Source organism: Nonomuraea sp. H19 (assembly GCF_052068215.1).
Classification (GTDB): Bacteria; Actinomycetota; Actinomycetes; order Streptosporangiales; family Streptosporangiaceae; genus Nonomuraea.
Genome location: NZ_JBQHCV010000010.1, coordinates 285612 through 342059, shown reverse-complemented (window position 1 = coordinate 342059; position 56448 = coordinate 285612). Strand labels below are relative to the sequence as shown.

Genomic DNA, 56448 nt, shown 5'->3' with positions numbered 1-56448 from the left:
GATCGCCGGAGAACGGATCTGCGCCGTCATCACCTGCCCGCCGGGCGCGTCTCCACCCCACCTCGCGGAACTGTCGAACTGGCTGGCCGACACCGGGCTGATGCCGCAGAAGCGGCCGGAGCACTTGGAGATCGTCACGGCGATGCCGCGCAACCCCATGGGCAAGATCGACAAAGCCCTGCTCCGCACCCGCTTCGCCGGAGAACGGCTGGATTATTAGGTGACCCTTACTTCTTGTTCAATGTTCACTAGTGTTAGACCGACGATCGCGGGTCCTGCCGAGGGGACCCCTGGAACCATGGGGGGCGCATGAGAAACACCGGCACCGCCGGCGCGACGGACCTCGCCGACGCCGGCGGCGGGCCCGCCGAGGAGCCGGCCGGCATCGCCGCCGGGCCCGTCGATGGCGGGCAGCCCAGCGGCTTCCGGCTGGTGATGAATCTGGTGAACCGCTCTCCGGCGGCCCGGCGGCGGCTGCGGCGGGCCGCCGCCCTCGCGGCGTTCGGCGGCGTGGCCGGGGTGGCGGGGTTCGTGTGCGTGGCGTTCGCGGTCGGCGCGCTGTTGGCCGAAGAGCCGTCAGCCGCCGCCGTGGCCTGGTGGGCCGCGGGCGCGGCGGCGGCTTTGGTCGCGTCGTTCGCGGCCCGATGGGAGGCCGAGCGCGTCGCCCACGTCGCGAGCTACGCCCTGGAGGTGGAGCTGCGCCGGGAACTGGCCGAGGCGCTGGCCCGGATGCCGCTGGGCGAGGTGCAGCGGCTGGGCTCGGGCCGCGTGAAGAAGGTCGTGCAGGACGACGTGAAAGCCCTGCACAACGTGGTCGCCGACGCCCTGCCGTTCGTCGGCTCGGCGTTCGCGCAACCGATCGCCGCGCTGGCCGCCCTGGGCGTGGTCCAGTGGCGGCTGCTGCTCGCCGTGCTGCTGGTCGTGCCGATCGCGATGCTGTGCCTGTCGCTGATGACGCGCGACTACGCGGCGCAGCGGGCGCGCTACAACCGGGCGAACGAGGACGTCAACGCCGCCGTGGTGGAGTTCGTCCAGGGCATGCCGGTGGTGCGCACCTTCGACGACGGGCGGGCGTCGGTCGGGCGCTTCGCGACTGCGGTGCGAGCCTTCACCGAGGCCGTCGCCGCCTGGATCGCCATCTCGCGGACGTCGGGCCTCCTCACGCAGGTGTTCATCGTCCCGCTGCCGACCCTGCTGCTCGTGGCGGTCGCCGGCGTGCCGATGCTGGACGCCGGCTGGATCACCGTGACCGAACTCGTGCTCGCCCTGCTGATCGGCGCGATGCCGATCGAGGCGGTTGCGCCGCTGATGCACCTGACCACGTACGTGAACGATTCCAAGGCCGGTGCGGCGCGGATCGAGGAGATCCTGGCGATAGCGCCGCTCCCGGAGCCGGAGCACCCGCGGGCGCCGGAAGGCGGCGCCGTCTCGCTGCGCGGGGTCCGCTTCAGCTACTCCGCCGACCGGGGCAGGCCGGCCCTGGACGGGGTCGACATCGACGTCCCCGACGGTACGGTGTGCGCCCTGGTCGGCCCTTCAGGCGCGGGCAAGTCGACCGTGGCGCGGCTCATCGCCCGCTTCCACGACGTGGACGAGGGGTCCATCCGCGTCGGCGGCGTCGACGTACGCGAGATCGGCACCCCCGCGCTGCTCCGCCACGTGGCCCTGGTGTTCCAGGAGCCCTTCCTCATAGCGGGAACGGTCGCCGAGAACATCCGGCTGGCCCGCCCCGACGCCACCGACGAGCAGGTGCGCGCCGCCGCCGAGGCCGCCGCCGCGCACCACTTCATCGTGACGGAACTGCCCGACGGCTACGACAGCCAGGTGGGGGAGCGCGGCGGGCTCTTGTCCGGTGGTCAACGGCAGCGGATCACCATCGCCCGGGCGATCCTGTCCGACGCGCCCGTCGTGATCCTGGACGAGGCGACCGCTTTCGCCGACCCGGAGAACGAGGCGGTGATCCAGGACGCCCTCGCGAGGCTGATGCGCGGCCGTACCGTGCTGATCGTCGCGCATCGGCTCGCCACCATCGTCGGCGTCGACCAGATCGTGGTGATCGACGAGGGGCGGGTGGCCGAACGCGGCCGCCACGCCGACCTGGTGGCCGCCGGAGGCCGGTACGCGCGGCTGTGGGCCGGCCACGAACAGGCGGCCCGCTGGGGACTGGCGGCGACGCCGAGCATGGAGCCGAGTGTGGAGGGGGCCCGATGAGGCGGATCCTGCGTTTGATGCTCACCGCCGCGGGCCCGTACCAGGCCCAGTTCCGGACCACGCTGCGGTTCTCGGCCGCGGCCACCGTGGTCCAGGCGGCGGCGTTCGCGATGTTCATCCCGCTGCTCGCCGAGCTGTCCCGTGAGCCGGTCAGGGCGGAGCGCGCCTGGATGTGGACGGGACTGCTGGCCGTCCTGATCGCCGTGGAGACGGCGCTGCGGATCCGTGAGACGGGCTTCACCTACAGCCACTGGCATCTGGTCACCGAGGACGCCAGGCTGCGGCTGGGCGCGAAGCTGCGCGCCATGCCGCAGCAGGAGCTGGCGCGGCGCGCGGCCGGCGACCTGACCATGGTCGTCGGGCACAACGTGACGGCCGCGGCCACCGCCATCTCCTCGCTGTCGGCGCTGTTCATCAAGCTGATCACCGTCCCGGTGGTGCTCGGCGTGATCGTGCTGGCGCTGGACTGGCGGCTCGGGCTGGTCCTCGCCATCGCCACCGCGGCCGCGTTGCCGCTGGTACGCAAGGTGCAGGCGCTGTCCAACACGGGTTTCCGCGACGTCAACGAGGCCGATGCCGCCGTGTCGAACCGCATCGTGGAGTACGTCCAGGGCCTGCCGGTGTTCAAGGCCACCGGCCAGGCGGGGGCCGACTCCCCGCGCCTGGTCTCGGTGCTCGGCCACCAGCACGACGCGCAGACGGCCGCGAACCGCTCGGCCGCCGTCCCGCTGGCCGGGGCACAGCTGCTCGTCCAGATCGCGGTCGTCGCGCTGGTCGCCGTCGGGGCGTTCCTGGTGCTCGACGCGCAACTGTCGCTGCCGCTGCTGGTCGCCGTGGTGGTGACCGCGGCCAGGTTCGCCGAGCCGCTGAGCCTGGCGGCTACGATGACCCAGCTGTTCGAGATGTCCGAGGCGGCTTTGAGCAGGATGGACGATGTGCTCAAGGTGCCGCCCCTGCCCGTCGAGCCCGGCGGGGGAGAGCCCGCCTTCTTCGACCTCCGGTTCGAGGACGTGACCTTCCACTACGCCGGCCAGACCGAACCGGCCCTGACGGACGTCGGCTTCGTCGTGCCCGAGCGCAGCCTCACCGCCCTGGTCGGCCCGTCCGGCTCCGGCAAGAGCACGATCACCAAGCTGATCACACGCTACGCGGACCCCCAGTCCGGCGCCGTACGGCTCGGCGGGGTCCGCCTGACCGCCATGGAGCCCGACGAGCTGATGCGCCACATCGCCGTCGTGTTCCAGGACGTGTACCTCTTCGACGACACCATCCGCGCCAACATCGCCCTGGGCAGGCCCGACGCCTCCGACGCCGACATCGAGGCCGCCGCCCGCGCCGCCAACGCGCACGCCTTCATCGAACGGCTGCCGCACGGCTACCTGACGCGGGTCGGGGAGATCGGGTCCGCGCTGTCGGGCGGGGAGCGCCAGCGGATCTCCATCGCCCGCGCCATCCTCAAGGACGCGCCGGTCGTGCTCCTGGACGAGCCGACGGCCGCGCTCGACACCGAATCCGAGGTGGTGGTGCAGGAGGCGATCGACGAGCTGGTCAAGGGCAAGACGGTCGTCGTGATCGCGCACCGGCTGTCCACGATCGTCGGCGCCGACCAGATCCTGGTGGTGGACGGCGGGCGCATCGTCCAGCGGGGCACCCATGCCGCGCTGCTCGCCGACCCCGGAGGGAGGTACGCCCGCATGTGGGCGGCCCAGACGCGCGCCCGCGACTGGCACGTCCCCGCCGCGACCCCTGGCCTACGACCTGCGTGAGATCTCTTCCAGCCGCTTGGCTATGCCGTCGAGGCACCTCTCGACGGCATAGTCGTAGAAGCTGGCGTAGAAACCTGTCAGCCGCTCCGGGTGCTCCGCCATCTCCTGCACGAACGAGCCCATGGCCGCCAGCCCCGGCATGTCGTGATTGTCGCGCTGGTCACCGAAGGTGGCGGCCATCCGCCGCCTGGCGGCCGTGCTGTGCTCCCGGTCGTCCTCCATGGCGACGAACTGGCAGGCGACGCCCAGCATCAGGTTGTACGCCAGCACGCTCTCCTTGCCGAAGCCCGCGTCCTGCAGCAACCGGATGCCCTGGTCCATGATCGGCGCCGCCTCCTGCGTCGCGGGCCCGTACAGCGCGAGCCGGCGCGCGACACCGGGATACCGCCGCAGCACACCGCGCAACTGGCCGAGGAGCACCCGGAACCAGTCCCGCCACGGCAGGGCGCCGGACGGCACCGGCAGCATCCCGACGACCCGCTCCAGAACAGCGTTCACCACGGCGTCCCGGTCGCCGATGTGGTGGTAGATCACCGCTGGATAGGCTTCGATCGCGGAGGCGAGCTGCCGCAACGTCCAGTTCTCAAGCCCGTGTGTCGAGGTCAGCAGCAGGGCCTGGTCGACGATCTGCTCTGCGGTGACCGCGGGCAGCCCTGCGGCCCAGCGAGAGCGCGGCCGGCTGCTGCGGATCGGCGGGTTCGAGGACATGACTTGAACAGTAGTGTTCCGCGTCGGAGCATGCCCAACCGGCTCAGCCCCCACCGCCTCTCAGCCGCGGTTTGCCCGGCGAGGGCGGCTCGAGCGTCACCTTGGACGACTGGGCAGCAAACCGGTTGAAACCTGGCGGGGACATCGGCGACACTTGCTCGCTGGCGCGCCCGCCTCGGCTGATCACAGGTTGTGGGTAGCTGTCAGCGCAGGGAGGAATGGATGCCGGGCAACAGTCCCAGACGTGCCACGCTGGCCACCGTCGCCGCCTCGGCCGGGGTGTCCGTGACCACCGTGTCCAAGGTGCTCAACGGCCGCAGCGACGTCGCACCGGCCACCCGTTCGCGGGTGCAGTCCCTGCTGCTGGAACACGGCTACGTCCACCGCTCGTCACGCCGGGACCGGGCCGAGATGCCGGCCACGGTCGAGATGTGGGTGGACGATCTGTGCTCCTACTCCGCCGAGATCATCAAGGGCACGATCGAGGCCGGAGCCGAGTCGGGTGTGGCGGTCGTCGTCACCAACACGAGAGGCACGGCCGCCGGGGGCACCTCCTGGGCTCGCGACCTGGTCGCCGCCGGGCGCCGAGCGATGATCACCCTTACCAGCGGGCCGACCTCCACCCAGCTCGCCGCGCTGTCCCGGGCCGGCTTGCCGGTGGTCGTCATCGACCCGCTGAACTTGCCGGACACCCCCGTGAGCAGCGTCGGCTCCACCAACTTCGCCGGCGGCCTGGCCGCCACGCAGCATCTGCTGGCCCTCGGCCACCGCCGCATCGCCTACCTCGGAGGGCCCGCGACCGCAGTCATCAACCAGGCACGCATGCATGGCTACCGCGCCGCCATGGAAGCCGCGGGCGTGCCCGTACCTCCCGAATACGTCCGCACTGCGGGCTTCTGCTATCCCCACGGGGTGAAAGAAGGAGCTGCCCTGCTGGACCTGCACCCCGCGCCAACGGCCATCTTCGCCGCCGGTGACGGGAGCGCCCTCGGGACCATCCAGGCCGCCAGGGCCCGAGGGCTGCGCATCCCCGAAGACCTCAGCGTCGTCGGCTTCGACGACACCGAGATGGCCACCATGACCTCGCCGCAGCTCACGACCGTGCGCCAGCCGTTGCGCGAGATGGGCATCGTCGCCCTGCGAACGGCGCTGCGCCTGGCCGCCGGGGAGAAAATCGAGTCCCACCATCTCGAACTGGCCACTGAACTGGTCGTACGCGGATCGAGCCGGGCCCTTCCGACCGGGTGATGAGCCGAGCCGTCCGGAGCCCGCTCACCGGCGAGACCTGGACCTACCCGCCGGCGGCCCGGTCAGGCCACGGGGTGCGGTGCGGTGCTGGACTGGGCAGCCGCCATCAGGTGGTCGATGAGTGCCAGCAGCACATCGCGCCCTGCCGTTCGGTCGCGGGCGTCACAGAGCACCAGCGGCACCTGCGGATCGAGATCGAGCGCCCTTCGGATCTCCTCCTGTGTCCGGTCCCTGACGCCATGGAAGCAGTTGACGCCGACGACGAAGGGGATGCCGCGGCTCTCGAAGAAGTCGATCGACGCGAAGCTCACATCGAGCCGGCGGGTGTCGACCAGGACTACCGCGCCCATCGCCCCGTTGACGAGGTCGTTCCACATGAACCAGAAGCGTTCCTGCCCGGGGGTGCCGAACAGGTAAAGCACGAGTTCGCGGTTGATCGTGATGCGCCCGAAGTCCAGTGCGACGGTAGTGGTGGACTTGCCGCTCACCCCTTCCAGATCGTCGACGCCGACGCTGGCATGGGTCAGGTACTCCTCCGTACGCAGTGGGGCGACTTCGCTCACCGCGCCGACCAGGGTCGTCTTCCCGACGCCGAAACCACCGGCGATAAGGATCTTCACTGCCAGGGGAGCAGCGTCCCCGTGGTCAGAGTTTGCGTAGCCCATCCCTCACCGCCTCAAGGATTGCCATATCGGGAAAGCCGCCTGCCTGCGCGAAAGCCAGCGGAGGCCGGGCCCGCATCTGACCGATCTCGATCAGATCGCCGATGAGGATCTTGGTCACTGACACCGGGAGGTTCAGCGCGGAGGCGACTTCGGCCACCGCCAGGGGCCGATTGCACAGGGCGAAGATGGTGCGGTGCTCCGGCTGCATTCTCCTCAGGCCGCGTCTGGTTTCCGAAGAGACCTCGGAAATCGCGGTCACCAGGGTGATCAGCGTCAAGTCGTCCCGCTCGGGAGCGGTTCGTCCGCCGGTGATCGTATAGGGACGGACAAGGGGCTCGTCGGCGTCATCGTCCTCGAAGCCCTCCGTCCAGTGTTTCATCCGTGTCTCCCCGCGTCATCGTGCTGCGGGGGACGCGCGTCGGCGCCCAGCTTCTGGCCGACCTGCTGGATCAGGGTGTGCATCGCGACGCTCATCAGTTCGGCGTCGACCTCCTGGGACGCGACTACGGCCAGATGGGTGCCCCGGCCCGCGGCTGTGACGAACAGCCACAGGTCGGCCATCTCGATGATGACCTGGTGGACCGGCCCGCCGCTGAAGAGCTGCCCGACACCGCGAGCCAGGCTCTGCTGGCCGGTCGCGATCGCGGCGAGGCGTTCGGCATTCGCGCGTTCGATGGTCCGGGACCGGCTGATCACCAGGCCGTCGTCGGACAGCACGATGGCGTGCCGGGTGCCCGCGACCTGATCGACCAGGCCGTCCAGGAGCCAGTCCAGGTCGATGTTGGTGGCGGTGGTGCGCTGCGTCATCTTCGATCTTCCGTCGTAGGGGAACTGGGCTCGGGGGATCCGCTCGGCCGGGGCTGGGAGGCGTCGTCACCGGTCCGGCGCCGGCGAGACTGCCTCTGGAAGGCACCGATCGTGGCACTGGATCGGCTGGGCTGGTCGCGTACGACCCAGGTCTCCGGGTCGGTCCGGTCATCCCTGTCCGCCGGGACTTTGAGCTCGTCGGCCAGGCTGGCCTGGCGCACCCGCTGGGGCAGCGGCGGGCGGTCGGACGGTGGCGGTGCGTCGTCCCGATCCGGCGATCCGGCGGGTGCCGTCATGTACGCCATCGCGCGTCCTCTGGAGCGAGTCGGCAACTGACCGTCGTTGTGAGGCGGGCGGGGACCGGCCGTATCTTCCTGCCGGTGGGGTTGTGAACCGGGGGCGTCGTGGGGGACCTCCTCGGGGAGCGCGGCCGGCCTGGGTACCGTATGGGGGCGGTCCACCACCAGCGGTTTCGGGAGCAGCACGATGACCCGGGTGCCGCCGAAGGCCGACGACCGCAGTTCCACCTGGAGGCCCAGGCTCGCGGAGAGCCGAGCGACCACGTACAGGCCGAGACGCACATCGTCGGCGTGGGTCATCACATCGAGCTGCGGCGGCGACTGCAGCAGGGCGTTGGCGGCGGCGTACTGCTCGGGCTCCATGCCCAGGCCGCGGTCCTCGATCTCCACGGCGATGCCCCGGCTGACCGGTGCGGCCCGCACCTCGACGGGGGTCAGCGGCTTGGAGAAGGTGGTGGCGTTCTCCATGAGCTCCGCCAGGACATGGACCAGCGGTCCCACCGCGCGCTCGGCTATCCAGGGTTCGCCCTCGACGTCGATCGAGATCCGGCGGTAGTCCTGGACCTCGCCTTGCGCGGCGCGCAGGACATCGAGCAGGTGTACTGGCTTGCGCCAGCGGCGCTGCGGCTGCCCGCCGCCGAGGATCACCAGGTTCTCCTCGTAGCGACGCAGGCGGGCGGTGAGGTGGTCCAGGTCGAACAGGCCCTCCAGCACCTCGGGGTCCTCGTGCTGACGCTCCAGTTCGTCCAGCTTCTTCAGCTGGAGGCCGATGAGGATCTGCGTACGGCGGGCGATGCGCTGGAGCATGCGCTGGAAGCCACGGTGTTGCTCGGCCTGCCGCACGGCGGTGAGGACAGCGCTGCGGCTGGCCATATTGAGGGCCTGCCCGAGCTCGCCGAGCTCGTCGGGGGTGGGCTCGACCCTGTGCACTTCCGCGTCGACGTCGACGTCCTCGCCGCGCTCCAGCCGGGCGACCACGTTGGGCAGCCGCTCCTGGAGTTGCTGGGCCTCCCGGCGCAGGTGGAGGATGCGCCGGCGAAGAATGGCGGTGAGGCGCCAGCTGGTGAAGATCACCAGGCCCAAGGCGAGCAGGCCCACGGTGGAGACACTGATGAAGACCGTGCGGAGCATGTTGGCGTGGCCGTAGCCGATCTTGCCGACATTCTCGAATCGGAGGCTGAGGAGTTTCAGCACTTGCGCGGTGACCGCGTCCACCGAGGAGCGCCACTCGGAGCTGTCGTCGCGCAGTGTCACCTGGTTGCCCTCGGAGCTGCTCCCGGAGGTGATGATCCGCCCCTCCAGAGCGGTCATGGTCTCCCACGCCTTGCCGGCCGTCAGCTTTCCGTACTGGGTCTCGTTGCCTGTGAGGCCAGGAACCACCCGGGACTGCATGAGGTGCTTCCTGGTGCCGATGGCGTCGGCGACCAGGCCGTACTCGTCCCTCGTCAGGCGCCCCTTCTCCCAGCCGCGAGCCAGAACGGCGTCTTCGCGGCCGATCATGTCGAGGACCCAGAAAAGGTCGACCAGTGTCTGCGCCTGACTGTTCACCTGACCCTCGTCGGTGTTGCTGAGGGCGGTCAAGACGCTGAGGTCCGACTCGAGGAGGCGGCTGTAGTAGTCGAACGCGTACTGCGCGCTGGACCAGCCGGCGTCCACCGCCTGGCGCTGCTGATCGAGGAGGGCGAGGCTGCGTTCGGTCCCGGCGATGGCGTCGGTGAGCCCCTCCTGTCCGTTGGCGGCGTCCAGGGCTGCCAGGGGACGGAAGGCGCTCACGGCCTGGTCGGTCGCCGCGCGCTGCTTGGCAAGCTTGTCGCGGGCGGCGCTGCTCTGGCCGGCCTGCACCTCCGCGGTGAGCCGTCGCTCCCGATCGAGGCTGAAGAACAGGTCGGCCGCAGGTCTGCCGACGGTTTTGGTGGCCAGATCCATCTGGGCCCGCTCCGCCTGCCACTGGGTGGACAGTTGGTACATGCCCGACGCCAACAGGGGGGTGAAGGTCAGGCTCGGCACGAACACGACAATGAGCAGCACGGTACGCAACGGCAGCCGGCGGGCACCGGCCGTTCGCCGCTGCCCGCCGCTGGTCGACCCCGCTAACCCGGCGCCCATGGTCCCTGTCCGTCGTCGCCCGCCCCTGCCCAATCTAGCCACGTGCAGGACACTCTCCTCCGCCGATCGGTCAGTCCATGACGAAAATCGCCGACGTCGGCGATTGGTGCCCGATAGTAGCCATACGACACACGAGTCGAAAGCCCCCGCTCCCGCCCATCCCGTTTGCGGGGCGCCTTCCACGTCGCGGTCCAACGCGGCCCCGTCTCGCCGACGCTTGGCCTACGTGGAAGGCACGACAGTCGCCGACGGCATCCCCTTCGCCTTCGACGATGGGAAGCGCGCGATCGAGCCCGGGGCGCCCGATGGGAGGGCCTGGCCTATTCCCAGGAGGCCGCAGCCACCGGGCTCGCGCACGCCGAAGCGCTCGGCCTGGCTACGGTGGCCACGTCCGGCCGGTGACCGGGTTGCGGACGTTCATGGGCGGCCGTTGGCGGCGCACCAGCCAGCCCAGGTGGTGGCGCCCTTGCCGAGCTGCTTGTTGTAGAAGGACGTCCAGGAGTTCTCGCTCGGCCCCGGCGCGGTGGGAGCGGCCGTGAACAGCGGGTGGTTCGCCTCGACCTCGGCCCGCAGCCACGGCTCGATGCCGGCGTAGGAGCTCAGCGACCAGCTGCGGGCGTGGTAGGTGAGCTGGCCGCGCACGTCGCTCTCCGCCAGGCACATGAACGGCGCCCACGGGCTGGTCCGTGCCCAGCTGATCTTCGTCTTCATCGCGCCGACCGGGACGCCCGGCCCGGTGCGGGTCGCCACCTCGCGGTCGTCGACGGAGAAGTCGAACATCTCCTGCGCGGCGTACACGCCGCCCGTGAGGCCGAACCCCTCGCCGAGCGTGGTGCCGAAGTTCGAGCGCACGGGGATGTCGCTGGTCCACACGGTCTCGTCGTGCAACTGCTGCAGCGGCGGGCCCGTGAAGGAGGAGGTGATGGTGAACGGGCCGAAGTTCACCGAGTCGTTGTTGATGGGGACGACCGGGTAGGTCTTGCCGTCGATCGGGTTCTTCCACTCGCGCAGGACGCGCTGCGGGTCCGCGGGGTCGGTGTAGAAGACGATCTCTCTGGAGAGCTGATAGAGCTGGTTCGTGTCGGGGACCCGGTAGAGCCGCCGGATGTTGTAGCCCTCGATGTTGAAGAGTTTCTGGCCGTGCCGCATCGCCGGGTCCAGGCTGTTGCCTTCGATGTTGGCGTACACCGAGCCGGAGATCCGGAACACCATGTCCTTCCCGTCCGGACGCCCGAACGTCTGGAGGGAGAGCTTGCCGCTCTTGTCGGTGACCGTCGCGTAGACCGGACCGGGATGCGTGGGGCTGGCGGATATGTCGTCCGCCGCCGCGCCCGGAATGCCGACGCCGATGAATAGGACAATAGGGGCTAACAACCCCGCAATGCCTCGTTTGACCACTTATGCCCTCCGTGGGGACAGGAAGCGAACAGCCTCGCATTGTGATCATATCGGGGCGAAAGGATTGTCCAGCCCGCCGATCAGCCGCCCGGCCAGGGCGGCGGCGTCGGGTTCTGGCCGTGGAGCAGCTGCGTCATCCGGTGCTCGATGAGCGGTGTGTGCCGCCGATGGAGCACAGCCCGGATCGTCAGTGCAATGAGCCCAGCCGGTCGTGCGGTGGCAACGTTGTTACCGATTCAGGCGGACCGGGCAGGGTGGTCGCGTCCTGGGCCGGGCGTTCATCCTGGGGTTCGCGTGTTCTGTTCCCCGGTCCCGGTGGTTCCCTCGTCTGGCCTGGTGGGGTGGGCTGAGGGGGCGCTTCCGCGGACGCGCTAGGCGGTGATTCCGCCTTTTCGGTGTTGGCGGGCCGGGAAGTGGGTTTGGTCGGTCTGGGGTGGTGAGATACCGGGCCCGTGGTCGCCGGCACGTTTCGTGGCGGTGACGTGCGGGCGGCGGCGGGCGGTGTGGTGTGCGCACGTGGGGTGGGCGTCGGTTGCGAGGCGCTTGCCGGGGTGACGGCGGGGCGTGGGCCTGAGGTGGTGGCGGCCCGTGAGGTGACGGGGCGGGGACTGAGGGCGGCCCCGGGAGGCGTCGTGGTGTCGCTTTCCGGGGTGGGCAGGGCATCCAGCGTGGGGGAACTGGACGGGATGCCCACCAGCAGGGCTGCGAGGACCAACTGGAGGAGGCCCGCCAGCACCGTGGAGATCTTCAACGCCTCTCCGCGGCGGCGCCGCTGCGCCCGGGGCGCATCGTCGTGCCTGGTCGTCACGGCGCGAGAGTCCCTGCCTCTGCCATGCGATGTCCTCCTGGGGTGTGGGGGCGAGCAAACCTTCTCGATCTACACATGGATGGCGACCGCGGTCAAGAGTCTGCACAGGTCGATTTACCAGTCGCTCACGGTTACGCCACATTGTCGGCGTGATCGTCGCAATGGCGCTGACCGCCTCGCTGACCGCCTCTGCGCAGGCCGTCACCGCGGTACCGGGCGAGCCGCCTGATCTCCCGCACGGGGCCCTGGCCGGCCGGCAGGCGTTCCCGTTTCGGCACGGTGTACAAGCCGGAGGACAAGCGGCTGCGGCCGAGATCTCCGCCCGCCCGCTGCATTACCGGGACGGCAAGGGCGAGTGGCAGCCGATAGGCACGAGCGTGTTCATCCCTCCCATCCGCCCCGTCGCGTGGGCGGCCAAACAGATCGCGACTTTCCAATACGTATCCGGCAACCGCCTCCTGTCCTCGGCTGTCCCTTCCGGATGAGGTTGGCGGGAGGGACACGTGCTGGCCTGCGGCCTGTCATGTTGATCCGAACGGTTTCGGCTGAAGGTTATTCAGGTCTTGTTGTCGGTGAACCGCGTGCGCACGGCTGGCGGGTCCGCTCAGGTGAGGAGTTTCGCGAGCTGGGCCATCTCGGTTGGTGGGTCGATCACCGGCTGGATGAGCAGTTCGTCGATGCCGGCCTGTTCCAGGGTGGTGATGCGGGCGCGGAGGTCGTTGCGGGTGCCGACCAAGGCCAGGGTGTTCATCAGTGAGGGCAGGATCAGGTCCCGGTCCTCCGGCGCGATGCGTTTGAGGTAGTTGGGGTAGAGCTTGGTGTGCCGGTCGGGTGCGGTGGCGGTGGTGCCGCGCCGGTCGAGGAGTCGCCGCACCGCCTCGCGTTCCTCGGGGCCGAGTTGCTCGGCGAAAGCGCGTGCGTCGGCGGCGGTGTCGGCGGCGAAGGCCAGCAGCGACAGGACGATGTGGCCAGTTGCGTCCCGGGCCGCGTCGCCGCGGGGATCCTCGTCCTCGTCGAGTATGTGCAGCGCGGTGACCACGTAGGAGTCCATGCGGGAGTCGGGGTCGCGTGGCGTGTCGTGGGCGGCGTGGCGGCGGGCGTCATGAAGTGCTTGCCAGGCGGTGGGGTCCAGCAGGCCGAAGGAAATCAGGCCGGTGCCGCGGCGGCCGGCGACGGCGGCGGCCTTCGGTCCTAGCAGCGCGGCCACGACGAACTCGATCGGGTCGGCCGTGTTCGCGTGCGCCCCGGTGTGCAGGAATCGGACGTTGCGGACTCGGTCACCTTCGCGGTACTCGATGGTGCGTCCGGCGCACAGGTTCTGCAGTGCGGTGGTGAAGTTCTCCATCGTGGCTGCTGTGGTCGGCCGCATGCCCAGTGTGCGCCGGGCCGTGTTTCCGGTGCCGATCCCGCAGATGATCCGGCCTGGCGCCAGGGCGTTGAGGCTGGCGAACGCGCTCGCGGCGGCCGGGGCCGAGCGCAGCGCCGGTGAGGTCACGCCGATGCCGAGCCTGATGCGGCTGGTGGCCTTCGCACACAGTCCCAGGGCGACGAAGGGGTCGCCGTGGACCATCGGGGTGTCGTTGAGCCAGAAACTGTGCAGGCCCAACTCCTCGGCCTGTACAGCGAGGTCCTCCACACCGGGGTGTGCGGTGACCACGACGCCTGCACGCATCAAAACCTCCAAGGCGCAAAGAATCGAACGTACTCAGCCTGACACCAGGCGGTGGATCGAGCACGTCGAGGGCGACAGGATTGCTCACTAGGAGCTTCCCCCTCCATCGATCTGGTATGAGGAATATGAGCCGCGACGCCGCCATCGGCCTGGAGTTCAAACAGGAAATCGACTTCGCGGAAATCCTCGATCGGCTCGTCCGAGCGGGTTGGGAATCCGGGCCGGCCCGAGCTGAGCGCCGGCCCACGGCCCCTCACGGGCGGGGCCAGGGCGTCTCTCAAGGAGCTCGATGTCGGGACTTGAACCGCCGTCGCGGACAACAGCGACCACATCGACGCCGGGGGGAAGGACTTCACCCACATCTACGACGCCAACGGCTACCTCACCACGATCAAGGACAAGTTTCCACCGCCAAGATCGGCCTGTGGAACATCTCCTGCACCAACCTCAACCAGATCGAGCAGATCCTGGAGAAGATCGACCAGGACGGCACCTGGACGGTCAAGCACACCGCTGGTTACCGCTACAACGAATACAGGCGTTGGCGCAGCCGTTTGGGGCCGTAGCGGCTGGCGTCGGTGCCGTGCAGGGTCGATGGGGATGAGCGTGCCGTCCAGCACCAGGTAGGGATAGCCGGCGCCCTTTGCCGCGCGTAGGGCCGCATCCAGGCGAGGTGAACGGTGGGCGAGCGGGGCGATAGCCTCGCGGATGTAGCGCCAGGCGGTCGTGATGCCGACGCCGAAGCCGGCGGCGACCTCTGCCAGAGTTTACGTTTGCGCAGGTGGACAGGTACGAGCATGGCCTGCTGGCCTGGGTTGAGGCGGCGCCATGGGGAACCGATCGTCTTGAGGTGCCGGCGCAGGATGCCGGAAAGGTAGGACAGCGTTCGAGGTGACAACGGCAGCGTGGCACCATAGAACAGCACCCGGGGCTCCTGGTCGTGACGGTGAGAATTGTGGTGATCAACCCGTCTACAAGGGGCTCTTCTACTTGTCGATCAAGCCACCCCGTCCGGCATGCCCGCGACCTGCGGCTTCAGGCTGGAAACCCTCACTGATCGCTGCGGGTAGCCGTCGGACGAAATCGGCCAAGATCTCAATTCCGTGCACTTTAAGTTGGAACGCGCATGGAACACTTACGGCCTGAGGCCGGATCCGTCGGCGTGTTCTACTCGAGGATCGTCGGATCTGGAAGGGTAGACGGCTGGTGACCATCCCGAAAGACAGCAGTTCCTCAGCCGATATGGTGGATTCCCTTGTGACAGGAGTTGTCACCAAGCGGCACGCTCAGTCCATCGCGGCCGAATATCCCGAGGCGATGGAATCCATTGCCGCCTGGATCCGGGAAGCGGCTCGTGCACGCAACTGGCGCAGAGTAGAGCGGCTCGCCAACCTGGCCGCCCCTCTGCAGGCACCAAGGCTTGGCGAGGTTCTTCGGGAGATCCTTGGTGCGGATGTCCCTGGACTCAACAACGAAGACCTCGTCGAAATCCTGGGTGAGATCCAGGCGACGGACGCGGTCGTGTGTCTCTTCCGGGTGGCCGAACGTTCGGTGCAGGCGGATGCCCCCGCGTACTGGCTGTGCCAGAAGGTGATCTTTTCGTTGGGCGCGATCGGGACGGTGGAGGCGCTCGGCCGCATTCGCGAGATGACGGCGCCGTCATGGCCTGACGTTGTCCGATGGCAGGCCGCAGTCGACTGGAGATAGAAGAGGAACCTGCTCACCCAGAGGAGCGAGGCGATGTTGACAGCTACCATGCCGATCATGGACAAACTGGATCCCCGTCGCACCGCGTTGCTCCTTATCGACTTGATTACTCGCATCGTCGAGCAGCCCACGGCACCACATTCCGGACCTGCTGTGGTCGCCCGCTCCCTCGCCCTGGCCGACGCAATGCGAAAGGCGGGCGGTCTTGTCGTCTCCGTGCGGGTCGAACGGCCAGGCGTTGCGGAGCAGCCACCGGGCAGTGAGCTGGTGGAAGGGATCCTCGGCGACCTGGAGATCGTGAAGCGCACGTGGGGCGCGTTCCACAACACCGGGCTGGAGGAGGCGTTGCGTAAGCACGCCATCGACACCCTGATCATCACCGGGATCGCCACGAACTTCGGCGTCGAGCAGACCGCACGTTTCGCCGACGAGTTCGGCTTCAAGGTGATCTTGCCCGAGGACGCGGTCACCGCATTCGACGCGCGCGCCCATGAGTTCGCCTTCGACTACATCTTCCCGCGTATCGCTACTGTCTGCACGACCGACGAGGTCGTGACAGCGCTGGACTGAGATCAGTACAGACTCGAGGTTGATTCAGAGGGCACTGTGGGCCCAGATCCCATGACTCGGATCAACCACTCTCCGAGGGGTCCTGCTCGGTTATCTCCCAGTGGAGTTGGAGGGCGTTGCGGCAGCCCTCGGAACCGAACTGAACACCGGGCAGTACGCCACCGGCGTCACCATCGGCGACGCTCAGCTGGCCGACCTACCCATCACCAGCCACTACTGGCACAGTGACTGGAACTACACGCTGTTACCAGCATGACCGACACCCACCACCCAGACCACCACTGAGGGCACCGCCACGGCGCCACCACGTGACCGAGACGACCACGCCTGGCTGATGCACCCCACCCCGACCGGCCTGCCGCAACGCGGCGCGTCGCATCTCGGCTGAACCCGTAACACGCCGTTCGTGATCGCATTGCGATCTACGTCTCGGCCCACAATCATGATCTTGGAACGGTCGTGCCCAGAGGAGTCAGTCATTTCGGCGTTGATGGCGTGGGCTGCCACCGGCGCCCGCGCCGTGGACGGCACCGAAGTCCATCTGATCGAGATCACCGCAGACCAGGTCACCGATGGCAACTGGTCGGACCCTGCCACTTCTGCACTGCTGCGGGAGTCGGACGCCATCGTCTTCGGTGCGCCCACCTGTCCGCAGTCTTCAAATTTACGCGAATCGCCACTGGCATACCGCCGCTATACCGCTGCTCGCTAGCGTCATCGCTCCCACGGCAACGGCGATGCTGTGAGATTCGGAAGGCTTCGAGAGCGTCACGGTCGCGATCGCGGTGACCGTGTCCGCATCGTTCATCGGTTTGGCCTTGGCGATGAAGCCTCCAGCTGTGCAGGACGCGACCGTCTCGCTCGGGCGGTACGCGCCGGTCGATCTTCGTGCCGACGTTGCAGATCACGCACGATGCGTGCCAGGCGGATGTGCACCCCGGCCGGCAGGCGGTCCAGGACGTACTAACGCGATCAGCAGGCCGGACCCCTTGGTGGTGTCGTACGAGACCACCTTTGCCGATGCCTGCCGAAAGACGTAGGCCGCCTTCGCAACAGCAGGACCGGAGTCTCGCCGATTCAGGCCACAAACCCCGGTCGACACAAAGAAGCCGAACATCGGCTATGTGCCGTCACCAAGCGGCACGCTCAGTCCATCGCGGCCGAATATCCCGAGGCGATGGAATCCATTGCCGCCTGGATCCGGGAAGCGGCTCGTGCACGCAACTGGCGCAGAGTAGAGCGGCTCGCCAACCTGGCCGCCCCTCTGCAGGCACCAAGGCTTGGCGAGGTTCTTCGGGAGATCCTTGGTGCGGATGTCCCTGGACTCAACAACGAAGACCTCGTCGAAATCCTGGGTGAGATCCAGGCGACGGACGCGGTCGTGTGTCTCTTCCGGGTGGCCGAACGTTCGGTGCAGGCGGATGCCCCCGCGTACTGGCTGTGCCAGAAGGTGATCTTTTCGTTGGGCGCGATCGGGACGGTGGAGGCGCTCGGCCGCATTCGCGAGATGACCGCGCCGTCATGGCCTGACGTCGTCCGATGGCACGCCGCAGTCGAACTCGAGACAGAGGAGGAACTCGGCTTTGACGAGGATCGAATGCTGGGATAACACGAGTATCCCGCCCAGAGTGCCTCGCACCGTTGACCGGTTCGGGGGTACTTTGGGCACCTCCCGCTCGCGGAGACATAGCGCTAAAGCACGGAAGGATCAGGCCTTAGCTATTCATGGGTCTTGAGGATGTCCGAGACGAGGTGACTCGATGGGCTTGCCCCGATGCTGCTTTCCCTTCGAGGGCTTTGCGAACCGCCGCCTGGCGTTATTGGCCTGCCGGCCGAGCTTGAGAACTTTTCGCAAGAAATCGGCCATCTTTCCTGCTGACACCCAGTCAACGGCCGCCCATACACAGTCCTGCTTATTGCCATTTTTGCAGCTTACATAATCGGCAATGTACAGGTCATAGAGCAACGAGACTTCAGCTTTACTCTATCGGTCGCGATGTCGCCGGCGAGTTGGCGCCCGCGCTCGGTTCAGGTCAGCGAGCGCACGTCCGCGACGTCGTACTCGGCCACCGAGGCGCCGAGTATCGCAGCGCGTTGCGTGTCGCTGGGGCCGCTGCTGCGAAACGCCTCGACGGCCGTCTGCGACTCCCAGCGCTCGAAGACGTTGATACGGCCGACATCCACCAGGTCCGCGCTGATGGCGAAGTCGAGGCAGCCGGGTGCGCGGCGGGCCAGCTCAATGATGCCCACGCAGTCCGCGAGATAGCGCTCGCGCTGTTGCGGGTCGACGACGAGATGCCCCGCGACGATTACCATGTGCTGCTCCTCTGCCGGGTTCGAACTGACCGTTGCAGGCTATGACCGTCGACCGAGCTGGAACTCATCGGTGCGCCCACGCCGGACACGACGATCCTCCGCCGCGCCGGGGAGCCCCGCTGAGATGAGAGCACATCTGCTTGGCCGCATGCCCAGGTGGACCAATCGGCCCTTACTGTGCCCATCCCGGCCACCGTCTTCAACCCTGGGTCTCACCACATGAGAACGCTTCAGCCCTGATGGCATCCCCGTGCTGCATCCGTAGAACTTGCGGAAGTGGGTCGTCTCGTCGGCAGTTCTCCTGGATCGGGCCGGTGTCGTTACAGGCCGTGATCTTGTCGGCGGTAGGTTTGGCGGGTGGACTCCTCGGATGCGGTGGGCCAGGGTGAGCAGGAGTTCCTGGCAAAAGCCAGGAGCGGCGACGCGGCGGCGTTCGACCGGCTGGTGGTGGGTTATCGCAGGGAACTCGCTGCGCACTGCTACCGGATGCTCGGCTCGTTGGAGGACGCCGAGGATGCCCTGCAGGAGTCGCTGCTGAACGCCTGGCAGGGTCTGTCGGGCTTCGAAGGGCGCAGTTCGCTGCGGACCTGGCTGTACCGGATCAGCACCAACGTCTGTCTGCGGATGAGCACACGGCGGCCGCCACGGATCCTGTCGCCCGATTACGGGCCGGCCCGGCGCGACACGGCCGACCTCGGGGAGCCGGTGACCGGTCCGCTCTGGTTGGAGCCGTGGCCGGATGATGTGCCCGCCTCCGATGCCGATCCGGCGTCGCGCTATCTGCGGCGCGAGGGGGTGGAACTGGCCTTCGTCGCGGCGCTGCAGCATCTGCCGGGCACTCAGCGGGCGGTGCTGATCCTTCGTGAGGTGCTGGATTACTCCGCTGCTGAGGTGGCGCGGATCCTGGACACCACGCCGGCCTCGGTGAACTCGGCCTTGCAGAGGGCACGCAAGGCGGTTGAGGAGCGAGTACCGCCGGTAACCCAGCAGGCCGAGTTGGCCGCGCTCGGGGAGGCCGGGCAGCGGGAGCTGATCGAGGCTTTTGTGGCCGCGTGGGAGCGGGCCGACGTGGAGGCCCTGGTGTCGATGCTGGCCGAGGACGCCCGGTTCACCATGCCGCCGCTGCCGGCGTGGTTCGACGGACGTGAGGATGTCGGCCGGTTCCTGGTCGATCGGCTCTTCGCCACCGCGTGGCGGCTGGTGCCGGTCCGGTTCAATGGGCAGCCGGGCTTCGCCTGCTACCAGCAGGACCCCGGCGATCGGCGGTTCCGCCTGGGAGCGGTCAACGTGCTGACGTTGCGCGGCGGGCGGATTGCTGAGATCAGCGGGTTCGTCGACCCTGCGTTGATCGGCCGGCTTGGCCTGCCGCGGGAACTGCCGGAAAAGTCTTCGAACTGATTTTGCGCGGAGCGATGAATCCGGGGCGACCGATGTCTCTACCCGGGTGAAGCGTGCCGCATTGGCACGCCTTCGAGAGGAGAGAACCGATGCGCAAGCTGATCGTCGCCAACATCGTCTCGCTGGACGGCTACTACGAGGGTCCGGGCCGGGATGTCATGGCTCTGCCGTTCCACGAGGCCTTCGACGAGTACAACGCCGAGCGGCTGCGTGCCGCCGATACCCTGCTGCTGGGGCGCACGTCGTACGAGGGCTTCAAGAGCTACTGGCCGCGCGTCGCCGACGACACCGAGGCCAGGCCCGTCCTGCGGGAGATCTCCCGCCTCGACAACGCCATCGACAAGGTCGTCATCTCCGACAGCCTGACCCCCGAGCAGACGGCGCCGTGGCACAACACCCGCATCGTCAAGCGCTCTGCCGCGCACGAGCAGGTCGCCGAGCTCAAGAGCAGGCCGGGCAGGGACATCCTGGTGTTCGGCAGCCACACGATGTGGAACGACCTGCTGATCGCCGGGCTGGTCGACGAGCTGCACCTGATGATCGGATCAGCTCTCTTGGGCGCCGGTACGCCGGTGTTCGAGAGCGGCACGCCCGTGGCGCTGCGACTGCTGGAAGCCCGGACCATGGAGGGCGGGGAACTCGTCCTCCATCGCTACGGCGCCCGCGACTATCGCGGCTGAGACGCTCACCAGAACACCCAATGCCGTCCTCGTGTCCAATTTCGACTCAGGCACCTGTTGATCAATCCCAAGTGCTGTATGGCACGTCGATCTGGGACGAGCCCGCATAAACCATCCGTCAGCAGTTCTCCCGCTGAGGAGGCCACGTGTTCTCGTACTTCATTTCCGGCTACCGCCCTGAATGGTTAGTGGGGCGGGCGGACATCCAGGCCGTCCACGGTGAGCGGCTCGCCGCGCTCGCACTGGAGGAGAAGATGCTGGGCGATATCGGCGACGGGTGAATGTACGTCCCAGGCGAGGTCGTTTCCCATGCGGGCTTTCGCCAAGGGGCCTTTGCGTCGATCTTCGTCCCCTTCTGCGGCGCGAAGGGGGACGGAGAGGCGCCCGGCCATGAGTAGGGGTGTACTCATGACTGCGCGTGATCTTCCGGATACGTTCGCCGTACTTTCCGTTTCCGAGGGGGGAACATGCGTGTGTTACTTCGCGCGCTCGTCGCGTCGTTCCTGGTGCTGGCCTATCTCGGCACCGCTCCCGCCCAGGCCGCGACGGTGGACGTCACCGTCCACCTCTACCGGGTCGTCGAGCTCTCGTGCGATGAGGGTGTGGGCGAGGCCTGCGGTAACGACTACTATCCGAAGTTCAAGATCGGCAACGAGGAGTTGTGGGACGGCAGGGACGACTACTGCTGCGCCCACGGGTCCGACTTCCGCACCAACTGGGTGCACAAGGTCGCCGTCGACAGCTCGCAGAATTCCGTCCCCATTCATCTCGAGCTGTGGGACCAGGACGACCTGAGCCAGGACGACGTCATCCACTGGGCCAAGACGGGCGACTACCTGGACCTTTCGTTCAACCTGGACACCTGCGTGTTCACCGGCGGCAACCTCACCGAGCAGCAGGGGGCGGGCGTGCCGACGCTGGCGGGGGAGAGCGAGACCTCCGGGGAGGACTCCGCACGCGGCTACTTCACCATCACCACGCCGCACTGCCTCAACGTGGCCAGGGAGGCCGACAGCGACGGCGACGGCCTCATGAACACGTGGGAGACGCCGGGCCAGGGGCTCAACGTCAACGGGGGCGCGGTGGAGCTGCCTCTGGGCGATCCGCCGTACGGCGCCGTGCCGTACCGGAAGGACCTGTTCGTCGAGGTGGACGCGATGAACGGGCGGGCGCCGCAGAACGACGCGCTCGACGACGTCATCGCGGCCTTCGCCAAGGCGCCCGTCGACCCCTACCCCAATCCCGATCCCAACGCGCCACCCGGACAGAAGACCCTGTACCGCGGCGTCAACCTGCACGCGGCCGTCAACGAGAGCAATCTGCCGCTGGTGCCCAAGCTTCTCTTCGAGACGGACGGACCCAACGACCAGGACGACTTCAACGACCTCAAGTCGGGCAAGAAGAGCGCTCCCTGCGACGGCCACTTCGGTACCGTGGCCGATCGCACCAGCCCCAACTGCGCGGACATCCTGGCGGCCAAGCGCGAGGCGTTCCGCTACGCGGTCTTCGGCGACACGGTCGAGTACGACTCCACGACCGACGACGACAACAAGTCGTCGGGCATGGCCGAATGGTCGAACACCGCCCCGCGCGGCGGCAACGATCTCCTGGTGACGCTCCAGTCGTTCGGCGGCACGTCGACGACCGCCATCCAGGGCCGCAGGAATGCCGAGGCCGCCACGTTCATGCACGAGCTCGGGCACACACTCGGCCTGGGACACGGGGGCGACGACATCACCAACTGCAAGCCCAACTATCTCAGCGTGATGAACTACACCCTCCAGTTCGCCAACATCGACACCGACAGGCCGCTGGACTACTCCAGCACGGCCCGGGGCACCGCCTTCGGCGTCCTCGACGAGGAGCACCTCAACGAGACGAACGGGGTGGGCGGCACACCGAACCCCGGCCGCGACACCGTCTACGGCGTCGGCGGCAAACTGAGGCTGCGTACGGCCAACAGCTCCCCGCTCGACTGGAACGAGAAGAACGGCCCGAACGAGACCGACGTCAAGACCGACATCAACTTCATCGAGTCGATCGACCCGGCCAACGAGTTCGGCTGCAGCGCCGCCAGCGCCGACCAGCAGCTGGACGGCTTCGACGACTGGGCCAACATCCAGTACAACCCCCGGCTCAACGGCACGTTCTTCCTCGACGGCGCCCGGCCGGGAATGCCTCGGGAGCTCACCGAGAGCACGGTCCTGGCCATGTCGCAGAAGGCCGACCTCAAGGTCACCAAGACGGCCGACCAGGAAGAGGCGGCGGGCGGCGACACCGTCGGCTACACCGTGGCCGTGACCAACCTCGGCCCCGAGACGGCCAAGAGCATCCAGCTCACCGACACGCTGCCCGACGGCACCAAGCAGGAACGCTCCCTGCCCGACCTGGCCGCCGGCGCGGTCAACACGATCACGCCGAAGTTCACCTACCAGGTGCCGTGCGCGACGGCCGACGGCACGAAGCTCACCAACACCGTCACGGTGAAGGGCGTGGACGAAAAGGGCATCCCCGACCCGTACGTCAGCGACAACACCGCCGCGGCCACCACCACCGTGCACGCCCCGGTGCTGACGGCGAGCCTGACCGCGACACCCGCGGTCAACGCCGGTGAAGCGATCACCTACACGATCACCTACGCCAACACCGGTGGCGGCGCGGCCTCCGGCGTCACCGTCACCGCCACCCTTCCCGACGGCGTCTACTACAGCAAGGCTCTCGACCAGGGCAGCGGACCCAAGCCCACCACGGTGACGGGCGGCAAGCTCGCCTGGGACGTGGGCGCCCTCGCGGCCACGTCGGGTGAACGGACGATCGTCTTCACCGCCCGGCCCACGCTGCTGGCGCTGCCCGGTACGACCTACACCGCCGAGGTCTCGGTCGCCTACAAGAACACCACCGGCGCCTGCACCTTCGACCCGGTCAACGGTTCGGCCACCACGACGGTGACGGCCGTGCCGCCCACCCGCGACCCGGTCTCCAAGGGGTTCTGGAAGACCCACGACGAGCTGTGGACCGCCGAGTTCCTGGCCCGCGTCCAGGCTACCGACCAGCGCTACGACACCGACGAGAGCGGCGCTCTGTCGGCGGCCGAGATCACCACGGCCTTCCGCGGCCACAACGAGCCGAAGAGCGTGCTCGCCGAGCATCTGCTGGGCACGTACTTCAACGTGGCCACCCGGCGCATCAACGCCGGCACGGCGATCACGGAGCCGCTGCAGCTGGGCAACGTCCGCGGCGCCGCGCTCTACGCCCAGGAGACCCTGACCCTGCCGGTGGACTCCGGCACGGCCGCCCGCTACAGCGGGATCATCGCGATCCTGGACGACATCAACACCAACAAGATCGAAGTCTACTGACCGTCCGGTGAGAGGGCCGGGGTTCCGGCCCTCTCCGTCAGCGGGTTTCCACGGGCGGGCCGTTCCGCTTCCGGGATAGGCGGCCGGTGATGGCGGGGACCAGGCCCTGCGGCATGAACAGTACGACGACGATCAGGACGAGGGCGTAAACGGCGTACGACAGCACGCTCGGCGCGTACGACGGCATCCCCGGCAGGTTGGCCAACTGGTCGAGCCCCTGTACCAGCATCGTGATCGCGCCCGCCCCCACCACGGCTCCCCAGGTGGTGCCCAGCCCGCCGACCACGGCCATGACGATGTACTGGATCGAGATCAGCACCGGGAACGACCCCGGCGCCACGTACCCGGTATAGAAACAGTAGATGCCCCCGGCGAGACCGGCGAAGGCCGCCGACAGCGCGAACACCACCAGTTTGTAGCGGCCGACCGGGATGCCCGATGATGCGGCCGCGGTCTCGCTGGTGGCCAGTGCTCGGAGGGCGCGGCCGGGGCGGGAGGTGATGACGTTGTGGGTCACCAGCATCACCAGCGCCAGGCCCGCCCAGGTCATGTACGCGTACGCGGACGCACTCCCCACCTCGAACGAGCCGACCGAGAACTGCGGAATGGCCTGCAGGCCGATGTCTCCGCCGGTGATCTCCAGTTGGCCGGCGAGCGAGAGCAGGATGAGCTGCATGGCCAGAGTCGCGAACGCCAGGTGGTGGCCGCGCAGGCGCAGCAGCGGGGTGCCGATGACGAGTGCGAAGCCGGCGGCCACGACAGGGGCGGCCACCAGTCCGGCGAGGGGAGGGACGCCGTTCAACGCGAGCAGGGCGGCGGTGTAGGCGCCGATGGCGTAGAAGGCGCCCTGGCCGAGCGAGACCTGGCCGGCGTAGCCCATGAGCAGCGACACCCCGACCGTGACCATGGCGGCCAGGCCGAGCAGGATGTACACGGCCAGCGTGCTGTCGTCGAGCACCGCCGGCAGGGCGAGCGTGACGGCGGCGACCAGGAGTCCGGCCACGATCTTGATCATGTCCGCTCCTGCCCGAGCCCGCTCATGTCCACCTTCTGCGCAGGCCTCGTCACGTCGACTCCTGGGAGATCGCGGATCGGCGGCCGGCCTGGACGATCATGACGATCAGCATGAGGCCCAGTGCCACCTCCAGCTGGTGGGAGCCGTAGCCGTAGCCGGCGGCCATGGTCTCGGCCACGCCCAGCAGCAGCGCGCCGACCAGCGTGATCACCGGCCGGGTCAGCGCGCCGAAGACGGCCGCGGCGAAGCCGTTGACGATGAGCGTGACGTCCGTGTCGAACGAGATCGGCCGCAGCGGCGTCACGAGGACCCCGGCGATGCCGCCGAGCAGGCCGCCCAGCGCGAACGCCAGCAGGCCCATCCGCCGGACGTCGATGCCGACGACGCGGGCGGCGTACGGGTTCGACGCGCACGCCGTCAGCGCCTTGCCCAGGTAGGTGCGGCCGAAGAAGAGCGCGAGCAGGACGAAGGTCGCCGCAGTGACGCCGATGACCAGGAGGTGTTGTGTCTGGATACGGGCGCCGACCACGGTGACGGAGCCGGCCAGGCCGGGGGCGGAGCGCGGCTGGTCGCCCCACAGCACGATCTCCACCGCGTACGCCAGCACGCCCACGCCCAGCGTGACGATCAGCGACGAGAGCGGAGGGGTGTCCCGCTTGCCGATGGCGGCCAGGCCCGTCAGCAGGCCGGCCAGCGCCGCGACCAGGACGGCGGTCACCTCGCTCAGCCCGTGCGGGAATCCGAGGCCGAGCAGCGAGGAGGTGCTCAGCCCGGCCACGACCGCGAACGTTCCCTGCGCGAAGTTCACCACGCCCGTGACCCGGTGGATGGTGACGAGCCCGCTGGCGATGAGCGCGATCGCGCACCCGACCGCCAGGCCGTTGAGGAGGTAGGTGAGGAACGCGGTCATGTGATCGCCCCTCCCAGATACGCGCTGGCCACGCGCGGGTCGTCGGCCAGCTCCGCGCACTCGCCCTCGGTCACCAGCCGCCCGGACTCCAGCACGTAAGCCCGCCGGCACAGGTCGAAGGCCAGCCGGGCGTTCTGCTCGATGAGCAGCACGGTCAAACCCTGCGAGCGGTTCAGCTCGACGAGGTGTCCGGCCAGGTCGGCGGTCACGTTGGGGGCGAGTCCCAGGGACAGCTCGTCCACCACGAGCACGGAAGGGCGTGACATCATGGCCCGCCCGAACGCCACCATCTGCTGCTCGCCCCCTGACAGCACCCCCGCCCGCCGCGAAGCCAGCTCGGCCAGCCGGGGGAGCAGGTCGTAGGCGTACGCGGGGTCGTGGTCGCCGGAGCGCCAGCCGCCCAGCGCCAGATTGTCCGCGACCGACAAATCGGGAAATAGTTGGCGGCCCTCGGGGATCAGCGCCAGCCGGCCGCCGATCTCCACCGTGCCCGAGGTGGGCTTCGCCAGGCCGGCGAGGGTGTTGGCCAACGTCGACTTGCCCGCGCCGTTCGGGCCCAGCAGGGCGACCATCTCCCCCTTCCCGACCGTGAGCGTGACGTGCTCCAGCGCCGTCGCGCTGCCGTACGAGACCACCAGGTCCCTGACGTCGATCATGAGGCCGTTCCGAAGATCATGAGGCTTGTCCGAGGTAGGCGGCGAGTACCAGCGGGTCGGCGCGCACCTCGGCGGGCGGGCCGTCGGCGATGACCTGGCCGAGGTCGAGCACCACGATCCGGTCGGCGAGCCGGGTCACGAACGCCACGTCGTGCTCGATGAGCAGGATCGTCAGCCCGCCCGCGCGCAGCTCCTCCAGCAGCGCCGCCAGCCGCTCGCGTTCCTGGCCGCGCAGGCCGGAGGCGGGCTCGTCGAGCAGCAGCAGCCGGGGCTGGGCGCACAGGGCGCGGGCCAGCTGCAGGGCCCGCTGCTGGCCGATCGGCAGCCGGTCGGCGGGGCGGTCCGCCCACTCCGCGAGCCCCACGCGTTCGAGAGCCGAAGCGGCCTGGGCCGCGATCTCGCGCTCGTCGCGCCGGTGCCGGGGCAGCCGCAGCGCCGCCGACACGAAGCCCGCGCCGGTACGCCCGTGCATCCCCACCATGACGTTCTCCCTGACCGTCATGCCGCGGAACACCCGGGCCGCCTGGAAGACGATGGACATGCCGAGCCGGGCCCGCCGGTGCGGCGCGAGCCGGTCCACCCGGTGCCCGAGGAAGGAGATCTCGCCGCGATCGGCCGTCAAGTGCCCCGTGATGAGGTTGAACAGCGTGGACTTGCCGGCCCCGTTCGGCCCGATGATGCCGCAGACTTCGCCGTCCGCGACGGTCAGAGAGACGTCGCGGACGGCGTAGACGCCCCCGAAGGAGCGGGAGACCCCGGTGACCGCCAGCACCGGCTACCCCACCGCGGTGACGGTCTTGGTGAGCTGCTCCTTGGCCCAGTCGGTCGGGACGAACTTGCCGTCCTTGACCGTGTTGACCGAGATGAACTCGGGGGAGAGCCCGGAATGGTCGGTGGGGGAGTAGCGGAAGCGGCCGTTCGGCGTGACGAGGTCCATGGTCTCCAGGGCCTGCTGGATCTTGGTCTTGTCCGTGCTGCCCGCCTTCCTGATCGCCTCGAACAGCAGCAGGCTCGCGCTGTAGCCGTCCTGCGCGAACTGCGGCGGCGGATAGCCGTGCTTCTGCTGGTACGGCCCCGCCATCTGGTCGATGACCTGCTTCTGCTTGCCGGCGGGCAGGAATTCGCCGACGACGCCGATGGCGCTCTGCACGGTCATGCCCTCGGCGGCGCTGCCCATCGGCTCCAGCCACAGCTTGCTGGCCTGGGACGCGGTCAGGAACAGCGGCGTCTTGAGCCCCGAGGCGACGTACTGCTTGGCGGCCGTCACGCCGGGCGCGCCCGAGCCCCAGAACACCAGCGCCTCGGCCGCCGAGTCGCGCACGTGCTGGAACAGCGCGCTGAAGTCGGAGTTCGTGGTCTCGTACGGCTCGTCGAGGGCGATCTTCACGTTGTACTTCGGCGCCAGCGCGACCATGGACTTGTGCCCGGAGACCGAATAGGCGCTCTTGGAGTCCCACGCGACGGCGATGGTCTTGATGCCCTGGGCCTGGATGTACTGCAGGTAGCGTTCGGCGTACATGCTGGACAGGGCGGGCGTGACGAAGATGTACGACTTGATCGGCTCGACCTGCTCCTGCGCCGGCGCGAGCGACAGGTACGGCATCTTGTCGCGCTGCGCGAGCGGCTCGACCGCGAGCGCCGAGTTGGAGAACACCGGCCCGATCAACGCGTCGATCTCGCCCTTGATCTGGTTGTAGGCCACGATGCCCTGGTCGGGAGCGGTCTTGTCGTCGCGGGTGACCAGCTCCACCTTGCGGCCCAGCAGCCCGCCCTGCGCGTTGACCTGCTCGACCGCGAGCTCGACGGCCTTCTTGTCCTCGCTGCCGAGCGGCGTGTAGTTGCCGGTCAGGGAGACGATGAGGCCCACCTTGATCGGGTCCTGGGCGGATCCGCCGGCGTTTCCGCCGCAGGCGGCCACCGCGAGCACCAAGCATGCCAGGGACGGAAGAAGCCTGCGCATCAGGACCTCCAGGACCGCTATGTGGCCCTGAATGTAGGCAGCTATATTACGGCTGTCAATACTTTGCCCAACATCGGCGGGAGGGCGCAGTGCGGCCTCAATCGGTGGTTCTGACCTTTCTCGGAGATCACGTGTACGGCCGCGGGATCTGCGTGTCCTCGGGGAGCTTCATCGAGGCATTCACCAAGGTCGGGATCTCGGAGGATGCCACGCGCTCGGCGCTGACCCGGATGGTCCGCCGCGGGCTGCTGCGCCGCCAGCGCTCGGGCCGGCGCATGTACTTCGGGCTCACGCCGACGAGCACCCAGGTGCTCAAGGACGGCGAGCGGCGTCTCTGGCACAGCGGCGTCGTCAACGACGCGGACGAGGACCGGTGGACGCTGGTCGGCTTCTCGCTGCCCGAATCCTGGCAGCGGCAGCGGCACGAGCTGCGGTCGAGGCTGATCTGGGCCGGGTTCGGCCCGTTGCAGAACGGCCTGTGGATCGCTCCCGGCGAGGTGGACGCCGCGCGGGCGATCGGCGGTCTCGGCGCGAACGTGAAGGTGTTCGCCGCCGAGCCCAGATATCCCACCGACATGCACGCCCTGGTCAGGGACGCCTACGACCTGGACGGGCTGGGCGAGCGCTACCGGGAGTTCCTGCGGCGCTGGGACCAGGCCGATCCCGCGCCCGACGCGCCCGACGACCTGGCCCGCTCGCTGGTTCTGCTCACCGGCTGGCTGCAGATCATCAGGACCGATCCGCGGCTCCCGCTGCGCTATCTGCCGCACAACTGGCCGGCCGAGAAGGCCCAGCGGGTCTGCCACGCGTTGCACGAGCGGTTCAGACCGGAGGCGGCGGCGGTCGCGGAGCGGCTCATGGACGTCGTACCCGATGAAACTTGGGCAGAACAATGACAGCCATTGCATAGTGGCCTAACTTGATGGCTTGAGCGTCAAGGAGCACCGATGCGGAATCAGGGGCTTGGATCGTGGCCGGCACGCCGGGCCCGCATGACGCCCGAGCGGGTGGCGCTGTCCTGCCGCGGCCGCGCCCACACCTACGGTGACCTGCGGGAACGGACGTACCGGCTGGCCTCGGCGCTGGCCGATCTGGATGTGCGGCGCGGTGACCGCGTGGCCTATCTCGGGGCCAATCATCCCGCGCTGGTGGAGACGTTCTTCGCGGCGGGGCTGCTCGGGGCGGTGTTCGTCCCGCTCAACACCCGTCTGGCCCTGCCGGAGCTGCAATACATCCTCCAGGACGCCGGTGCGCAGATCGTGGTGCTGGGAGACGGTCAGGACGGCGCGGGACTGCCGGGCGGGCACATCTCGGCGAGCGGGTACGAGGCACTGCTCGAAGGGGGCTCGCCCGAGCCGATCGACGAGCCCGTGGGCCAGGACGACGTCTGCCTGATCATGTACACCTCCGGCACCACCGGACGCCCCAAAGGCGCCATGCTCACCCACGCCAACCTGACCTGGAACACCGTCAACCTGCTGGTCGACGTGCCGCTCGCGCACGACGAGGTGACGCTGATCAGCGCGCCGCTGTTCCACATCGCGGCACTGGCGCAGACGCTGATCCCGACCGTGCTCAAGGGCGGCCGGGCCATCCTGGAGCCGTCCTTCGACGTGGACGGGACGTTCGACCTGATCGAGACCGAGCGGGTCACGGTGATGTTCGGGGTGCCGTCGATGTTCGGCCTCCTCGCCCGGTCGCCGCGCTGGGCCGGGGCCGACCTGTCCAGCCTGCGGCACCTGCTGTGCGGGGGCGCGCCGGTGCCCAAGCCGCTGATCCGGATTTATCAGGATCGGGGGCTGACGTTCCTCCAGGGCTACGGCATGACGGAGACCGCCCCCGGCGCGCTCTTCCTCGGGGCCGAGCGCTCGATCGACAAGGCCGGCTCGGCCGGTGTGCCGTGCTTCTTCTCCGACGTCCGCCTGGTCAAGCCCGACGGTACGGAGGCCGCGCCCGGCGAGCCCGGCGAGGTGTACGTACAAGGCCCCAACGTCATGCCCGGCTACTGGCGGCGCCCCGAGGAGACCGCGAAGGTGCTCTCGCCCGACGGCTGGTTCCGCTCCGGCGACGTCGGCGTCGCCGACGAGGAAGGCTACGTGCGCATCGCCGACCGGCTCAAAGACGTGATCATCTCCGGCGGCGAGAACATCTACCCCGCCGAGGTCGAGAGCGTCCTGTACAGCCACGCCGCGGTCGCCGAATGCGCGGTGATCGGCGTGCCCGACGACACGTGGGGCGAGGTCGGCAAGGCCCTGGTCGTGCTGCGGCCGGACGCCACCGCCGAGGCCGGCGAACTGCTGAAACACCTGGACGGCCGGCTGGCCCGCTTCAAAATCCCGAAATATCTGGAATTCGTCCCCGAATTGCCCAAGAACGCCGCGGGCAAGTTGCTCAAAGCCCCTCTCCGGAAGGCGTACGGCTCGGGCTGAGCGGCTCCGCATCTGACGAGGAGTTGATCCGCAATGCGTACCTCACCACCTTTCCGCGCCGACCACGTCGGCAGCCTCCTGCGCCCGCCGGCCCTGCTGCGCGCCCGGGAGAGCTTGACCGGCGACGAGCTGCGGGAAGCCGAGGACGAGGCCATCAGGGAAGTCGTACGCAGGCAGGAGGAGATCGGCCTGCAGAGCGCGACGGACGGCGAGTTCCGGCGGGCCTCCTGGCACATGGACTTCATCTACCGGCTCGGCGGCATCGGCCAGGCCACCGACGAGCACATCACGGTGCGCTTCCACAACGAGCAGGGCGACATCGAGTTCACCCCGGCGGCGCTGCGCGTGCACGACCGGATCAAGCTGAAGCAGCCGATCTTCGCCGACGACTTCGCGTTCCTGCGCGACAGCGTGACCACAGCCGTGCCCAAGCTGACCATCCCCTCGCCGAGCATGGTCCACTACCGCGGCGGCCCCGCCGCCATCGACCCGAAGGTCTACCCCGACGTCGAGGAGTTCTGGCGTGACCTGAGCGGGGCCTACGCCGAGCAGGTCCGCAGGATCGGCGCGCTGGGCTGCACGTACCTGCAGTTCGACGACACGAGCCTGGCCTACCTCAACGACCCGGCGCAGCGGGCGGAGCTGGCCTCGCGGGGCGACGACGCCGAGCACATGCACCTGCGTTACATCAAGCAGATCAACGCGGCGCTGGCGGCCAAGCCGGCGGGCATGACGATCACCACGCACATGTGCCGGGGCAACTTCCGCTCCTCCTGGGCCGCCTCCGGTAGTTACGACTACGTCGCCGAGGCGCTGTTCGGGGAGCTGAAGGTGGACGGGTTCTTCCTCGAATACGACGACGAGCGGTCGGGTGGGTTCGAGCCGCTGCGGTTCGTGCCCAAGGGGAAGACGGTGGTGCTCGGGCTGGTCACGACCAAGCGGGGGGAGCTGGAGTCGAAGGACACGCTCAAGCGGCGCATCGACGAGGCCGCCAAGTTCATCGACCTCGACCAGCTCTGCCTGTCACCGCAGTGCGGGTTCTCCTCCACGGTCGAGGGCAACCAGCTCACGGCCGAGGAGCAGTTCGCCAAGCTCCGTCTGATCGTCGAGACCGCCCAGGAAGTGTGGGGCTGATGAGGCGAGGCGAGAGCCCGGGCGGCACCGGCCCGGGCTCTCGCGGAGCTCATCGGATGACGATGGTGGTGAGCGCCCGCGGCTGGAGCGTCACCGTACGGCCGGTCACGGGCGAGGGGGTGAGCGAATTGGCGGTGTCGGTCAGGTAGGCGGTGGCCCTCCCGCGCACGCCCTTCCACGTGACGGGCGCGGTCCCGGTGTTGAGCACCTCGATCACGCGGGAGCCGTCTTCGTTGCGGAACGCTGAAACTTTCAGCGCCGGGTCCGCCGCCGACGCGTCCAGCCGGACCGCGCCCGGCCGGATGAACCTGCTGTACGCCGCCAGCGCCCACAGCCGCTTGGACACCTTGTACGTCTTCGCGACATCGTCGAGCTGCACCAACGCCCTGGTCGTGCCGCGTGAGCCGCCCAGCCAGAAGATGTAGGCGCTGACGTCGCCGAGGGTGAGCGCGTCGTGGACGGCCTGGGCGATGGCGATGCCGTCGGAGCCGCTGCCGTCGTCCCAGGCCTCGTTCCAGGTGGAGCCGTTGGGGTTCCACTCGGACATCCAGGACTTCCTGCTGGTCGGCAGCGGGGCGTCCACGGGGCTGGCGTACGTGTGGCCGGTGTGGACCTTCACCCAGCGGCGGGCCTCGGGGTCGGCCTCGATCGCCGCCGTGTACGCCTTGGCCTGGTTCCAGCCGAAGGAGTCGCAGCACACCACGTTCACGCCCTTGGAGACCGGGCCGAGCACCTTGGCGAACTGGGCGGCCTGCTCCGGGGTGAAGCGCATGGACGCGTACGTGGCCGTCCAGTCGGGCTCGTTCGTGAACCCCAGATCGGTGATCTTGATGCCTTCCCGGGCGTAGAACTTCGTGTACGCCACCAGGTAGTCGGCATAGGCGCGCTGCCACTCGGGAAGCAGCGTGCCACCGTTCTTGTCGCTGCCGTTGTCCTTCATGTAGCCGGGCGCGCTCCAGGCGTCGGCGAAGAAGCGCTTCACCCCGTACGCCTTGGCCTCCTTGGCCACCCAGACCTGGCTGTTGTCGTCTCCGTCCCACACGTACTTGGGCGGGGCGTCCGGGCCGCCGGGGTTCTCCGGCTGGATGGAGACCATGTGGTCGTACGGGCTGCCCGCGGGGGAGGAGCCGATGCCGAGGCGCAGGATGCTGAGCCCGGCTCCCTTGTCACGGTCGAACCACAGGTCGAGGACCTCCCGCTGCTGTGTTTCCGACAGCGCCTTGAGCAACTCGTTGCGCCGGAACGCCTGGGAGATGCCGAAGCCGTCGATGTTCTGGTGCCTGACGTGCTCGTTGACCGTGATGGCCGGTGGCTCCGCCGCTTGTGCGGGGTGCATCGCCGGGAGTCCGAGCAGGGTGATCGCGACAACGCCTCGCAGCATGGAGCCTCCGAAAGTTTCGGGCAAGTGGCGATATGTTTCACCGATATTGCCGGAACCGTAAGCGCCGGAAAGCTCCGCCGTCAACACCTCAAGGCGCCCCCCGCTGGGAGAGGGCGCCTGGGACTCCAGGGTCAGCGCGTGGACTCGGCGCGCGACTTGATCGTCAGCAGCTGCCTGCGCATCGCCACGAAGTCGCTCAGATCCATCCGGGCGAGGTGGCCGGTGCCGCGCAGGCCGGGCTCGGCCCGGATCCGGACCCGGAACACCATCCGGGTCCGGTGGTCGTCGAGCTCGCGCAGGGCGATGGAGCAGGTGGTGGTGGCGTCCGCGCCGCGCTGGGTGAGCACGAGGGTGTGCGGCGGGTCCACCTGCTCCACGACGAACCCGCCGTCCGACGCGGCGTGCACGATGTCGCCGGTTTTCAGGACCTGAAGGCCCTCGTCGGGTTCCCCGGAGGTGCCGGGGGTGTAGCCGCCCAGCCGGACCACCCAGGGCCAGACGGCCGCGGGAGGAGCCTCGACGGTGACGGCCCGGGTCGCCCGGTACTGCGGGCTGCGGACGACGTCGTCACCGGGCATCTCGCCGTAGACCTCGGCGTCGTCGGCGCCCCAGCGGAGGTGCCACGGGCGTACCGCGAGCAGGTAGCCCGCCGCCGCCCCGGTCGCGAGCCTGAACACCGAGCGCGTCATCAACCGCGCCATGAACATCGCGTTCTCCTTCGTTGTGGGAGAGATCAGCGTCCGAAGCAGATGGTGCGGCCCGCGCGGACGCGGTCCGCCTTGTACGTGACCTGGTCGATGGTGGTCCCCTCGGAATCCACCAGGACGATGCTGTCGCCCCGGTTGCCGAGCCGCAGTGCCCCGTCGAGCGCCACCCGCAGCGTGGCGCCGCCCGCGAGGGGCCCGCCCAGCTCCTTGCGGCCGCCGGTGGCGTCCGACAGCCACCAGCCCGCGAGGTCGACCGTGCCCGGCGTGACGTTCAGCAGCGTGATGGACTCCTCGCCGCGATCGGCCCCCGCCGGGTCCGGCAGCGCCGCCACGATCAGCAGGTCGCCCGCGGTGACGAGCGGCGGCTCGACCGGCGCGCCGGGCGGCGCGGGGTCCGGGTTGAGGATGAACCGCTCCGGCCACACCGTCAGCCGGATCTCCTGCCCTCGGGCGTCGATCACGTCGTGCAGGTTGCCCCGCTCCAACTCGTCGAGCAGGAACAGCTCGTCGTCCCGGTGCACGGGGTCGGCCCGCAGCCAGGCGTCGAAGCCGTCGAAGTCGGGGAACCCCTCCGCGAGGTACGGCACGATCCGCCGGAACAGCTTGGGCCACATGACGAGCCGCTCGGCGGCGGCCAGGTCGGGGATGACGGCCGCGCCGTCGGGGTCGGCGGTCGAGCGCGGCCAGATGCCGCTGGTCAGCGCCTTGTTCCTGGCCGCCGTCGACACGTCGGCCAGATGCGTACGCAGCCCGGCGGGCAGCGTCGCGTAGAACGCCGGATAGACGAGCCCGGCGGCGAGCAGCGCGGCGTTCACGGACCCGTCGGCCAGCGGCTCGTCCAGGAACACGCGGGAGCCGTCCGGTCCCGGGTGGTCTCCCGCGAAGGCGAAGGCGATCAGCCGCCCGTTCGCGTCGATCCCGTTGGTGAGCACGTGCCCGCGGATCGTGTCCTGGTCGGCGGAGCGCACCTTGTTCGGCAGGTCGTCGAAGAAGACCACGTTCGTGAACCCGAGCAGGCGCAGCAGCTCGTCGCGCGCCGCCGTGGCCCCGGCGAGCTCCTGGTGGGACTCCTCGAAGTGGGTCTCCAGGGCGTCGATGGCCTCCAGGCGTACGGAGACGCCGCGGCGGTTGATGTTCGGGGGCCGGCCGGAGCGCCGCGGCAGCGCCTCGACCAGCGCGGGGGAGTCGGGCAGGAATTTGACGGTGTCGCCGTCGGGCTCGGGGCCCTGGCGGGGAAGGTCCGCGTACCGGATGACGAAAGAGCCGCGTAATAGCGTATAGCTCATGATTGCCCCCCATGTTGTGGCCAGCGGAGCGTAACTCGCGTTTGGGGCATCGTCTACGTACTAGGACAAATCAGCGATAGACCGCCACGGCCGCCTCCGCGACCAGCGTGTGGGCGACCGCGACCAGCTCGGTGACCTCGCGCGAGCTGGCGAGGGCGAGCTCGCGCAGCCGGCCGGCCAGCCGGCTCGCCGGCTGGTCGAGGTAGAGCTCGGCCTCCAACTGCAGCACGGCCACCAGCCCGCACAGCGCGGCGCACCGCGCGTCGGGCTGTTTCCAGCCCTCCACCGCGGCCCGCGCCCCCGAGGAGGCGCGGACGACCGACGCGATGTCGGCGAGCTGGTAACGCGTGTACGGCAGCACGCCCATCCTGCGCTTGGTCACCTGGACGAGCACCCCGGAGGCGACCAGGGCCTCCCGGGTCTGCTCGTAGGCGTGCTCCGCCGCCTTCTTGATCGGCGACCTGACGTCCCCGGGGTCCTTGGCGATGAGCGCGAGCAGCCCGTCGGCGATCGCGTCGCCGGTGCCGGAGCCCGGGGCGACGTGGCCGGAGACCGCGACCTGACCCCGGGCGACCGCGACGCGACCGTCCAGGGCCAGCTCGAGCAGCACCGCCGTGGCCAGCCCGAGCGCCATCGAGGACTGATGGATCAAGGACTTGCCGGACTGGTCGTGGGCGATGAGGAACAGGTCCTGGTGGAGCGGCAGCCGATTCATGGCGGCGTGGTGTCCTTTGCTCGCTACATACGGTCCATGCTCTGCAGGGCCGGGCGGCGGCCGAGGGCGTACAGGGTGATCAACACCACGATGCCGACGGCGAACCAGATCAGGCCCACCACCTGCGCCCAGACGTTGGCGTTGATCACCACGAAGATCAGGATCGCCATCCCGATCAGCGGCGCGAGCACGTGCGACCACAGGTCGTTCGAGCCGTTGCGCCACGCGTAGTGCACGATGACCGACACGTGCAGGACCACGAACGCGACCATGGCGCCCATGTTGATCAGGCTGCTGAGGAGTGCCACGCCGTCAGCGCGGTTGGCCATCCAGATCCCAAGGCCGACGGACAGCGCGGAGACCAGCATGATGGCGTTGGCCGGGACCGAGTGCCTGACCGACACCTTGGCGAGGAACGACGGCAGCTGCCGGTCGCGGGCCATCGCGTACAGCAGGCGCGAGACCGCGACCTGGGCGACCAGCGTGTTGGCCAGACCCCAGGAGAGCGCCGTGGCGGTCGAGGTGACATGCCTGAGCCACTCGCCGCCGGCGACCGCGGCCGCGTCGTAGAACGCGGTGCCGGTGTCCTGCTTCAGCAGCCCCGCGGGGTCGGGCACCAGCAGGGCGGCCACCCACACCTGGGTGATGAACAGCACTCCGGCCAGCCCCAGCGCCAGCCGCATGGCCCGCCCGACCTGCGCGGAGCCGCCGGTTGACTCCTCCACCAGCATGCTGATCCCGTCGAAGCCGAGGAACGACAGGACCGCGACCGAGACCGCGGCGAATATGATCGGCCACGAGAAGGTCTCCGGGTTGAACAGCGGCTCGAGGCTGAAGCCGCGGCCCTTGCCCTGGAGCAGCGCCCAGACGCCGACCAGCAGGAACAGCGCCAGCACGACCAGCTCGACGGCGATCATCACCCGGGTGAGCTTGACCGTCATCTTGATGCCGCGCAGGTTGATCGCCATGTTGACGGCGACGAACACGATCAGCCAGGCCCACACGGGCACCTGCGGGATGCTGGAGTTCATGGCGATGGCCGCGACCAGGTAGAGCAGGCACGGGACGAGGATGTAGTCCAGCAGCACCATCCATCCGGTCATGAATCCGACCGGCGGGGCGATGCCGCGGCCCGCGTAGTTGTAGACCGAGCCCGACAGCGGGAACGCCTTGACCATCTGCGCGTACGACGCCGCGGTGAACAGCAGCGCGATCATCCCGACGAGGTACGCCAGCGCCGGCATGCCACCCGACTGGTTGTAGACGAGGCCGAAGATCGCGAAGGGCGCGATCGGCACCATGAACACCAGACCGTAGAACACAAGGTCGGTCAGCCCGACCCCGCGACGTAACTCCTGCCGGTAACCGAACTGTTCGACGTTCTCCTGAGTGCGCACGACAGGCTCTCCATGTCGTCATGCGCCAAGGCGGGGGGTAACCGCCGGGCGCGGGCTGGGGGGTTCGACTCGGTGATCCTTCCGCAGCGCGGGGTCGCGTCGCAAGATGGTCAACCCAGTGATGTCCCACCCGAACCCCGTCACGCGCCGAACATGAGCCGAGCTCGCCGTTCCCGCCGGTTTCAGGCGCCCCGAGAACGGTCGAGGCGGTTTCCTGGAGTCAGCCGGTGGCGCGGAGGCGGGATTCCAGGCCGTCGAGGACCCGCTGGAGGCCGTATTCGAAGGCGTCCTCGTTGTCGTCGGAGATGTGGCCCGCGCGCTGCTCGGCGTATCGCGCCCGCAGCCGGGGGTAGTCCTGCACGGCCCGCTCGGCGGCCGGCCACAGGCGCTCGGCCCACTCCTGCTCGCTCTGCCCGCTGCGGGCGACCATGGACACCCAGGCCGCCTCGGTGGCGGCGACGCCCAGCACGTAGGCGGTGACGGTGTGCACGGCCCGGTCGGCCTCCGCGAGCGCGAAGCCGGCCGACTCGAACAGGGCCAGCATGAGCTCGGATCGCCGCAGCACGTTGGGCCCGAGGTAGGCCAGGCCGGTCTCGCCGAGCTTGGCGGCGATCCACGGGTGGCGCAGGAACGCCGCGCGCAGCTCATGGGCGATCTTCGTGACGGTGCCCCGCCAGCCGGCCGGATCGCCGATCTCGGGCAGCGTCACCTCGCCGTAGACCTCGTCCACGGCCAGCTCGAACAGCTCGTCCTTGTTGGCCACGTGCCGGTAGAGGGAGGTGGCGCCGGCGCCGAGCCTGCTGCCCAGGCGGCGCATGCTCAGGGCGTCGATGCCCTCCTCGTCGAGCAGCCGGATGGCCTCGGCCACGATGTGCTTCTGACTCAGCGCCGGCTGCTCCCGCTCCTTGCGCGGGCGCGCCCACACGGAGGGGAGCGGCTGCTGGTCTGCTGGCATGCGCCCACCCTAGCGGGTGCGTACGCTGTTCGCAATGGGGCACGCCGTACGCCGCCGTCGTCAGCGGTGCACGATCAGCCAGGTCGCGACGGCGGTCACGGTGTCGGAGCGGTTGCCGACGATGTGCGGGCGGCTGCACGGGAACGTGATCGAATCGCCCTTGGCCAGGGTGACGACCTCCGACTCGAACTCGATCGTCAGCTCTCCCGCCGTGACGGTGCCGACCTCGTACCCCTCGTGTTTGAGGAACTGCCCGTGGACGGTGGAGATCGCGCTCGGCGGGTACGTCGACTCGAAGAACTCCACGTCAGGCGTCGGCACCGGCGACAGCCTGCGGAACGTCACACCCCCGCTGAGCTCGATCGACGCGACCTCCCACGCCCGCCTGATCGCCAGGCCCGGCACGGCGGGGCCGGGGCGGAGGTGCGGCTCCTCGTCGCCGGGGGTGTCGAAGACCGCCGCCAGCGGCACGCCGATGGCCGAGACGTAAGCGATTAACCGGCTCACCGACGGGCGCAGTGTGCCGCGTTCGATCTGCGACACGGCGCTGGCCGAGATGCCGAGCTCCCGTGCCACCGCGCGCAGCGACTTGCCCGATTGCGTGCGGAGGTCGCGGAGCCGCTGGCCGAGGCGTTCGTTGCTGACCGCGTCGAGGTCCGTACGGCTCTCCATGTCCTCCACACCATATGTCACAAAGGATTAACACGACCGCAATTGCCGCCCCAAAAATCAAGGCATAGGTTAACAGGAAGTGTTAAGTGATCACTTAACACCCCTGGAGATGCCTACCCCCCAAGGATGCCGCAATGTCGGAACCCACCGCATCGATCACGCACGCGCCACCCCCGGCCTATGACCCTCGGCTCACCAATGAGGACCTGGCCCCGCTGAAGAAGCAGACCTGGTCGTCGTACAACATCTTCGCCTTCTGGATGTCCGACGTGCACAGCGTCGGGGGCTACGTGACGGCGGGCAGCCTGTTCGCGCTCGGCCTGGCGAGCTGGCAGGTGCTGTTCGCGCTGGTGGCCGGCATCGTCATCGTCAACGTCTTCTGCAACCTGGTGGCCAAGCCGAGCCAGGTCACCGGAGTGCCGTACCCGGTGATCAACCGCGCCGTCTTCGGGGTGCTCGGCGCGAACATCCCCGCCATCGTGCGCGGCCTGATCGCGATCGCGTGGTACGGCGTGCAGACGTACCTGGCCTCGCAGGCGCTCATCATCGTCTTCCTCAAGTTCTGGCCGGCCACGGCCGCGCTGAACACGCCGAGCTTCCTCGGCCTGTCGGCGCTGGGGTACATCTGCTACGCCATCCTCTGGGTCGCCCAGGCGGCGGTGTTCTGGCGCGGCATGGACTCGATCCGGCGATTCGTGGACTGGGCGGGACCCGCCGTCTACGTGGTCATGGTCGTGCTGGCCGTCTACCTGGTCAGCCAGGCGGGCTGGGAGAACATCAGCCTGGACCTGTCGCAGGGCGACAGCCTCGGGTTCGCCGAGTCGATCCCGGTGATGCTCGGGGCGATCGCCCTGGTCGTGTCGTACTTCTCCGGGCCGATGCTGAACTTCGGCGACTTCTCGCGCTACGGGCGGTCGTTCGAGGCCGTCAAGCGCGGCAACCTCCTCGGCCTGCCGGTCAACTTCCTGTTCTTCTCCATCCTGACGGTGATCACGGCCTCGGCCACGGTTCCGGTGTTCGGCGAGCTGATCACCGATCCGATCCACACGGTGGAGCGCATCGACACGCCGTTCGCGATCCTGCTCGGCGGCCTCACGTTCGTGATCGCGACCGTGGGCATCAACATCGTCGCCAACTTCATCTCCCCGGCCTTCGACTTCTCGAACGTCAGCCCGCAGCGGATCAGCTGGCGTGCCGGCGGGATGATCGCGGCGGTCGGGTCCGTGGTGCTCACGCCGTGGAACTGGTACAGCAACCCCGACGCCATCCACTACACGCTCGGCCTGCTCGGCGCGCTCATCGGGCCGCTGTTCGGAATCCTGATCGCCGGCTACTACATCTGCGCACGGCAGCGGGTGGCCGTGGACGAGCTGTTCACGCTGGACCAGGGCGGCCGCTACTGGTTCCGCAAGGGCTACAACCCCAACGCGATCTGGGCCACCGTCGCGGCCGGCGTGCCCGCCATCGCCTCCGTGCTGGTGCCGAAAATGCTGCTCGACCTGGGCGTCACGGCCACGAACCTGACGTGGATCGCCGACTACAGCTGGTTCATCGGCTGCGGGCTCGGCTTCGTGGCGCTGATGGTCCTGGAACGGCGCTCTCCCCGGATCACCGCCGCATGACGCACGTCAAAGTGATCAACCCGAACACCGCCCTGGCCATGACCGATTCCATCGGTCGCTGCGCCAGGGCGGTGGCGTCCCCGTCGACCGTCGTCACCGCCGTCAGCCCGAGCATGGGCCCGGAGTCGATCGAGAGCCACTACGACGAGGCGCTGGCCGTGCCGGGGGTGCTGGCCGAGATCGCGGCGGGCGAGCGCGACGGCGTGGACGGGTACGTCATCGCCTGCTTCGGCGACCCGGGGCTGGACGCCGCCCGCGAGCTGGCCACCGGCCCCGTGATCGGGATCGCGGAGGCCGCCATGCACGCCGCCACGCTGGTCGGCCGGAGTTTCAGCGTCGTCACGACCCTGTCCAGGACCGTGGGCACGGCCTGGGATCTCGCCCGCCGGTACGGCTTCGCCGCCGCCTGCCGGGGCGTGCACGCCTGCGACATCCCGGTCCTCGACCTCGAAGACCCGGCGGCCCGTAAGGAGGTGACGGAGTTGTGCGTGACGGCCGTCGAGCGTGACGGCTGCGACTCGTTGGTGCTGGGCTGCGCGGGCATGGCGGAGTTCGCCGCCGAGGTGTCGCGGGAGACGGGTGTGCCGGTCATCGACGGGGTGACCGTCGCCACCAAGCTCGTCGAGTCGCTGGTCGCGCTCGGGCTGCGGACGAGCAAGCGCGGAGAGTACGCCCGGCCGGGGGCGAAACGCTATACGGGTTTACTGCGCGATTTCACGATCTGACCGAAATATCTTGACGCCTCCGCAGGTGGGAGTTACCGTCGTCTCATAATTAAAAGGAAACTTTCCTAATGGTTTCCTGGCATCCCGCTTCCCGTTCGCCCCCCAACCGGATGTCGGAGCATCATGAGACACACGATCCTGAGCAAGGTCCTCGCCTGCCTGGCGGCCTTGGTGCTGCCCCTCACCGCCGCGGTCGTCGCCCCGCCCGCCTACGGATCCGCCACGGTCGCCTTAGCCGACTGGGCACCGTGGACGGCGTACGCGACCGGCGCGCGCGTCACGTACAACGGCGTCGAGTACGAATGCATCCAAGCCCACACCTCCCAGCCCGGCTGGGAGCCGCCGAACGTACCGGCACTGTGGAAGCCGGCGACCGGCGGCGGCACCGACACCAGCCCGCCGACCGTCCCCGGCAATCTCCGCTCTACCGGTGTCACCAGCGGCAGCGTCACTTTGGCCTGGAACGCCTCCTCCGACAATGTCGGCGTGCCCGGCTATGAGGTCTATAGGGGCGGCACGCTGGTCGCCACGGTCACCGGCACCACTCACACCGACAGCGGCTTGAGCGCCAGTACGGCTTACACCTACACCGTCCGCGCTCGCGACGCCGCCGGAAACCGCTCCGCCGGCAGCAACTCCGTCACCGCCACCACGACGGGCGGCGGCACCGACACCAGCCCGCCGACCGTCCCCGGCAACCTCCGCTCTACCGGTGTCACCAGCGGCAGCGTCACTTTGGCCTGGAACGCCTCCAGCGACAATGTCGGCGTGACCGGCTATGAGGTCTATAGGGGCGGCACGCTGGTCGCCACGGTCACCGGCACCACTCACACCGACAGCGGCTTGAGCGCCAGTACGGCTTACACCTACACCGTCCGCGCTCGCGACGCCGCCGGAAACCGCTCCGCCGGCAGCAACTCCGTCACCGCCACCACGACGGGCGGCGGAGGCGGCGGGAAGAAGGTGCTCGGATACTTCGTCCAGTGGGGCGTCTACCAGCGCGGTTACCACGTCAAGAACATCGACACCAGCGGCTCGGCGGCCAAGCTGACGCACATCAACTACGCCTTCGGCAACGTGCAGAACGGGCAGTGCACCATCGGCGACTCCTACGCCGACTACGACCGCTTCTACCAGGCGGGCGAGAGCGTGGACGGCGTCGCCGACACCTGGGACGCCGGCGCCCTGCGCGGCAGCTTCAACCAGCTGCGCAAGCTCAAGAAGAAGCACCCGAACCTGAAGGTGCTGTTCTCCTTCGGCGGCTGGACCTGGTCGGGCGGCTTCACCCAGGCCGCGCAGAACCCGGCCGCGTTCGCCGACTCCTGCTACCGCCTGGTCGAGGACCCGCGCTGGGCGGACGTCTTCGACGGCATCGACATCGACTGGGAATACCCGAACGCCTGCGGCCTGACCTGCGACAGCAGCGGCCCGGCCGCCTTCAGGAACCTCATGTCGGCGCTGCGCTCCCGCTTCGGCTCCGGCAACCTGGTCACCGCGGCCATCACCGCCGACGGCACCAGCGGCGGCAAGATCGACGCCGCCGACTACGCCGGCGCGGCCCAGTACATCGACTGGTACAACGTCATGACTTACGACTACTTCGGAGCCTTTGCGCCGCAGGGACCGACGGCCCCGCACTCGCCGCTCACCTCCTACGCCGGCATCCCGACCGCCGGGTTCTACTCCGACAACGCGATCCAGAAGCTCAAGAGCAAGGGCGTGCCGGCGAGCAAGCTGCTGCTCGGCATCGGCTTCTACGGCCGCGGCTGGGCCGGGGTCACCCAGGCCGCGCCGGGCGGCACGGCCACGGGAGCGGCGCCGGGGACGTACGAACAGGGCATCGAGGACTACAAGGTGCTCAAGACCCGCTGCCCGGCCACCGGCACCGTCGCGGGCACGGCGTACGCCTTCTGCGGCAACCAGTGGTGGAGCTACGACACGCCGGCCACGATCGGCGGCAAGATGAGCTACTCCAAGAACCAGGGCCTCGGCGGCGCCTTCTTCTGGGAGCTCAGCGGTGACACCACGAACGCCGAACTGCTCACGGCCATGAGGAACGGCCTGGGCTGACGTTCACCCGAAAGGGCCGGCCCTCGCCGGGGCCGGCCCTCTTCGCCATGCACCCGTAAGGGGTGCTCCCGCGCCCACCTGCGGCGTGCCCGGGTGCTCGGCGACGTGGTCACCTGCCCTGGTGGCCGAATCTGACCGGCTTGGGGCCGCGCAGGCGTACCTCCGGGTCGATCATCGCCTGCGCCGGGGCCGGGCGGGCGACGGCCGGGTCGATCGCCGGCTCGGTCCCCTCGGCCTCCGCGATCCTGTGCAGCAGCCGCTCCCGCAGCCGCGCCGCCACCTCCGCGTGCGAGGCGTATCCGGCCAGGTTGACCAGCTCGTGCGGGTCGTTCTCCAGGTCGTACAGCGCCTGCTCGCGATAGCGGGACGCGGCGGGGACGTCCCACGGGTCGGCGTCCTCGGCGACGGCGTAGTACTTCCACCGCGACGTACGGATCCCACGCCCCACCTCCGACTCGCTGACCTGGAAGAACACCTCCGAAGGCCAGTCGGCGCGGGCGTCGCGCAGCAGCGGCAGGAACGAGCGGCCCTGCATCTCCGAAGGGACGGGCAGCCCGGCGGCCTCCAGCAGCGTCGGTGGCAAATCGAGCGTGCTGACCGGGCGGGAGATCGCACCGCCTCCGTCGAAGCCGGGGCCGCGCAGGGCCAGCGGCACCCGCAGGGACGCGTCGTGGCAGGACCGCTTGTACTCGCCGTTGCGGGTCTTGAAGTGGTTGCCGTGGTCGGAGGTGTACGCCACGATCGTGTCGTCCAGCAGGTCCATGCTGCGGAGGGCGTCCAGCAGCCGCCCGAGCCCCTCGTCCAGGCGCTTGACCTGGCCGAGATAGCCGCCCATGTGCTGGTGCGCGGTGCCGCCGAGCGCGGCCAGGTCCGGCGGCATCCAGCGGCCCTGGTAGCGCTCCTCGTAGCCGTCGGGCGCCGGGTAGTTGTCCACCTCGTTCTGGTGGTGCGGCTCCAGGAACGACAGGAACAGGAAGAACGGCTCGTCGTGATGGTCGGCGACATACCTGATGGCCGCGTCGACGAGGGCGTCGGAGCGGTAGCCGGGCAGCAGGACGGGCTCGTTCGCCTCGTCGTACACGATCGTGCGGTAGGCGTCGGAGGTGTGCTCCAGCGCGTTCGCCGCGAGCCATGACCGGTAGCCGCCGCGCTGGTCCTCCGGGACCGGCTCGCTGCCGGCCAGGTGCCACTTGCCGATGTAGCCGGTGGCGTACCCGGCCGCGCCGAAGTGGTGCGCCAGCGTCCGCTCCTCGGGCGGCAGCACGCGGGCGTTGCGGTAGACGCCGGTCGTGGTCGGGTAGCGGCCCGTCTGCAGGGCCGCGCGGGCGGGGGCGCACACCGGTTGCGGGGTGAGCGCGACCGTGGCCTGCGTGCCGTGCCTCGCCATCCTGTCGAGGTTGGGGGTGAAGGGGCCGACGGTGTCCCACCGCTGCTGGTCGGTGAAGACGACGATCACGTTCGGACGCAAAAGGGAATCTCCTAACGAACTGACTATCTGAGGCCGGTCAGCGCGATGCCGCGTACGAAGTATCGCTGGGTGAACAGGAACAGGACGGCGGTGGGGACGAAGAGGATCACCGAGCCGGCCGCCGTCAGGTGCCACAGCGTGAAGTACTCCTGGTTGAACAGGGTGAGCCCGACCGGGATGGTGCGCATCTCCGGTGTCGTGGTGGCGACCAGCGGCCAGAGGAACTCGTTCCACTGGAAGACGAACGTGAACAGCCCGAGCACGGCCAGCGCGGGGCGCACCTGGGGCAGGATGACGCTCCGGTAGATGCGCAGCTCCGAGGCGCCGTCGATGCGGGCGGCGCTGATCAGGTCGTCCGGGATGGGCTGGATGAACTGCCGCATGAGGAAGATCCCGAACGCGTCCATGAGGAACGGGGTGATCAGCGCCTGGTACGTGTTCAGCCACCCCATGTTGGCCATCAGCACGTACAGCGGGATCATCCGCACGAAGAACGGCACCATGGCCGTGGCCAGCAACGCCACGAACAGCGTGTTGCGCAGCGGGAAGCGGAACTTGGCGAACACGTACCCGACGAGCGGGTCGAACACCAGATGCGCCAGCGTGATGGCGCCCGCCACGAGCAGGCTGTTGACGATGAAGTCGCCGAACGGCGCGCGGGCGAACAGCTCGGCGTAGTTGCCCCACTGCGGCGCCTCCGGCCAGATCACCGCGTTGGCCGACAGCGTCTCCGCCTCCGTCTGGAGCGACAGGGACACCATGTAGAGCAGCGGCAGGATCGTCACCAGCGAGGCCAGCCCGAGCACCAGGTAGAGCAGCGGCTTGCGCAGCATCAGTACGTGACCTCCCCGCGCCGCCCGGCCCGCAGCTGGAACAGCGTGAACACGACGATCACGAACAGCAGCAGCATCGACTGCGCCGAGGAGTAGCCGAAGTCCCTGGTGCGGAAGGCGACGTTGAAGATGTGGAAGACCGACAGGTCGGTGGCGTCGCCGGGGCCGCCGTTGGTGATGATGTACGCCTGCCCGAACGCCTGCAGCGAGGAGATCACCATCATCACCGACACGAACAGCGTGGTCGGCGCGAGCAGCGGCAGCGTGATCCGCCAGAACCGGCGCCAGGCGTCCGCCCCGTCGATCTTGGCGGCCTCCTGGTAGGCCTCCGGGATGCCCTGCAGCCCGGCCAGGAACAGCACCATCGTGTATCCGACGTGCTGCCACAGCGTGACGGCGATGATCGTGAGCAGCGGCGAGGTGTTGAGCCACTGCTGCTCGGGCAGCCCGGCCGCGGCCAGCGCCCGGTTCAGCACGCCGAGCTCCGGGTCCAGGATGTTGCGCCACAGCAGCCCGACGATCGCCACCGACGTCAGGTACGGCACCAGCAGCAGCACCCGGAACCCCACCCGCCCCTTGAGCGGCTGGTCGAGCGCCAGCGCCAGGGCCAGGCCGAGCACGATCGACCCGGCCACCACGATCACCGCGAAGGCCGCCGTGACCAGGAACGAGTGCCGCACCGCCGGGTCGGCCAGCGCCTGGGCGTAGTTGCCCAGCCCGGTCCACTGGTCGGCCTGCGGCCCGGTGCGCAGGCTGGTGGCCACGACGTTGCCGATCGGCAGGTAGAAGAAGACCGCGAAGAACAGGATCGCCGGGATGAGGAACAGATACGCGGTCCTGGCGTACCGGCCCGCCAGCGTACGGGGGGTCATTGCAGGAAGCCCTCCGCCGTCTGGGCGAATTTGGCGAGGGCCTCGGCGGCCGGCTGGTTCTGGATGAGGACCTGCTGGTACATGACCTTGAGCAGCTCCTCCCACTTGCCGTACTGGCCGGTGAGCCGCACCTGCTGGGAGGAGTCCTTGGCGGTGGGCAGCGCGTCGGCGAAGACCTTGATGACCTCGTTCGACTGCACCTCGGGCAGCTTCGCCCAGGAGACGCGCGGCATGAGCATGCCGGTCTCCTTGGTGGCGGCCTGCTCGACCTGGATGGCGGTGACGCGCTTGATGAAGTCCCACGACAGCTCTGGTCTGGCGGCCTTGGCGGGCACGAACATGCTCACCCCGGCCGCCTGCGTGGCCTGGACCTTGTGCTTCAGCGGCGGGACGACACCGAGCTCGATGTCGGGGCTGGTCTTCCTGATCGGGTCCAGGTCCCACGGGCCGGTCAGGATCATCGCGGCGCGCTTGGCCGAGAACAGCTTCTGCGGGCCTGAGTAGTCGGTGCCCGACACCGGCACCGGGGCGACCTTGTGCTTGTGGATCAGGTCGGCCTGGAACTGCAGCGCGGCCACCGCGTCCGCCATGGGAGTCATGACCTTGCCGGTCTGCGGGTCGTAGGGGGTGACGCCGGCCTGCACCAGCCACGGCCACATGTAGGTGTAGTCCTGGTTGAGCGCGACGCCGTACACGCCGTCCTTGGTCAGCTTCTGCGCCGCGGCGAGGAACTCCTCCCAGGTGGTGGGCGGCTCCACCCCGGCGTCCCTGAGCATGCCCTTGTTGCAGATGAGCGTGTTGCAGGTGAAGTGCAGCTGCACGCCGTACACCTTGCCCTGGTACGAGTTGCGCTCCACGGTCACCGGCTGCCAGTCGGACGGGAAGCCCATCGCCTGGCCGTCGCGGTCGACGAAGTCCTGCAGCGAGCGGGCGTTGCCGGAGACGGCGAACTCCTGCACCCACCCGCCGGGCTCCTCGACCAGGTCCGGCACGGTGCCGGAGGCGAAGTCCGCCAGCAGCCTGGTCCGCAGGTCGGGCCACTGGTACTTCTGCAGGTTGACCTTGACCTTGTTGGCCTGCTCGAACTCGGCGATCACTTTCCGGTAGGCCTGGTAGTCGTGGCCGGCGTTCCAGTAGACGGTGAACGTGCCGGGCGCGGCGGTCTGCGCCGTCGGGGCCCCGGCGCACGACGACACGACGGGTACGGCGGCGGCCGCCCCGGCCAGGCGGAGCAGATCACGGCGGGAGAGATTGGGGGTCATCTCGCATTTCCCTTCTAGGAAGAGCCCCGCCGCACGAAGGTCCAGGAGCGGACGATCTCGCGGGCGGGCAGGGCCTCCTCGGCCTGGAGGCGGTCGAACAGCAGCCGCACGACGTCGGTGTAGTCGTGCCTGAGCGGGCCGACGGTGCTGAGCTGCGGGTGGGTGATGAGACCCTCGTCGATGTTGCCGACGCCGACGATCGCGACGTCGCCGGGCACGCTCAGCCCGGCGTCCCTGGCGGCCCAGATCGCGCTGATCGCGGCCCGGTCGGAGGCGGCGAAGATCGCGTCGGGGCGGTCGGGGGAGCGCAGCAGCTCGGTCGCCGTCTGGTACGCCGCCACGCGGTCGTCCGCACCCGAGGTGATGATCCGCTCGGCCACGCCGTGCCGGTCGAGTGCCGTGATGTAGCCGAGCAGCCTGCCGATGGGCCGGTCCCGGAAGAGCTCGTGGCGATGCGCCAGGAACGCGATGCGCCGCCGGCCCTGCGCCAGCAGGTGCTCGACCGCCTCCTGGCAGGCCTGCGTCTCGGGGGTGCGGACGACGTCGCAGCCCTCCAGCCCGCTCTCGTTGCTCAGCACCACCATCGGCAGCCCGGTGGCGGCCAGGCCGCTGAGCAGGTCGTGGGCGAGGTGGTCGCCGACGACGTTGATCAGCGCGCCGTCGGCGATGCCGCCGCGCAGCACGTCGACCGCGGCCTTCGCACGGGCCTCGGAGTAGACGGCGAGCGTGACCACGGAGTAGCCGCGCGCGTCCGCCATCTCGTGCAGGTCGGTGGCCAGCCGCTCGTCGGTCGGCACGCCGCCGAGCGAGCTCAGCACCAGGCAGACCCGCTGGGTGCGGCGCCTGCGCAGGCTCCTGGCGGCCTGGTTGGGGGTGTAGCCGAGCTGCCTGGCGGCGTCGAGCACGCGCTGCCGCGTCTCGGCGGCCACGGGACGGTCCCGGCCGCTGAGGACGTAGGAGACGGTCGCCACGGACACGTTCGCCAGCTCGGCCACTTGTCGCGCTGTTGGTCTCATGTTAGTCGAATAACCTAGCATTCCCTATAGGGATATAGGGAATCTCTCGAGCGCTGATCTCTCGTGACTGTCGGCATGGCGAGGGAACCTCACACCGGCGCTCTCTGACGTGTTAAACGATTAACACCATATTTCCCGACCTCTCCCCGATCAACCCCCGAGTGTTGTCCATATTCCGGACACCTGCGTGACGGCGCTCGATGATCGACTTACGGTGAGGGCCGACCTCATCACACGGGTGGACTCGAGGAGGAGTCGATGAGAGCGCAACGAAGGCATTTCGCTATGTTCATCGCCTTGTAGCCATGGCCGCGGGCGCCGCAATGCCGGCCCCCGCGGCGGCACTGGAAGGCGAGACCATCACGGGGACGGTGGTCGACGAGACCGGCGCCCCGGCCCGCGGAGTCCAGGTGATCGCCGTGTCCGCCGAATCGGGCATCAGCCACACCGAAACCACCACGGGCTTCACCGGCGCCTACACGCTGCGGCTGTCGAGAGCCGGCGGCTACCGGACTCGTCGGCAGTGCTCCGGCGTTCACGCCGGAGGTGAAGCCGACCAGCCCGCGTAGCGGGGCAAGGACAGCCGATTCGCCTCCAAGGCGGATCGGCGTCTGGTGGCGTCATCCCGTCAGGTACCGCCGGACGGGCGGGAACGGAGCCGCGAGGCTCGAAAGCCTGTGGAGACCTATGTCCAGGACTCCCCGTGCCCGGCCCAGAGCGACGCCGAGGGCAAGGTGCGCCTCGGGGAGTTGCCGGCCGGCACCTTCACGCTCCTGGTCAAGCCGTCCGGCCTCGCCGGCTCGTACGGCATCCAGTGGGTCGGCACCAGCGGCGGCACGGGCGACCAGTACGCCGCCCGCCGCATCACGACCACGCTCGGCCAGGCCGTGAGCGTCCCGCCCATCGAGCTCGACCCGCCGGCCACCATCAAGGGCACGATCGTCGACAGCACGACGAAGGAGCCCATCCGGCACGGCAACGCCTGCGCGTCCATCCTGCCCCTCGGCCCGGGCACGTTCGGCACGGGCGGCGCCAGGTGCGTCGACGCCAACGGGCTGTACGAGATCAACGACGTGGGACCGTACGACTGGCCCGTGCTGTTCTATGACAGCACCGGGCGCTACGCCTGGACGTGGTCCGGCAACGCCACCGACAGGAAGCGGGCCAGGCCGGTGCGGCCCCGGGCCGGCAGCCCGGCGACGGCAGACATGACGCTGGGCCCGGCCGGTGAGATCACCGGCACCGTCCGCGAGGCGGACGGCTCGCACTACCAGGGGCACGTCTACGTGCGTGGGTTCAACGCCCGCACCGGTGACCTGGCCACCACGCAAGGCCACAGCTACATCGGGCCGTACCAGCTGGCGGGCGTCAACACGGAATTCGTCAAGCTGGAGATCGACACCATCGGCAGATCGATCACCTGGCACCGGACGGCCAAGGACTTCGAGCACGCCACGCCCGTCCTCGGCAGGGCCGGACGGAACGTGAACGCCGACCTCACCGTCCCGCCCGCCCCATAACGACGTCGCTCCCGGTTCCGGATCGTCAACACGGCCGCCGAGCGTGCCCCTTTTCCGGGTCACGCTCGGCGGCCGCCGTGTGACCGCGGGCGGGCCGTGGCGGCGTGGCACGTTCCGCATCCGGGCACGTCGCGGATGGCGGCCAGACGCTTTGATCATTTGGCCGCGTTCTGTCGGTGAGGTCCGGTAAGTTCCCGGATCATTGATCGGCCGTCCCCGACGGAGCGGGCACTCCCGCCTGCACGGAAGCGGGGCGGCCGGGACGGGAGGTTCTGAGGTCGTGGACGCGGACAAAGCCGCGTGGGAGCAACGCAGCGTGGTCAGGGTGGTGACGCCCGTCGAGCCGCGCAAGCTGGCGAAGGTGCCGTTCGCGGAGCTGGCCGACGGCCGGCTGCAGGGCGTCGTGTCGAGCGGATCCGACATCGAGCGGGTCTACGTCTCCTCGATCGCCGCCGGCACCCATGCCATGAGCTGCAGCACCAACAACAACCGGCCGTGCGGCGCGCTGCACGGCTACGCGTGCAAGCACGTGCGCATGCTGGCCGAGGAGGCGGTCCTGCAGTACGGGCTCGATCGGGTGGCCCGCTACCTGCGGGTGGAGGTGCCCGAGGGCGGTGACCTGATGCGCTCCCTCAACGGATCGGTCGAGCGCACGCCGGCGGCCGTGGTGTTCAGCCGGTTCCTGCGCCACCTGGCCTACCTCGAGGTGCCCGACAGCACCGAGCCGCTGGCCGAACTGCACTGGTTCCCGGCCATGGGGGCGGTGCGCTGATGCTTTCGCATGGTGGAGGGGCCGATGCTTGACGTGCAGCTCGGGGAACTGGCCGGTGGTGTCCCGGAGGGCGTCGAGGAGGCGCTCGACCTGGTGACCGGGTTCGATGGCGCGCTCGCGCACGGGTTCGCCCGGATCGGCGAGGAGCCGGCCGCGGCGCTGGCCGCGCTGGCGGACGCGCTCGCGGCCGGCCCGCTCGGTGAGCGGATCGGCGAGGCCGTGGAGAAGGTGAGCGCCGGATCGATCGGCGACGAGCATCTGGTGGCGCTGGCCGGTGGGCGGGCGGCGCTGCTCGGCGCGGTGCACGACGCCCTGCTCGGCCGCCTCGACGCGGCGCTGGGCCGCACCCGCGCCTCATGGGAGGCAGGGGCCGAGGCGCCGGAGGTCGCGGACAACCTGCTCGCAGGCTGCCGGGTGTGGCTGCGCGAGCTGGCCATCGTCGGCTGGCGCGGCGTCGACCACGACGTCGTCTCCTCCTCCGACCAGGCGATCGAGGCGTTGCTCGGCGTGCCGCGGCTGCGCGGCCTCGCGGTGCTGCTCGACGGCCTGGCGGCGGAGCTGCGGGCGTCGTGCCCGGTCGCCACGATGGACCGGCTGCCCGCACGCCGATGGGCCGACCTGTGGACGCGCGCCCTGCTGCTGTCGCAGTCCGGCCCCTGGAACGGCGCGGCCGAGCAGGTGTCCGGGCGGCTGCTGATCCTCGGCGCCGACGTGCACGAGCACGCCACGGTGGTCCGCGTCCAGGTCCACGGCATCCTGGAGTCCGCCGGCGGCGGGCCCGCGAGGCTGGTGCGCACCAGCGTGGCAGCGGCGAAGGTCGACACGATCGTCGGCCCGGCCGTGTGGGGGCTGATGGGCGGCCACCCGGTGCTGCTGGGCGCGCTGGCCGAGCACCGCAGCCTGGACATCGCGGACATGCCGCTGCTGCCCGGCGGGGACCTGGTGTGGCACGACGACCGGGCCCGCGCGGGTGCGGAAGCCGACCCGTTCGCGACCGCCCGCGTCCAGCTCGGCACGGCGCAAGCGGCGCCGGCCCCGCCGCTCGACCGCCATCCGGTACGCATCGCCGAGCCCGTGCTGATCGAGGGCTACAAGGTCGACGGCGAGTCGCTCGACCTGGGCGGCAACGCGCTCGCGCTGGACCTGGACCGGCTGCCGGCCTGCACGCCGCTCACGCCCGAGCTGGTGGCCGCCTCCTCCACGTGCCTCGGCCTGATGCGCTGGGACGGCGGGCGGTGGCTGCTGCAGCCGCTCGCGGTGCAGGCCACGGTCAAGAAGAAGCCCGTCGCCGTGCACACCGGCGACTGGGCCATGGGTCCCACCGACCCCAAGGTGGTCAAGGCTGCGGCCAAGAACGGCGACGCGGTGGCCGTGCTGCGCGAGCGGGCGGGACGGTTGCTCCGGAAATGACCGACACACAGAACGCCGACACGACCCGGCGCCAGGTCCTCTACTGGCGGCTGTTGTCGCGGTTGTTCGGCACCGACGAGCAGCCCGCGCTCGAGACCGCCAGCATGGCCGTCGTCGACGACCTCGGCCTGCCGCCCGCGCTGCTCGACCCCGGAGTGTCGGTCGACAACCTGGTGCAGCGCTTCCCCGACCTGGGCGCCGAGCTGCAGGACCTGATGGCGGACAAGGAGCACGAGGCGGGCGGCGAAGTCCGCCGCGCCGCCCTGGTCTCCAAGCTGCTGCTCAACGTCTTCTCGACGGGCAGCGGCAACGTCACCGCGAGTCAGCTGGAGCGCTGGAAGCAGGACGCGGCCTGGTTCGAGAAGGGCATGGGCTGCGAACCCGGCGGGCTGCGCCACAGCCCCGGCGGCGAGGAGGTGGCCGGGGTCCTCGCCGGCATCGAAGGCGACCTGGTCAAGCGCATGCACCTGCGTGAGGTGCTCGCCGATCCGGCCCTGTCCAAGCAGCTCACGCCCAGCATGTCGCTCATCGAGCAGCTCCTGCGCGACAAGCACAACCTGTCGGGCGTCGCGCTGGCCAACGCCAAGGCGCTGATCCGCAGGTTCGTGGACGAGGTCGCCGAGGTGCTGCGCACCCAGGTCGAGCAGAGCAGCGCAGGCGTCATCGACCGGTCGGTGCCGCCGAAGCGGGTCTTCCGCAACCTGGACATCGAGCGCACCATCTGGAAGAACCTCACCAACTGGAGCCCCGAAGACCAGCGGCTCTACGTGGACCGGCTCTTCTACAAGCAGACCGCCCGCCGCACCACCCCGGCCCGCCTGATCGTGGTCGTCGACCAGTCGGGCTCGATGGTGGACTCCATGGTCAACTGCACCATCCTGGCCTCGATCTTCGCCGGACTGCCCAAGGTGGACGTCCACCTCATCGCGTACGACACCCGGGCGCTCGACCTGACCCCGTGGGTGCACGACCCGTTCGAGGTGCTGCTGCGCACCAAACTCGGCGGCGGCAACGACGGCCCGGTCGCGATGGCCATGGCCCGCCCGAAGATCGCCGATCCACGTAACACCGTGATGGTGTGGATCTCCGACTTCTACGAGTTCGACCGCTCCCAGCCGCTGTTCGACGGCATCGAGGCCGTCCACCGCTCGGGGGTGAAGTTCATCCCCGTCGGCTCGGTGAACAGCTCTGGAGTCCAGAGCGTCGACCCGTGGTTCCGCAAGAAACTCAAGGACCTGGGCACCCCGGTGATCTCGGGCCACATCCGCAAGCTCGTGTTCGAGCTCAAGAACTTCCTCGCTTAGGAGACCCGCGAATGAGTGACGATATGCTGCGCGCCCCCGCAGAGGTGAAGTACGCAGAGGAGCTCGACTGGCTGGAGTCGATCGACGACGGCCCCAAGCCGTTCCAGTGGCGGCTCAGCCCGCGCATGATCCGGCTGTTCATCCTCGGCTCCGAGCGCTCCGACGGGCTCGACCGGGAGATTTCGCAGAAGTGGTTCGGTGACCGCAGCTTCGTCGAGCGCAGCATCGTGACCCTGGCGTCCGACCGGGGCCTGCTGCTGATCGGCGACCCCGGCACCGGCAAGAGCTGGCTGGCCGAGCTGCTGGCCGCCGCCATCTGCCGCAACTCGACCCTCGTCGTGCAGGGCACCGCCGGCACCACCGAGGACCACATCAAATACTCGTGGAACGTCTCCATGGTCATCGCCAAGGGCCAGTCCCGCGACTCGATGATCCCCTCGCCGATCATGACGGCGATGGAGCAGGGCGTGATCGGCCGCTTCGAGGAGCTGACCCGCTCGACCAGCGACGTGCAGGACGCGCTGATCTCGATCCTGTCCGAGAAGTACGTCTCCATCCCCGAGCTCGACGACGACAACATCGTCTTCGCCCAGCCCGGATTCTCCATCATCGCCACCGCCAACAGCCGCGACCGGGGCGTCAACGACCTGTCGTCGGCGCTGAAGCGGCGCTTCAACTTCGTCCGCATCCCGGTGGTGACGAACAAGAAGAGCGAGGCGGAGATCGTCCGCTTCCGCACCGAGGAGCTGCTGCGCAGGCACCGGATCGAGCTGGACCTGCCGCCTACGCTGCTGGACATCCTGCTGCAGAGCTTCGCCGACCTGCGCTCCGCCGCGGCCTCGGCCACCAGCGACGACGAGAAGCTGGAGTCGGCGCTGTCCACCGCCGAGCAGATCGGCGTGCTGGAGGACGCCATCCTGCACAGCAACTTCTTCGGCGACCGCACGCTGCGCGCGCAGACGCTGGCGAGCTCGCTGGTCGGCTCGCTGGCCCGGCGCAGCCCCGAAGATCTGGCGATCTTGAACAAATACCTGCACGGCGTCGTCGAGCCCCGCGGCAAGAAGCACGGCGGGCCGTGGCAGGAGTTCCTCGAAGGCGGCCGCGAGGCCATCGCCACCCTGTCATGATCGACCAGACGAGCCTGTTCGGCTCGCTCCGCGAGCAGCTCCTCGACGCGGCCACCGCGTTCGCCGGCGCGCCCGCCGACCTCGCCGGCATCCTGTCGGGGCTGGTGGACGACGTCGACCGGGCGCTGCGCGAGGAGCTGGAGATCTTCCCGGTCTGCCACCACTCGCCAGCCTCGGCGCTGGCCATGGTGCGGCGGCTACGCGAGAAGCAGCCGAAGGTCATCTATCTGGAGCTGTGCGAGGACCTGCAGCCGCTGCTGAGCGAGCTGCGCAACTGCCGGCTGCCGGTGGCGCTGCAGGCGTTCGCGACCGACCTCGACGGCTTCCCGGCGTCGTGGGCGCCGCTCAGCGTGGTGGCGCCCATCACCGAGGCGTCCGCCGAATACCAGGCCATCTCCTACGCGCTCGAAACCCCGGGCGTGGAGCTAGTGCTGGTGGACCGCTCGACCGACCACGTCTTCCAGTGGGCACCGAAGGAGGAGGAGCCGCAGAAACCGTCCCAGGAGGAGGAAGCGGGCCTGCACGGCGACGCGGTCGGCGTCGAGATCGGCGACCTGCGCCCCCGCTTCGCCGAGCTGGAGGAGCACCTGCTGCACCACGGCAAGGTGCGGCACTGGTCCGAGTGGTGGGACCAGTACGTCGAGCAGCCGCTCTCCGGCGCCGACTACGACACCTACCGGCAGGTCATGGTGCTGATCGGCAGCCTGTTCCGGCGTCTCGGCCCGGGCGGGGGCCGGCTGACCGTGGACGAGGACCGCGAGCGCTACATGTGGACCAGGATGCGCGAGCACCTGGCCGCCTCCGGCGCCGACCCGGCCGACTGCCTGTACGTGTGCGGCGCCTTCCACGCCGCCAGCCGCGTCGAAGAGTTCGGCCTGAGGTCCACCGCCACCTACGAGATCAGCCCGCGCACCGGCACCAAGTGGCTGTACGGGCTCATCCCGTCCAGCCACTCGGCCATCGAGGCGCAGTTCGGCCTGGCCGCCGGCTCGGTGTCGATCGCGGCGGCGACCTGGGCCAAGTCGCTGACCCGCGGCAGGCTGACCCCGTTCCAGCTGGCCGGGCAGAAGGGCGCACGCAAGCGCGCGGCCAAGCTGCCCGCCCCCAAGCCGGACGGCGACCTCGCCGACAAGCTGTCGGGCTTCCTGTCCAAGCCGCCCGCGCTCGACGAGCTGGACGAGGCCGAGCTGCTCGGCTGGTGCGTCGACATCGTCCGGCTGGCCCGCCGCAACGGCTACCTGGCCAGCACCGCCGACGCCATCGCGGTGTTCGAGACCTCGATCCTGCTCGCCGGCATGCGCAACAGGGTCAGGCCCACCCCGTACGACTTCCAGGACGCGGCCGTCACCTGCATCGAGAAGGACGTCGTGCCGGGCCGTCGCGACGTGCGCCGCCTGTGCGAGATCCTGCTCGGCGGCGACCGCGTCGGCGAGGTCGGCTACGACGCCCTGCCGCCGCTGGCCAAGAACGTCTACGACCGGCTCCAGCCGCTCGGCCTGGACCTGGAGAAGC

53 protein-coding genes (2 of these 53 running past the window's edge) are annotated in these 56448 nt (G+C 69.2%); 28 read left to right on the top strand and 25 right to left on the bottom strand.

All coding sequences use genetic code 11. The features are described from left to right. The 3 genes from ACTMTI_RS24245 to ACTMTI_RS24235 all read left to right on the top strand — a co-directional run. A protein-coding gene (locus ACTMTI_RS24245; RefSeq protein WP_441122783.1) for a class I adenylate-forming enzyme family protein crosses the window boundary here: on the top strand, positions 1-220 show its 3' portion. The gene continues 1346 nt to the left of window position 1, outside the view; 220 of the gene's 1566 nt are visible here — the last part of the coding sequence; its start codon lies beyond the left edge, outside the window; its stop codon occupies positions 218-220. An 89-nt stretch (positions 221-309) separates the two neighbouring features. After that, positions 310-2211: an ABC transporter ATP-binding protein gene (locus ACTMTI_RS24240; protein ID WP_441122782.1), complete on the top strand. Its 1902-nt coding sequence runs from the start codon at positions 310-312 to the stop codon at positions 2209-2211. Further along, positions 2208-3977, top strand: coding sequence for an ABC transporter ATP-binding protein (locus ACTMTI_RS24235; protein ID WP_441122781.1), 1770 nt, complete (start codon positions 2208-2210; stop codon positions 3975-3977). Before ACTMTI_RS24240 ends, ACTMTI_RS24235 begins: the two co-directional genes overlap by 4 nt. On the opposite strand, the gene ACTMTI_RS24230 is transcribed toward ACTMTI_RS24235, so the two are convergent. Then, positions 3963-4685: a TetR/AcrR family transcriptional regulator gene (locus tag ACTMTI_RS24230; protein WP_441122780.1), complete on the bottom strand. Its 723-nt coding sequence runs from the start codon at positions 4683-4685 to the stop codon at positions 3963-3965. The genes ACTMTI_RS24235 and ACTMTI_RS24230 overlap by 15 nt on opposite strands. Positions 4686-4907: 222 nt before the next feature. On the opposite strand from ACTMTI_RS24230, the gene ACTMTI_RS24225 reads away from it, so the two are divergent. Next, the gene (locus tag ACTMTI_RS24225) at positions 4908-5933 is read left to right on the top strand and encodes a LacI family DNA-binding transcriptional regulator (protein ID WP_441122779.1); all 1026 of its coding nucleotides are present in this window, start codon (positions 4908-4910) and stop codon (positions 5931-5933) included. 62 nt (positions 5934-5995) lie between these two features. Here ACTMTI_RS24225 and ACTMTI_RS24220 read toward each other — a convergent pair whose 3' ends face one another. From ACTMTI_RS24220 to ACTMTI_RS24200, 5 genes are all read right to left on the bottom strand, one after another. Next, positions 5996-6598 carry a GTP-binding protein gene (locus ACTMTI_RS24220; protein ID WP_441122778.1) on the bottom strand — a complete coding sequence of 201 codons (603 nt, stop codon included), beginning with the start codon at positions 6596-6598 and terminating at the stop codon, positions 5996-5998. Next, entirely contained in the window at positions 6579-6977 is a 399-nt protein-coding gene (locus ACTMTI_RS24215) for a DUF742 domain-containing protein (RefSeq protein ID WP_441122777.1), read from the bottom strand. Before ACTMTI_RS24215 ends, ACTMTI_RS24220 begins: the two co-directional genes overlap by 20 nt. Beyond that, entirely contained in the window at positions 6974-7405 is a 432-nt protein-coding gene (locus ACTMTI_RS24210; RefSeq protein WP_441122776.1) for a roadblock/LC7 domain-containing protein, read from the bottom strand. The genes ACTMTI_RS24215 and ACTMTI_RS24210 overlap by 4 nt, the downstream gene beginning before the upstream one ends. Further along, positions 7402-9810, bottom strand: a complete 2409-nt coding sequence (locus tag ACTMTI_RS24205) for a sensor histidine kinase (protein WP_441122775.1) — start codon at positions 9808-9810, stop codon at positions 7402-7404. The genes ACTMTI_RS24210 and ACTMTI_RS24205 overlap by 4 nt, the downstream gene beginning before the upstream one ends. Positions 9811-10227: 417 nt before the next feature. Further along, positions 10228-11184 (bottom strand): DUF1838 family protein, encoded by a 957-nt coding sequence (locus ACTMTI_RS24200; RefSeq protein ID WP_441122774.1) that lies wholly within the window; start codon positions 11182-11184, stop codon positions 10228-10230. A 981-nt stretch (positions 11185-12165) separates the two neighbouring features. On the opposite strand from ACTMTI_RS24200, the gene ACTMTI_RS24195 reads away from it, so the two are divergent. Continuing rightward, complete coding sequence (locus ACTMTI_RS24195) at positions 12166-12501, top strand: hypothetical protein (protein ID WP_441122773.1); 336 nt, start codon at positions 12166-12168, stop codon at positions 12499-12501. A 119-nt stretch (positions 12502-12620) separates the two neighbouring features. On the opposite strand, the gene ACTMTI_RS24190 is transcribed toward ACTMTI_RS24195, so the two are convergent. Beyond that, entirely contained in the window at positions 12621-13688 is a 1068-nt protein-coding gene (locus ACTMTI_RS24190; RefSeq protein WP_441122772.1) for an LLM class flavin-dependent oxidoreductase, read from the bottom strand. A 125-nt stretch (positions 13689-13813) separates the two neighbouring features. On the opposite strand from ACTMTI_RS24190, the gene ACTMTI_RS24185 reads away from it, so the two are divergent. The 6 genes from ACTMTI_RS24185 to ACTMTI_RS24160 all read left to right on the top strand — a co-directional run bounded on the left by ACTMTI_RS24185 (position 13814) and on the right by ACTMTI_RS24160 (position 17574). Further along, on the top strand, positions 13814-14254 hold the full coding sequence (locus ACTMTI_RS24185; protein ID WP_441122771.1) for a hypothetical protein: 441 nt from the start codon (positions 13814-13816) through the stop codon (positions 14252-14254). A gap of 640 nt (positions 14255-14894) precedes the next feature. Further along, positions 14895-15395: a hypothetical protein gene (locus ACTMTI_RS24180; protein ID WP_441122770.1), complete on the top strand. Its 501-nt coding sequence runs from the start codon at positions 14895-14897 to the stop codon at positions 15393-15395. Positions 15396-15443: 48 nt separating this feature from the next. Beyond that, positions 15444-15965, top strand: coding sequence for an isochorismatase family protein (locus ACTMTI_RS24175; RefSeq protein ID WP_441122769.1), 522 nt, complete (start codon positions 15444-15446; stop codon positions 15963-15965). A 106-nt stretch (positions 15966-16071) separates the two neighbouring features. Continuing rightward, positions 16072-16221 carry a hypothetical protein gene (locus ACTMTI_RS24170; RefSeq protein WP_441122768.1) on the top strand — a complete coding sequence of 50 codons (150 nt, stop codon included), beginning with the start codon at positions 16072-16074 and terminating at the stop codon, positions 16219-16221. Between the two features lie 192 nt (positions 16222-16413). Further along, entirely contained in the window at positions 16414-16677 is a 264-nt protein-coding gene (locus ACTMTI_RS24165; protein ID WP_441122767.1) for a hypothetical protein, read from the top strand. A 465-nt stretch (positions 16678-17142) separates the two neighbouring features. Further along, on the top strand, positions 17143-17574 hold the full coding sequence (locus ACTMTI_RS24160) for a hypothetical protein (protein ID WP_441122766.1): 432 nt from the start codon (positions 17143-17145) through the stop codon (positions 17572-17574). A 419-nt stretch (positions 17575-17993) separates the two neighbouring features. Here the strand turns inward: ACTMTI_RS24160 and ACTMTI_RS24155 are convergent, their stop codons facing one another. After that, positions 17994-18281, bottom strand: a complete 288-nt coding sequence (locus ACTMTI_RS24155; RefSeq protein WP_441122765.1) for a putative quinol monooxygenase — start codon at positions 18279-18281, stop codon at positions 17994-17996. A 357-nt stretch (positions 18282-18638) separates the two neighbouring features. Between ACTMTI_RS24155 and ACTMTI_RS24150 the strand changes: the two genes are divergently transcribed. From ACTMTI_RS24150 to ACTMTI_RS24135, 4 genes are all read left to right on the top strand, one after another. After that, entirely contained in the window at positions 18639-19679 is a 1041-nt protein-coding gene (locus ACTMTI_RS24150; protein ID WP_441122764.1) for a sigma-70 family RNA polymerase sigma factor, read from the top strand. Between the two features lie 89 nt (positions 19680-19768). Then, entirely contained in the window at positions 19769-20359 is a 591-nt protein-coding gene (locus ACTMTI_RS24145; protein ID WP_441122763.1) for a dihydrofolate reductase family protein, read from the top strand. 146 nt (positions 20360-20505) lie between these two features. Further along, the gene (locus tag ACTMTI_RS24140) at positions 20506-20640 is read left to right on the top strand and encodes a hypothetical protein (protein WP_441122762.1); all 135 of its coding nucleotides are present in this window, start codon (positions 20506-20508) and stop codon (positions 20638-20640) included. Between the two features lie 186 nt (positions 20641-20826). Then, positions 20827-23718: a DUF7507 domain-containing protein gene (locus tag ACTMTI_RS24135; RefSeq protein ID WP_441122761.1), complete on the top strand. Its 2892-nt coding sequence runs from the start codon at positions 20827-20829 to the stop codon at positions 23716-23718. A 37-nt stretch (positions 23719-23755) separates the two neighbouring features. Here the strand turns inward: ACTMTI_RS24135 and ACTMTI_RS24130 are convergent, their stop codons facing one another. From ACTMTI_RS24130 to ACTMTI_RS24110, 5 genes are read right to left on the bottom strand one after another with little or no spacing between them, the layout of a single operon-like run. Further along, positions 23756-24733, bottom strand: a complete 978-nt coding sequence (locus ACTMTI_RS24130; protein ID WP_441122760.1) for a branched-chain amino acid ABC transporter permease — start codon at positions 24731-24733, stop codon at positions 23756-23758. A 49-nt stretch (positions 24734-24782) separates the two neighbouring features. Next, positions 24783-25643 carry a branched-chain amino acid ABC transporter permease gene (locus tag ACTMTI_RS24125; RefSeq protein ID WP_441122759.1) on the bottom strand — a complete coding sequence of 287 codons (861 nt, stop codon included), beginning with the start codon at positions 25641-25643 and terminating at the stop codon, positions 24783-24785. Further along, complete coding sequence (locus tag ACTMTI_RS24120) at positions 25640-26299, bottom strand: ABC transporter ATP-binding protein (protein ID WP_441122758.1); 660 nt, start codon at positions 26297-26299, stop codon at positions 25640-25642. Before ACTMTI_RS24120 ends, ACTMTI_RS24125 begins: the two co-directional genes overlap by 4 nt. Before the next feature lie 16 nt (positions 26300-26315). Beyond that, the gene (locus tag ACTMTI_RS24115; RefSeq protein ID WP_441122757.1) at positions 26316-27071 is read right to left on the bottom strand and encodes an ABC transporter ATP-binding protein; all 756 of its coding nucleotides are present in this window, start codon (positions 27069-27071) and stop codon (positions 26316-26318) included. A 3-nt stretch (positions 27072-27074) separates the two neighbouring features. Beyond that, on the bottom strand, positions 27075-28259 hold the full coding sequence (locus ACTMTI_RS24110; RefSeq protein WP_441122756.1) for an ABC transporter substrate-binding protein: 1185 nt from the start codon (positions 28257-28259) through the stop codon (positions 27075-27077). 104 nt (positions 28260-28363) lie between these two features. Here ACTMTI_RS24110 and ACTMTI_RS24105 point away from each other — a divergent pair, with 104 nt between their 5' ends. The 3 genes from ACTMTI_RS24105 to ACTMTI_RS24095 are packed head-to-tail and all read left to right on the top strand — an operon-like array spanning position 28364 to position 31822. Continuing rightward, a complete protein-coding gene (locus tag ACTMTI_RS24105) occupies positions 28364-29155 on the top strand; it encodes a PaaX family transcriptional regulator (protein WP_441122755.1) in 792 nt (263 codons plus the stop codon). Positions 29156-29206: 51 nt separating this feature from the next. Then, on the top strand, positions 29207-30688 hold the full coding sequence (locus ACTMTI_RS24100; RefSeq protein ID WP_441122754.1) for an acyl-CoA synthetase: 1482 nt from the start codon (positions 29207-29209) through the stop codon (positions 30686-30688). A gap of 33 nt (positions 30689-30721) precedes the next feature. After that, a complete protein-coding gene (locus ACTMTI_RS24095) occupies positions 30722-31822 on the top strand; it encodes a 5-methyltetrahydropteroyltriglutamate--homocysteine S-methyltransferase (RefSeq protein ID WP_441122753.1) in 1101 nt (366 codons plus the stop codon). A 49-nt stretch (positions 31823-31871) separates the two neighbouring features. On the opposite strand, the gene ACTMTI_RS24090 is transcribed toward ACTMTI_RS24095, so the two are convergent. The 7 genes from ACTMTI_RS24090 to ACTMTI_RS24060 form a co-directional block, all read right to left on the bottom strand. After that, positions 31872-33203 carry a glycoside hydrolase family 30 protein gene (locus ACTMTI_RS24090; RefSeq protein ID WP_441122752.1) on the bottom strand — a complete coding sequence of 444 codons (1332 nt, stop codon included), beginning with the start codon at positions 33201-33203 and terminating at the stop codon, positions 31872-31874. Between the two features lie 131 nt (positions 33204-33334). Next, on the bottom strand, positions 33335-33904 hold the full coding sequence (locus ACTMTI_RS24085; RefSeq protein ID WP_441122751.1) for a hypothetical protein: 570 nt from the start codon (positions 33902-33904) through the stop codon (positions 33335-33337). Between the two features lie 32 nt (positions 33905-33936). Beyond that, positions 33937-35196, bottom strand: a complete 1260-nt coding sequence (locus tag ACTMTI_RS24080; RefSeq protein ID WP_441122750.1) for a lamin tail domain-containing protein — start codon at positions 35194-35196, stop codon at positions 33937-33939. A gap of 70 nt (positions 35197-35266) precedes the next feature. After that, a complete protein-coding gene (locus ACTMTI_RS24075; RefSeq protein ID WP_441122749.1) occupies positions 35267-35911 on the bottom strand; it encodes a GOLPH3/VPS74 family protein in 645 nt (214 codons plus the stop codon). A 23-nt stretch (positions 35912-35934) separates the two neighbouring features. After that, positions 35935-37308, bottom strand: coding sequence for an APC family permease (locus tag ACTMTI_RS24070; protein WP_441122748.1), 1374 nt, complete (start codon positions 37306-37308; stop codon positions 35935-35937). Between the two features lie 220 nt (positions 37309-37528). Next, complete coding sequence (locus tag ACTMTI_RS24065; RefSeq protein ID WP_441122747.1) at positions 37529-38263, bottom strand: TetR/AcrR family transcriptional regulator; 735 nt, start codon at positions 38261-38263, stop codon at positions 37529-37531. 60 nt (positions 38264-38323) lie between these two features. Next, positions 38324-38935, bottom strand: a complete 612-nt coding sequence (locus ACTMTI_RS24060) for a helix-turn-helix domain-containing protein (RefSeq protein ID WP_441122746.1) — start codon at positions 38933-38935, stop codon at positions 38324-38326. Between the two features lie 134 nt (positions 38936-39069). Here ACTMTI_RS24060 and ACTMTI_RS24055 point away from each other — a divergent pair, with 134 nt between their 5' ends. The 3 genes from ACTMTI_RS24055 (at position 39070) to ACTMTI_RS24045 (ending at position 43352) form a co-directional block, all read left to right on the top strand. Further along, positions 39070-40557, top strand: a complete 1488-nt coding sequence (locus ACTMTI_RS24055; protein WP_441122745.1) for an NCS1 family nucleobase:cation symporter-1 — start codon at positions 39070-39072, stop codon at positions 40555-40557. Continuing rightward, a complete protein-coding gene (locus ACTMTI_RS24050; protein ID WP_441122744.1) occupies positions 40554-41282 on the top strand; it encodes an aspartate/glutamate racemase family protein in 729 nt (242 codons plus the stop codon). The genes ACTMTI_RS24055 and ACTMTI_RS24050 overlap by 4 nt, the downstream gene beginning before the upstream one ends. A 123-nt stretch (positions 41283-41405) precedes the next feature. Beyond that, the gene (locus tag ACTMTI_RS24045) at positions 41406-43352 is read left to right on the top strand and encodes a glycosyl hydrolase family 18 protein (RefSeq protein WP_441122743.1); all 1947 of its coding nucleotides are present in this window, start codon (positions 41406-41408) and stop codon (positions 43350-43352) included. A 109-nt stretch (positions 43353-43461) separates the two neighbouring features. Here the strand turns inward: ACTMTI_RS24045 and ACTMTI_RS24040 are convergent, their stop codons facing one another. The 5 genes from ACTMTI_RS24040 to ACTMTI_RS24020 are packed head-to-tail and all read right to left on the bottom strand — an operon-like array spanning position 43462 to position 48803. Beyond that, on the bottom strand, positions 43462-44820 hold the full coding sequence (locus ACTMTI_RS24040) for a sulfatase-like hydrolase/transferase (RefSeq protein ID WP_441122742.1): 1359 nt from the start codon (positions 44818-44820) through the stop codon (positions 43462-43464). A gap of 23 nt (positions 44821-44843) precedes the next feature. Then, positions 44844-45653, bottom strand: coding sequence for a carbohydrate ABC transporter permease (locus tag ACTMTI_RS24035; RefSeq protein WP_441122741.1), 810 nt, complete (start codon positions 45651-45653; stop codon positions 44844-44846). Beyond that, complete coding sequence (locus ACTMTI_RS24030; protein ID WP_441122740.1) at positions 45653-46525, bottom strand: carbohydrate ABC transporter permease; 873 nt, start codon at positions 46523-46525, stop codon at positions 45653-45655. Before ACTMTI_RS24030 ends, ACTMTI_RS24035 begins: the two co-directional genes overlap by 1 nt. Beyond that, on the bottom strand, positions 46522-47787 hold the full coding sequence (locus ACTMTI_RS24025; RefSeq protein ID WP_441122739.1) for a sugar ABC transporter substrate-binding protein: 1266 nt from the start codon (positions 47785-47787) through the stop codon (positions 46522-46524). Before ACTMTI_RS24025 ends, ACTMTI_RS24030 begins: the two co-directional genes overlap by 4 nt. A 14-nt stretch (positions 47788-47801) precedes the next feature. Continuing rightward, on the bottom strand, positions 47802-48803 hold the full coding sequence (locus ACTMTI_RS24020; protein ID WP_441122738.1) for a LacI family DNA-binding transcriptional regulator: 1002 nt from the start codon (positions 48801-48803) through the stop codon (positions 47802-47804). 323 nt (positions 48804-49126) lie between these two features. Here ACTMTI_RS24020 and ACTMTI_RS24015 point away from each other — a divergent pair, with 323 nt between their 5' ends. From ACTMTI_RS24015 to ACTMTI_RS23985, 7 genes are all read left to right on the top strand, one after another. After that, positions 49127-49372: a carboxypeptidase-like regulatory domain-containing protein gene (locus tag ACTMTI_RS24015; RefSeq protein ID WP_441122737.1), complete on the top strand. Its 246-nt coding sequence runs from the start codon at positions 49127-49129 to the stop codon at positions 49370-49372. Between the two features lie 108 nt (positions 49373-49480). After that, positions 49481-50323: a hypothetical protein gene (locus tag ACTMTI_RS24010; RefSeq protein ID WP_441122736.1), complete on the top strand. Its 843-nt coding sequence runs from the start codon at positions 49481-49483 to the stop codon at positions 50321-50323. A gap of 280 nt (positions 50324-50603) precedes the next feature. Beyond that, on the top strand, positions 50604-51095 hold the full coding sequence (locus ACTMTI_RS24005; protein WP_441122735.1) for a hypothetical protein: 492 nt from the start codon (positions 50604-50606) through the stop codon (positions 51093-51095). Positions 51096-51119: 24 nt separating this feature from the next. Then, entirely contained in the window at positions 51120-52505 is a 1386-nt protein-coding gene (locus tag ACTMTI_RS24000; RefSeq protein ID WP_441122734.1) for a hypothetical protein, read from the top strand. Further along, positions 52502-53809 carry a vWA domain-containing protein gene (locus ACTMTI_RS23995; RefSeq protein ID WP_441122733.1) on the top strand — a complete coding sequence of 436 codons (1308 nt, stop codon included), beginning with the start codon at positions 52502-52504 and terminating at the stop codon, positions 53807-53809. The genes ACTMTI_RS24000 and ACTMTI_RS23995 overlap by 4 nt, the downstream gene beginning before the upstream one ends. 11 nt (positions 53810-53820) lie before the next feature. After that, the gene (locus ACTMTI_RS23990) at positions 53821-54936 is read left to right on the top strand and encodes an ATP-binding protein (protein ID WP_441122732.1); all 1116 of its coding nucleotides are present in this window, start codon (positions 53821-53823) and stop codon (positions 54934-54936) included. After that, positions 54933-56448 carry the 5' portion of a DUF5682 family protein gene (locus ACTMTI_RS23985; protein WP_441122731.1) on the top strand. It continues 1253 nt past the right edge of the window, so only the first 1516 of its 2769 coding nucleotides appear in the window; its start codon is at positions 54933-54935; its stop codon lies beyond the right edge, outside the window. The genes ACTMTI_RS23990 and ACTMTI_RS23985 overlap by 4 nt, the downstream gene beginning before the upstream one ends.

What these genes read in the sequence shown, in the direction of transcription:
- ACTMTI_RS24050 (WP_441122744.1), top strand. Translation starts at nt 40,554, where the DNA reads ATGACGCACGTCAAAGTGATCAACCCGAACACCGCCCTGGCCATGACC.
- ACTMTI_RS24000 (WP_441122734.1), top strand. Translation starts at nt 51,120, where the DNA reads ATGCTTGACGTGCAGCTCGGGGAACTGGCCGGTGGTGTCCCGGAGGGC.
- ACTMTI_RS24135 (WP_441122761.1), top strand. Translation starts at nt 20,827, where the DNA reads ATGCGTGTGTTACTTCGCGCGCTCGTCGCGTCGTTCCTGGTGCTGGCC.
- ACTMTI_RS24015 (WP_441122737.1), top strand. Translation starts at nt 49,127, where the DNA reads ATGCCGGCCCCCGCGGCGGCACTGGAAGGCGAGACCATCACGGGGACG.
- ACTMTI_RS24230 (WP_441122780.1), bottom strand. Translation starts at nt 4,685, where the DNA reads ATGTCCTCGAACCCGCCGATCCGCAGCAGCCGGCCGCGCTCTCGCTGG.
- ACTMTI_RS24080 (WP_441122750.1), bottom strand. Translation starts at nt 35,196, where the DNA reads ATGAGCTATACGCTATTACGCGGCTCTTTCGTCATCCGGTACGCGGAC.
- ACTMTI_RS24020 (WP_441122738.1), bottom strand. Translation starts at nt 48,803, where the DNA reads ATGAGACCAACAGCGCGACAAGTGGCCGAGCTGGCGAACGTGTCCGTG.
- ACTMTI_RS23995 (WP_441122733.1), top strand. Translation starts at nt 52,502, where the DNA reads ATGACCGACACACAGAACGCCGACACGACCCGGCGCCAGGTCCTCTAC.
- ACTMTI_RS24110 (WP_441122756.1), bottom strand. Translation starts at nt 28,259, where the DNA reads ATGCGCAGGCTTCTTCCGTCCCTGGCATGCTTGGTGCTCGCGGTGGCC.
- ACTMTI_RS24100 (WP_441122754.1), top strand. Translation starts at nt 29,207, where the DNA reads ATGCGGAATCAGGGGCTTGGATCGTGGCCGGCACGCCGGGCCCGCATG.
- ACTMTI_RS24060 (WP_441122746.1), bottom strand. Translation starts at nt 38,935, where the DNA reads ATGGAGAGCCGTACGGACCTCGACGCGGTCAGCAACGAACGCCTCGGC.
- ACTMTI_RS24155 (WP_441122765.1), bottom strand. Translation starts at nt 18,281, where the DNA reads ATGGTAATCGTCGCGGGGCATCTCGTCGTCGACCCGCAACAGCGCGAG.
- ACTMTI_RS24175 (WP_441122769.1), top strand. Translation starts at nt 15,444, where the DNA reads ATGCCGATCATGGACAAACTGGATCCCCGTCGCACCGCGTTGCTCCTT.
- ACTMTI_RS24090 (WP_441122752.1), bottom strand. Translation starts at nt 33,203, where the DNA reads ATGCTGCGAGGCGTTGTCGCGATCACCCTGCTCGGACTCCCGGCGATG.
- ACTMTI_RS23990 (WP_441122732.1), top strand. Translation starts at nt 53,821, where the DNA reads ATGAGTGACGATATGCTGCGCGCCCCCGCAGAGGTGAAGTACGCAGAG.
- ACTMTI_RS24065 (WP_441122747.1), bottom strand. Translation starts at nt 38,263, where the DNA reads ATGCCAGCAGACCAGCAGCCGCTCCCCTCCGTGTGGGCGCGCCCGCGC.
- ACTMTI_RS24190 (WP_441122772.1), bottom strand. Translation starts at nt 13,688, where the DNA reads ATGCGTGCAGGCGTCGTGGTCACCGCACACCCCGGTGTGGAGGACCTC.
- ACTMTI_RS24205 (WP_441122775.1), bottom strand. Translation starts at nt 9,810, where the DNA reads ATGGGCGCCGGGTTAGCGGGGTCGACCAGCGGCGGGCAGCGGCGAACG.
- ACTMTI_RS24095 (WP_441122753.1), top strand. Translation starts at nt 30,722, where the DNA reads ATGCGTACCTCACCACCTTTCCGCGCCGACCACGTCGGCAGCCTCCTG.
- ACTMTI_RS24240 (WP_441122782.1), top strand. Translation starts at nt 310, where the DNA reads ATGAGAAACACCGGCACCGCCGGCGCGACGGACCTCGCCGACGCCGGC.
- ACTMTI_RS24125 (WP_441122759.1), bottom strand. Translation starts at nt 25,643, where the DNA reads ATGACCGCGTTCCTCACCTACCTCCTCAACGGCCTGGCGGTCGGGTGC.
- ACTMTI_RS24120 (WP_441122758.1), bottom strand. Translation starts at nt 26,299, where the DNA reads ATGATCGACGTCAGGGACCTGGTGGTCTCGTACGGCAGCGCGACGGCG.
- ACTMTI_RS24145 (WP_441122763.1), top strand. Translation starts at nt 19,769, where the DNA reads ATGCGCAAGCTGATCGTCGCCAACATCGTCTCGCTGGACGGCTACTAC.
- ACTMTI_RS24025 (WP_441122739.1), bottom strand. Translation starts at nt 47,787, where the DNA reads ATGACCCCCAATCTCTCCCGCCGTGATCTGCTCCGCCTGGCCGGGGCG.
- ACTMTI_RS24225 (WP_441122779.1), top strand. Translation starts at nt 4,908, where the DNA reads ATGCCGGGCAACAGTCCCAGACGTGCCACGCTGGCCACCGTCGCCGCC.
- ACTMTI_RS24085 (WP_441122751.1), bottom strand. Translation starts at nt 33,904, where the DNA reads ATGGCGCGGTTGATGACGCGCTCGGTGTTCAGGCTCGCGACCGGGGCG.
- ACTMTI_RS24130 (WP_441122760.1), bottom strand. Translation starts at nt 24,733, where the DNA reads ATGATCAAGATCGTGGCCGGACTCCTGGTCGCCGCCGTCACGCTCGCC.
- ACTMTI_RS24075 (WP_441122749.1), bottom strand. Translation starts at nt 35,911, where the DNA reads ATGAATCGGCTGCCGCTCCACCAGGACCTGTTCCTCATCGCCCACGAC.
- ACTMTI_RS24035 (WP_441122741.1), bottom strand. Translation starts at nt 45,653, where the DNA reads ATGCTGCGCAAGCCGCTGCTCTACCTGGTGCTCGGGCTGGCCTCGCTG.
- ACTMTI_RS24160 (WP_441122766.1), top strand. Translation starts at nt 17,143, where the DNA reads ATGGAATCCATTGCCGCCTGGATCCGGGAAGCGGCTCGTGCACGCAAC.
- ACTMTI_RS24215 (WP_441122777.1), bottom strand. Translation starts at nt 6,977, where the DNA reads ATGAAACACTGGACGGAGGGCTTCGAGGACGATGACGCCGACGAGCCC.
- ACTMTI_RS24220 (WP_441122778.1), bottom strand. Translation starts at nt 6,598, where the DNA reads ATGGGCTACGCAAACTCTGACCACGGGGACGCTGCTCCCCTGGCAGTG.
- ACTMTI_RS24210 (WP_441122776.1), bottom strand. Translation starts at nt 7,405, where the DNA reads ATGACGCAGCGCACCACCGCCACCAACATCGACCTGGACTGGCTCCTG.
- ACTMTI_RS24055 (WP_441122745.1), top strand. Translation starts at nt 39,070, where the DNA reads ATGTCGGAACCCACCGCATCGATCACGCACGCGCCACCCCCGGCCTAT.
- ACTMTI_RS24030 (WP_441122740.1), bottom strand. Translation starts at nt 46,525, where the DNA reads ATGACCCCCCGTACGCTGGCGGGCCGGTACGCCAGGACCGCGTATCTG.
- ACTMTI_RS24045 (WP_441122743.1), top strand. Translation starts at nt 41,406, where the DNA reads ATGAGACACACGATCCTGAGCAAGGTCCTCGCCTGCCTGGCGGCCTTG.
- ACTMTI_RS24185 (WP_441122771.1), top strand. Translation starts at nt 13,814, where the DNA reads ATGAGCCGCGACGCCGCCATCGGCCTGGAGTTCAAACAGGAAATCGAC.
- ACTMTI_RS24235 (WP_441122781.1), top strand. Translation starts at nt 2,208, where the DNA reads ATGAGGCGGATCCTGCGTTTGATGCTCACCGCCGCGGGCCCGTACCAG.